This window comes from Marinomonas sp. SBI8L (assembly GCF_001624705.1).
In the GTDB taxonomy this organism is placed as follows: Bacteria; Pseudomonadota; Gammaproteobacteria; order Pseudomonadales; family Marinomonadaceae; genus Marinomonas.
Genome location: NZ_JSEO01000006.1, coordinates 57,672 through 112,943, shown reverse-complemented (window position 1 = coordinate 112,943; position 55,272 = coordinate 57,672). Strand labels below are relative to the sequence as shown.

Below are 55,272 nucleotides of genomic sequence, written 5' to 3'. Positions count from 1 at the left end.
TTAGCGCTTGATTATGATGCTGCGCTTTCTAGTGAAGAAAGTGATAAGTCCCAAGGGCAAATTAAGCTGATTTTAACCGCTAAGAACAAGTCAGTAAGCTATCAAAAAGTCGTCTTCTGGTTAGAAGAAAATGCCCCTTATAAGCCAATTCGAAGTGAGTATTATGCACGCTCAGGCAAGCTACTGAAAACCGCTGATTACAAGGCGTTTAAAGATTTTAATGGCGAGCTTAAGATACATAAAATGTTGCTAACGGACCCTCTCATTGAAGGCAGCTACACTTGGATGCTATTTGATAACTATCGTGCCACTGACTTGCCCGATGCGCGCTTTAGTAAAGAAGCGATTGTTAATTTATGAGCCGCTTTTTTCTCATTAAAGATCTTTGCTTAAGCAAGCATCGAGTTGCTCAAATACTAGGTTTGAGTGTTTGTTTTGCGGGTTCGTCTCATATGGCTAATGTAAGTGCAGCTAATATAAGTGCTGCAACTGTAGGCGCTGCTGGGCCTGTAGACCCTTTTGCAACCTCTGATGTACCTACTGATCCTTTTGCTAGCGGGAGTGACACCTTGATTCAACCTCTAGCCAAAGAGGAGGAAGCTAAGCTTTCTGAAAACTCTGTGCTCACCCAAAGTGTCTCAGCCATGACCTACCTTCAGTTGAATGATATCAACCAAGATCATGCGTTCAACCCTAACTTGGCTCGATTCAATGAAGATAAACAGCTAAACGCCTTGGATTATGGGGCTAAGTTAAACCTAGAAGATAGCCTTGCGGGATTGAGTGCCCGCACACGTATCTTAGCGCAATATGAGGTGCAAGATCTGTTTGCTTCAAGCGACGAAAGAAGAGATAGCGATGAGCTAAAAGTGCTTGAGGCGTATCTCAATTGGTATTCAAAAGACTATCAATGGCAGGCACAAGCAGGGCGTATCAAAACAGAATGGAGTAATGGCTTTAATTGGAATCTCACTAACTTGTTAAGGCCTTATCGTGATCAGCCTTATTCGGATCAAGATGACCTTTTACAGCAAGAAGGTTGGATGATGGCAAGCTTGAGCCGTAATCAGGGAGATTGGTTTTATCAGGCCTTAGTGGCCGAGCTTGAAGATGATGACCTTACTAAGGTTAGCTACAGAGCCAATCAGCAATATGTGTTGAGACTGGGTTATCAAGGTGGGGCCGATGCTGAGCTCATCTTACATAAATTACCGGGCCAATCCCTTAATTATGCCTTGAGTGTGAGCCGATTATTAACCGATGCCATGACCCTGCGTGCCCAGTGGAGTTTACAGCACCAAAGAAACCAAACGACTAGCAGTTTGCTGGCAGACTATAACGGCACTAGTTTTGATGAAAGCACACAAAGTGCTTGGCAGCAGGTGTTGTTGGGCGCGGCTTATACCACAGAGTCTGGCGCTAACTTTCGGCTTGAATATCTTCATAGCGAGCACGGGTTTAGTGAAGGGGAGTGGGATTACATCTCATCCAATAGTGATACGGCCTTTACTAATATCAGCTCTGGTTTAGGTTCGAGCGCGGATTATGCCTACATGGGCTCTGCGTTAGATAGCTTGAACTACGGCCAACTTCGCCAAAACTACCTCTATTTTATGTATTCCAGCCCCTTATCTGATGGGCTTTGGCAATACCGACAAAGCGTGCAACTCAACTTGGATGATGACAGCCAATTGCATCGATTGGAATTGCTTAAATCTTGGAATGCCAATCTCACCAGCCGTTTTCAGTTTGAAGCCTACCAAGGTTGCAGTGACTGCGAATATGGCTTGAACCCCAATGAAAATACCTTACGAGCGGTTTTTAAATGGGACTTTTAATCACGTGTTAATTAATGGTCTGTTAATCGCTAAATGGACAAAAAATATCTTAAAAGAATAAGAAAAAGGACGTAACAATGGACACAAAATCGAATAATTCAGCAAAAGAAACGAATGCCTTTCGAGTAGATTTAAGAGACCAGATGTTTTTACTGTGGGAGCAGTTTCGCGCCCAAGACACAGTGCTAGATAGCCAGATTTATCCTGAATTTGACCAAGCCTTCTGCCAATACTTAATCACGCACGCCAAAGACTTTTCCTATCAAGAAATGGGGCCTTTATATCAGGTCAGTGACCGCCAAGGGGCGAGGCTTTCTTATGAAGCAGGTGAGCAGGAAGAGGCCTGTGATAAAGAACAAGCAGGCAAGGTCATCCTACCGCCTGGCTTTGAGCAACTTTGGGAAAGCTATAAAGAGACTGGTTGGGGTCGATTAGGCTCCCCATTAGAATACGATGGCCTAGGTGCGCCTTATCTTATCTCCCAAAGTATTAATGAGATCTTTATGGGGGCCAATCCTGCCTTTATGATTTATTCAGGTTTTGCCAGCCCCGCCTTGTATTTAATCGACAAGTTTGGCGACGATCAGCTCAAATCGCGATTCTGTGAGCCTTTAGCCAAGAATGATTTTGCGGCTTGTCTTTGTATGACAGAACCTGATGCAGGCTCAGATGTGGGTAATATTCGGACCAAGGCCGTCAAACAAGATAATGGCATGTATCGCATTGAAGGAGAGAAGATCTTTATCTCTGCGGGCATGCATGATTTAAACGACAACATTGCTTATATCGTACTTGCTAGAGTCGAAGGGGCGAAAAAAGGCACAGTGGGTTTGTCTTGTTTTGTGGTACCAAGGTATCAGCTTGGCGACATGAATGGTTCTGTCGCTCACCAAAAAGAAGAGCAAAAAGGCTCTCAATTAGGTTCTGATTTAGACTCTTGTTTAGGCTCTCATATCGATAATGGCGTGCGCTGTGTCAGGTTAGAGCAAAAGATGGGGTTACATGGCTGTGCCACAGCGCAAATTAGCTTTGGGCAAGCAGCACCTTGTTACGGTTATCTCTTGGGCGAAAGGGAAAAGGTCGGTCTAAAACAACTCATGACCATGATGAATCTCGCCCGTATTGCAACCGGTATTTACGCTTTGGGCATGGCATCTAGCGCTTACTTAAATGCTGCAGAATACGCGGGCAATCGTATTCAAGGTACTAGTTTTAAAGAAGCTTTTAACCCCAGAGCGCAGCGGGTTGCCATTATCGATCACATAGATGTGAAGCGCATGTTGTTGGAGATGAAGAGCAAGGTAGAAGGCTGTCGTGCTCTGATACTCAAGCTTTGCATGCATCAATCCCAATTGATGAACCTCAATATCAGGCAGGCAAACCCAGAGCAGTTTGAACAGAGCCACACAGCAGAAGATAAGGAGAAAATTGAGGCTCAAGCCTACCGCCATCAATCTCTGGTAAATCTACTCACACCTATTGTCAAAGCCTACACCTCAGACCAAGCCTTTCACGTAGCCGAAACAGCGATTCAAGTTTATGGCGGCCATGGTTACATTTCAGATAATCCTGTGGAGCAATATGCTAGAGATATCAAGGTGATGTCACTTTGGGAAGGGACTAACTTTGTTCAATCTGCCGACTTGTTTAGAGACAAGCTCGCCATGGGCAGACATTCAAAGCTTTTAGCCTTGTACCAAGAGGAAATCATGAGCTTCTTAACCACAGCTAAAAGTGATGAAGCCACTTTCTCTGCTTTTGCACCACAAGCCAAGCGACTGGAAGACGCATTAAACTGCCTAGTGGAAACACACAAACTCATGGGCAGCTGGATACGTCAGCAAAAAATGGAACGTATTTTTGCCGTATCCACACGCTTCTTAGAAATGATGGCAGAAGTCACCTTAGGTTGGTTGCTGCTGGATAGCATGATGGTGGCGAAGAGGGCGCTAGTTGCTAATGGCAGCCATGAGCCAAAAAAGGCAGAAAGCAGCCTTGAGCCAGAAGAGCAAGCGTTTTATCAGGGGAAGATACAGTCAGGGTTATTTTTTATGAACAACACCTTGCCCAATGTATTTGCCAAAGCGCAGGTGATAGCGCTTGAGGATGATAGTGCGGAAGAGGCGAGTGCGGAGATGTTTTTGAGTAGAAGGGAGGTGTGAGGTTGGTTCGAACCAAAAACTAATTAATTGATATTAATGCTTTATCTTGGGTTTTAAACTGAATTAGTATGGTTTCACTAGTGTGGCCTGACCGCATTAGAACACCCTAAACTATAAAAGGAATAGATAGTGAAAAGCCTTAAAATACTTGCTTTAGCTTTAGTTGTATCGCCAGCTCTACATGCAGAAGCTGTCTTTACTAGTGCAGATATTGATTATGTGTTTGCTGGATATCCAGATCACAGTATTGGGTTCATACCAATTGGTGGGGTGGAAAACCCTGCTAATTGTGATCAAACAGATACGTATGCAATGTTACCTTCATACGACACTCAAGGTGCATTGAGCGTGCTTTTGGCTGCGAAAGCAGCTAATAAGAAAGTATATTTCTCTATCCGTGATGATATTTGCCACACTTTTCCTCAAACAGATAGTCTAGGTTCATTTCCTGTCATCCAGCGTATTGCTATTCGTTAAACTTTATTTAGTGTCATCAAGACTGGCTTAATAGTCAGTCTTGATGAGTTAATTAGTAGTTGTTGTGTCTACTTTAAATGGCGTTTTATTGAGAACCCCATCTCAATTCTTGAGTCTAGTGATAGTTGGCACGCTTTATCATTGTGCCCATTTTTAAAATATGTAGAATCAATAAGTTATGAGAAGGGCACGAAAATAACCGCGTCCTACATGCAAAAATAGAAATCGAAATAACGCGCATGCGCGTTTAGCCAGGAAGGTCTTCAGTTGATAAGTAACCTTTCTTTAAATTAATTAAGTAGATGTGACGTTTGGGTGCGGTGGATAAATCGGACAAATCGAGCGTGCGCATTATTAAGCTGTTATGTGGTCGAGCAGTATAAGAGTTAGTCTTTCGAAAGGGATATATATTGAAAATTAAAAGTGGCTTTAGTTCTAGAGTTGGCTATGCGCTGGAAGATTTGTGTAAAGACATTTTAAGTGCAAATCAGTGGAATGTAGATAATCAAGATCCCATGATTGATATGGGCGTTGATATCATTGCAAAAGAGCCCGATGATCAGGACAAAGTTGTATTTGAAGTAAAATACACTCGTAATACCACATACCCCACATCTGCATTAAAAGCTTCAGCTGAAAGGCTCGTTAATTCTGCTCGCTCTATGAGTGTTGGAAAAGCAGTACTGATTGTTGCAGCAGATATCAAGCCAGAAATACAGAAAAGAGTCGAAGACGATTATGATATTCAGATAGTCAATTTAGATAGCTTGCTATCACTTGCTAGTATTGATTTGGAGTTATTGGGACGGCTCGTAAAATTATGTGAAGTGGACTTGTCAGAGAGAAAGTTGCACGATGACTTATCCAGTATTTTGCATCCTGATAAAATCAACTTTTCATCGAAAGGGAATGAACCCTCAAAAAACGAAATATTGGGTTCTCAGTTTAAAGATAAACTGAAATTAATACCTCATGGGCGAGATGGTTGTTATGACTATGAAGATACCATGAGTGAGATTCTACAATATCTTTTTGATGGAGATCTAAAAGGCTGGCATCAGCAGGAAAGAACAACAGATGATCTTCATCGTTATGATTTGATTTGTCGAGTTGTAGATAAATCCACTGTATGGAAGTTTATTTCATCAAATTTGGATTCTAGGTATGTGTTGTTTGAATTTAAGAATTACCAAGACAAGATTGGTCAGTCTCAAGTCTATTCAACCGAAAAATACCTATTCGAAAAAGCTAAGCGTAAGGTTTGCTTTTTAATTTCTAGGGAAGGGCCGTCAGATAATGCTTTAGTTGCATGCCAAGGGGCTATGAGAGAGCACGGTAAATTAATTATAAACTTGGATGATGAAATTATCAAAGCTTTAATAGATAGCAAAATATCTGGTGATGATCCAAATGAAATTCTCTTTGAAAAAGTGGATGATTTCTTAATGAAGTTACCCAGATGAAACCACATAACAAGGCGCTGCTACGGAATATTTTCTCGCTGGCGCTCAAAAATATCCGCAGAGCGTGGCGTTATGTGTCAGTGGGCTGAACCATGGTTGAAATAATAGAAGTAAAGGTTCTCAGTGGGACTTGGCTTTATGATGATTTAATAAAGCGCGAAGTTCATATTGTTAAATCAAACTTTAAGGCTGGCTCAGGTGATTATGAAGATGAGCCAGATCTTAGCGAAGATCAATATGGTGAATTCTACGGTGTTCGAATAGGTGAATACCGATTAGCAGATTCTTTTCAGGGTGGAGCTTATAACTCCTTAGAAGAGGCAAAAATTCATGCCTCTAATGTGTGCCCATCACTGAATTGGAATACTCATGAATCAAACACATAACAAGAATATTAAATTCGCACCCTGCGGCCGCCCGATGCTTCGTACGGTTTATATAAGGCGTTATACGCTATTCATATATGAAGTTTAGTACTGACGATTACAATATACTTAGCTATTTTCTCAAGAAGAATTACATGTCATATGATCAAGTAATTGCGTGGGCATACGCACAATATTCTGATCAAGGAATTGACCCCTTTATTGAGAAAGTATCTTTGGCTTCAGATGTTGCAGAGATAATCGAATTAATTAGCAACTCTTATCAAGTCTATGGGGAGCCAAGTAAGGAATTTCTAGCTGGGGAAGCAGCGAAAGAATATTCAGAAGGTAAATTGTCTTTATATAACGTAATAAATCGCATCTTACATAACCTTGATTTGGAATTGCCTGAAAATGAGAGGCAAGAACTTTATATAGCCGAAGATTATTTTGGCTGGCATGACTTAGCGGAATCTAAGGCTATTGAGCACGCAATGCCTTTGTTTGATAAATATAGACCTGTATATGAAGACGCTGTTGCTAAATTCTGCGTATAACAAACGCATGTTGCATCAGCCACTACGTGGCTTGGACGGTTTTTCCGTTCGTGCCTCACTACAAAACCGCCGCAAATACGGGCGTTAAGCACAATCGGAATATGATGAATGAATGATGTTGATCCAAAGATCATTGCTGCTCTAATTTCAGCAGTAGTAACTGTTTTTATGTTTATTGCCTCATCAATAGTCAAATCTATTTGGGAAACACTAATAGGACATATATGGACGCTCCCGTGCCGTCAAGGCAATAGTTACCCAAACCACTTTTTAATTCTGAATATTAAGTGGTTTTGTCTTTTTCTTATTAACCACTTTTGATCTTTACCAATTCCACTAACTCGATGAAGGGTCGTACTAGACATATATCCGGCCTGTTATGAAAACGCTTTTTGTTGGTTTTCTGGCCTTGATGAGATCCGTACTTAACTGTCTTTATCACCCACTCGGTTTCAAGAACCTTGTCCTATCCAGACTGTCGTTAAGTGAGGAAAACCCGCTTTTACATCAAATGTTCGTCGACTTTGGTTAGATCTGTTTTGGTTGTTTAACTCTTTAGTTATTTTCTATCATGAAGTGGATACGGTTTTATAATCCTCATTTCGGTGAAGCAAAATCCAAGTAAGCCTTGCTAATCTATTTGCGATTGCTACAACACCTATATGTACGCCTCGTCGTTCAACCAATTGTTTCACCCAGACAGAGAACTTATCATTTTTCTCTTTTGTACGGTGGATTAAGGTTCTGGCGCCATGTATCAGCTGCTTACGTAAATACTGATTACCTCGTTTGCTCATTCTTCCCACAAAAGATTTGCCACCACTGGCATGTTGCTTGGGTGTAAGGCCCAGCCAAACAGAGAGTTTCCTCGGGTTTTCAAACTGGCTGGCATTGCCAATTGCAGCAAACAATGCAGTGGCATTGATAATCCCGATACCCGGAATGGTCATGAGTCGCTGACAAAGTTTATTTTCAAGAACATACTCATCTAACTCCCTTTGTATGGATAATCGACGTCTTGATAAAGTGTCATACTCTTCTTTTACCTCAGCTAGTTGAAGCTTGAGACGAGATGTTAGTCTCGTATCAGCAGGGTCGAGTACTAGGGCGATATGTTTGGTAAAACTGGATAAGCCTTTTGGCATAATAATGCCGTACTCACTTAATAATCCACGAGCTTGATTAACGATACTAGTTCGACGAGAGATTAACTTATCTCTAATGCGATGCAGTGCTTGAATATCTTGCTGTTCAATTGTTTTCAAAGGTACAAAATTGATATTGGGCCTTGATGACGCTTCGGCGATAGCAAGGGCATCATTATGATCATTCTTGTTCCCTCGAACAAAAGGTTTCACATGTTGTGCAGGAATGATACGTACATCATGGCCCATATCCGCAAATAAACGCGCCCAATAGTGACTTGAATAACAGGCTTCCATGGCAACAATAGACTTCTCTTGTTTAGCCAGAATTAAAGGCAACTGAGCTCGAGAAACTTGTTTGTTTTTAAGAACCTTTTGATCAGGTGAAAGAATACAAATTTGAAAAACATTCTTTGCTAAATCAATGGCAATCGTATTAATCTTATTCATGTGGACGCTCCTTAGTATTAACTGATGCTTACACATACAGTTTGGCGCATTATGACGCCGGTACTACTTTGGAGCGTCCATCCCATCACCCACTCTAATTTGACTGTTATTCAACCATGATCTAGTTTTATTGAATTCACTCAAGGATGAGGAATCTAATATGCCTAAACCACGTAAGACTCTAATAAGTTTGCAAGACACCACTTATTATAACTGTGTTTCCCGTTGCGTGAGACGTGCTTTTCTGTGTGGCCAAGATGAGCTAACAGGGCAAAGCTATGAGCACAGGAGAGGCTGGATAGAAGATAAGATATTGTCTCTTGCTGCTATCTTTGCGATAGATGTCTGTGCCTATGCCGTTATGAGCAATCACACCCACTTAGTCCTTCATGTTAATACTGAGAAAGCCAATAACTGGTCTATCAGAGAAGTGTTAGAACGTTGGCGTTTACTGCATAAAGGTACCCAGTTCACTGAAAAGTATTTAGAAAACATGGATCTGGCTGAGTTAGAATTAGCCTCTGTTTATGAAAGTTGTGAGAAGTATCGTGAGCGTCTTTGTGACATAAGTTGGTTTATGCGAGAGCTGAATGAGCCAATTGCTCGTATGGCCAACAATGAAGACAAATGTACAGGCCGATTTTGGGAAGGGCGGTTTAAATCTCAAGCATTGCTTGATGAGTCGGCTCTTGTAGCTTGTATGGCATACGTTGACTTAAACCCCGTTCGTGCCAAGATGGAAGCAACATCAGAAACCTCAAAGCATACGAGTATCAAAACGCGTATCGAAGTTGCCAAAGCGAATCAAACTCAACCCAACACTTTATTTCCCTTTATTGGCTATGAAAGAGAAGACCAGCCAGAAGGTTTGCCTTTCAAACTCACGGATTATCTAGAGTTGATTGATCTAACGGGTAGGGTGATTTGGTCAGATAAAAAAGGGTCTTTAGATATTTCACTGGCTCCTATACTTCAGCGAATTAACCTCACATCAGAGCAGTGGCTTGAAGTTAGCACAGGCTTTGAGAAACACTTTAAAGCAGCAGTTGGTTCCGAAGCTTACTTAGCTGAGTATTGTGAGCATACGGAGTTGCAACGACGACCGGGATTAGGTGCTTGTAAGCGGCTTCTTTCTTAGGTTTAGCTCACTAAATTCAGTTCTATTTTAATTAAACCTTAATATCGTTAACGCGAGGGTTGCTCGTGGCTTCAGTTTGAAACTCATTGCTAATTCTTTGTAATTGAGCTTCGATTTACAGGTTTTTCTTCCTTCTGATAAATAAAATACAAAAAAATGGAAAAGTGAGTTTCATTCAGCTGAAGTTGTTTCTGATCTCTTTTAAAATGGATGTCTTATTAAAACTGAATGAAAGTATCGGTTTTAGTAAGCATTCTGGTCTCAGAAAAGCGCTAGACGGACTGGTTCTAAAAAAACCATCAGTAAGTTTCATGATGGAATTGCTTTCAATAGCATTTATTGTCCTATGGGTCTCGTTAATTTCAATGGAGTTACTATCGTGCAAGTAACTCATAACAAACACATGAAAAACCGCTCCACTACGTTGCGCTGGACGTCGCTGACGCTCCGCCTTTTATGTGGGCGTTAAATGCCAATATATATGAAACATGAACTCTGGATTGAAAATGAGGACGAGCAAACGTTTTGTTTGTCTGGCCCCCGAGGCGATGGAGCTAGAAACCTTTTAGTGGCTGGTGCTAAACTTATTTGGACTTGCGAAGCCTCATCAAATTTCGAAGCAATGACCAAGTATTATGAATATATGGGCTGGGGAGAGTACACCACGGATTTTCCAGAACATGATAAGAAAACTTATGCTGAGCTCGGGTGGACGTGACTGCATTTAACAAGGCGCTCAAGCTTTGGACGTAGTAAACTGCGCCGCTTAGCTTGGCGTTATATTTCAAGGAGGATTCAGGTTGTCATTTCCTATTTTAGAGACAAATCGCTTAAAGCTAGATAAATTAACTAGCGGAGATTCGAATAATCTCTTTGAGTTATTTTCAAACAACTCAGTTGTCGAATATTATGATCTAGAAGCTTTTACTGAAATATCTGAAGCTAGTAATTTAATAGATTTTTTTAACTCTCGCTTTGAAGAAGGCTCGGGTATTCGTTGGGCCATCCGCCTAAAAGAAACAAATCAACTTATAGGGACTTGTGGTTTTAACTCTTGGAGCCCCAAAATGAAAAATGCAGTTCTTGGATATGATTTATTGCCTAAATATTGGGGGGCGGGCTTTACTACTGAGGCAGTTCATCGAATGGTTAAAGCTGCATTTTTAGGTGAGCTATCTTGCGGTGAACTTAATCGTATTCAAGGTGATACTGTTCCGGGAAACCTAGCATCTGAATCACTTCTTCTAAAAGTTGGATTTAAAGAGGAAGGTATAAGACGCCAAAGTGGCTACTGGAAAAATCAGTTTCACGACCTTAAGTGCTTTGGGTTAATTAAATCTGAGTACTTTGAAATATAACAAGAAAATAAACAAGGACACGTAACAGTTGGCTGCGTTCCACTTCGTTTCACATTTTAGCCAACAATTACTTAGCCTGTTATTTAGGCGTTAAATGCTCATGAATAATAAACTTGTTACAATTAACTGGATACTAGCAGTGCTTGTTACTGCAATTGTCATTTATGGGTACTTTGTCATTGCAGACTATGCAATTGAATTTGGTAAAACTGGCTATTACGAAGGCTTAGAGGGCTACTTTTATATATTGGTTTTTACATCACCAATATTGGTCGCTCAATTGATATTGGCTACAACTTTAATAGCTAAAAAGATTAAAACTAAGCAGGCTCAATTGAGTCTACTGCCTTTAATTTTTGCTACCGTAATTACATTTGGAGTAGCCGTTGTTATCGGCTAAATCATTTAACAAGTTTAGCCAGCGTTGCCCACAAAGGGACGTGGGCTGGACTCACTACGTTCGCCGCTGCTAAAGGCGTTAAAAGTCATTCGAGGTAAGCATGGAAGTTGAAGTCACTGAAGAATATGAAGAGATAGCAACTGAGTGGCAATATCAGGTTATATTGCTTCTAAACATACTAACGGGAAACATACTAACGGGACACCCAACCTAACTCTAAAAACGACCCATGCCCAGGTTCAATATAGAAGTGCACCACACCTTTCATTATAGCTTTCAATAGGTGTCTTAAAACTAAGGCACTTTCTTGGTCTTGTGTTTATGGAAATTTCAATTGCTAAAATAGCTTTATCTGATACTTCACTGAAGTCTGTACCCTTTGGCAGATATCGTCTGATTAGGCTGTTAACTTGTTCAACAGCTCCTTTTTCCCAGCTATGATAGGGCTGACAAAAATAAGATTCACAGCCTAGGTGCTCGTTTACTTTTATATGACTAGCATTCTCAGTGCCATTATCATAAGTGATGGAACGTACAGACTCTTTTGGATGTTTTGATAGCTTTTTGATCAGTGCATTTTTGGTGATTACAGCTTTTTTCGAGCTTAATTTAGTAATATGCGTAAGCCGTGTGACTCTTTCTACAACAACATTTAATGCTAATTTACGTCCTTTCGACTCTATAGAGTCACTTTCCCAGTGACCAAAACTTAAGCGCTCATTCACCTCTATAGGTCTATCTAAAATGCTTGTTTTAAGGCTTGTTTTGCTAATATACCTTCTGGCTGGGCGCTTCTTACGACGACGTTTATGCTTTCTAGGCAGGTACTTAATGAGTTCTGGAGCATATTTGTAAATGTATTGATATATGGACTCATGACAAATATATCCCACCTCACCTGTTAATTTGATCCGGCCTGAGATGATTTGAGGTGTCCAGCCTCGTTTTAGTTTTTGTACAACATAGTTGAGAAGCTCTGGGTTATTTAATTTAAGTCTTTGAACACGCTTTCTCATTCTGCTGCGATAGTCTGTATGGGCAGGATTAGGGTAATAAGTAGGGACATAATAATATGATTTGTTTCTTCTGACTTCTCTACTTATGGTTGAATGTGAGCGACCTAAAAGCCTTCCAATCTCTCTAATTGAGCGTTTTTCATAATGATACCAAATGAATAATCGTCTTCTTTCAAATAAAGTTAAATGCGTGTATTTCTTCTTCATAATCCACCTCAACTTAATTAAAAATAATTATAGGTGGTGCACTTCTATTTAGAGTACGGGATGCTAGGCTCGTTTTAGGTCTTATCAAATATAGGTCTTATCAAATAAGTACTGGTTTCCTTTCACCTTTGAAGCCATCCTAAGCAAAGAGGCAATCACACCTTATCGACCAAGTTTAAAAAGCAGGAAAAGTTTCAATTTGCTAAATCCGCAAAGTAACAAACCTTATTCAGCTGCCATGTTAACAATGCTAGTGTAATCAGGGTGCCAGCCTAGCTCGTTTATGATTTTCTCAGCGCTCATACATTGATTGAGCATAGGGCCAAGCGCCCAATCTCCTTCTTCTGAAAGTACGTCTTTTCTGGATAAAGCACGGAGAGGTTTAATGAGATTGAATTTCTTGGAACGAGCCATGGCAATGTCTCCTACCGTTACGCCTTGTTCGCTGCAAACATTGTAAGCACTGTCTGATTTTCCTTGTTCTAAAACCAGTCGGTAGGCCTTGGCAAGGTCTTTGGTGTGCACCACTGGCCAACGAGTATCGAGCGACCCCCATACTTAGATACGCTCTTCAACAGGGATGAAGCCAGAAAGCACTCCGCCATCTTGCTCATAAGCGATGCCTGGATTGATGAGTGAACTAAACAAGGAAAAAATGCGTACTGGTTTGTATGCATTAATCTATAGACAAATAACAAATCTGATCCATATGAAGCACCGTAAAGCGCATTTACCTCAAAAAACTTGTCAGTCTTGTAAACGTCCATTTAGCTGGCGAAAAAAGTGGCAAAAGGATTGGGAGCAGGTCAAGTATTGCTCTAAGCGCTGTCGCAATGAAAGACACTTGTTAATCGAAAGTAATGATGTCTGATAGAAAGGTGCTCTAAGTCAGCAGGTGTTCTAAGTCAGCAAGTGTTCTAAGCCAGCAGGTGTTCTAAGCCAACAGAAGGTTAAGATAAAAATGAATCATAATAAGCGTCTACGTCTGATTTTAGGTGATCAACTCAATGCCAGTCATTCTTGGTTTAGTGATAAAGATGACGATACCTTGTATGTGGTTGCGGAGTTGTACCAAGAAGCCACATACACGACACATCATGTACAAAAGATATGTGCTTTTTTTGCCGCCATGGAAGCTTTTGCTAAAGCGCTGAGTCAAGCAGGGCATCAAGTCGAATATTTAACCCTTGATGATACGGCTCATTATCCTGATTTACCTAGTTTATTATATGAACTGATATCCAAACATGAAATTGCACGATTTGAATATCAATTACCTGATGAGTACCGTTTACGTCAGCAGCTAGCTGATTTCTCAAAAACGCTTTCGCATCAGCAGAAGCTGTCACTTCACCAGCAGTCACTTAAGCAGGAAGTAACAGTAACTCACCATGAAAGTGAGCATTTCTTCATAGAAGATAAAGCATTATCGAATTACTTTTCGTCGGAAAAACGCCATAGGTTAGAAAGCTTTTATCGAAAACTTAGAACCAAATTTGATGTGTTAATGGAAGCAGGGGAACCCCTTGGTCAACAATGGAACTTTGATCAAGATAACCGCAATAAACTTAAAAAAGTGGATTTAGCCGATATTCCAGAACCTCTGGTCTTTGCCAATGACGTGAGTGATATTTTAAAGCGTATTAATCGCCATAAAATACCGACGATAGGGAAAGTTGAAGAGTCTTTATTATGGCCTGTCACACGGTTACAAGCCGTCGAACTTCTTCACTTTTTTTGTCAGTACTGTTTACCAAATTTCGGTAAATTTCAGGACGCCATGACAGGTAAATTGAGCTTTTTAGGCGAAGATAAGGGTTGGAGCTTATATCATTCGAGGCTCTCTTTTGCGCTAAATAGCAAGTTAATAAGCCCTAAACATGTGATTGATACGGCCATCGTTTACTTTCAACAAAATCATAACTTAATTAGCCTTGCTCAAATTGAAGGCTTTGTCAGACAAATTTTAGGGTGGCGAGAGTTTGTGCGAGGTATTTATTGGGCCAATATGCCTGAATACTCAAAGCACAATCATCTTAATGCGAATCGTTCTTTGCCTAAATGGTTTTGGACAGGTGATACACGCATGTCCTGTATGCAACATGCGATCAATCAATCGCTAACCTTCGCTTATGCTCATCATATTCAGCGCTTGATGGTCACTGGTAATTTTTGTTTGATTGCTGGTATTACGACAGATCAGGTCGATAACTGGTATTTAGGGATATATATTGATGCTATCGAATGGGTGGAAATGCCTAACACCCGAGGCATGAGCCAATTTGCTGATGGTGGCATTGTTGGCTCTAAAGCCTATGCTGCCAGTGGAAATTACATTAATAAAATGAGTGATTATTGCGGCGACTGCCATTACAAGGTGAGTAAAACAGTTGGCGAGGACGCCTGTCCATTAAATGCAATGTATTGGCATTTTATGGACCGTCATCAAGAAGCATTTGCTCGAAACCCGCGTACCAACATGGTTTACGCAAATTGGCGAAAGAAATCAGACCAAGATAAGGCGGAAGTTTTAGAACAAGCCGAGCTCCATTTATATAATTTGGATATTCTTTAGAGGGCTATATGGAAGCAAGTTGTAGGCATCTCTTGTTTAAAACCTTGTTTAAAGCATAGGTGTAACATTCTAAATTAGGCTCTGAACTTAATAGGCACTTCAGTTCTTCAAATATAAAATATTAATCAAATCGAAGTGAGTCTTATTCAGTTGGTGTGATATATTCTTTTATTATGATTGTCTAATTAAAATTATAAGAATAGATAGTAGGTACCGATGACTATTAAATTGGTAAAAAAAGTAGCTCGTTCCTCCTTCATGAAGCCTTTAGTTGAGTCAGTTAAAAAAGCTGTTGTGGCTTATAAATCGGATCAACTGTCACAGCATTTTAATCAATACTTAGCCCCTGTTGCTGTCCAAGATAGTGACGAGTTAGCGGTGAGCCAGCAGCTTCGCCATTTGGTGTATTGTGAAGAAATGAACTTCCTTCCTTTGGAATCTGATAAGACAGAAAGAGATGAGATGGATCATCACGCTTATCATTGTCTTATTCAGCATACCTCCAGCCATGACTGTGCTGGTACTGTGCGTATTGTACATTCAAAAGATGAATCGGATTTACTGCCAATTGAGGTTCATTGCAAAGAACTATTAGAACAGTGCGACATTAAGCCTAGCGACTTTCCGCGTGATCAATTAGGTGAAGTCTCTAGATTGGCGGTTAACCCTAGGTTTCGTCGCAGAAAACACGATAAATACCAAGGCTTAGCCACTGACACAGGTATCGATGTTAATAAATTTACAGAAAAAGAAATGCGTACTTTTCCGTTAATTGCCGTTGGTTTGTATTTATCGGCAGGTAATATTTGTCGAATGAATAATATCGATCATATTTTTGTCATGATGGAGCCTAAGTTAGCTAAAAAGCTGAGTCTGCTTGGGTTTTCTCTTCAGCAAGTTGGTCCGAAAATACAGTATCATGGGATGAGAGCGCCTTTTTATTGCAGGGTCTCTGATATGGCTGAACGTATGCCTGTGGGTTTTAGAAAGCTATATCGTCATCTGGGAATGGAGTTGACTGAGCAATTGGACCATACCCACTCCAAAAAATAATCTGTTCACTTTAGGTATGTAAAGTAATGAGTGAAAAATCTGTTAGTTCAAAAGCGTTTACTGTTTTGCAAGGTTTACTCTATGTGGGGTTGTATTCCAATCATAAGTATCTAGTGAGTGAAGAAACACGCATAAACGCCCAAAAGATCCTAGCTATGTCGCAAGAAGGCGCTAAGCGGCTGACTCAGTGCAATAGTGCTTTGTATCATAGAATCGCAGATGTGCAAGAGTGGGCTTTATTGCCGGGGATTAGACTTCATTATGCTTTAAGAAAGTCCAAAATTGAGCAAATTACTGAACAGGCCATTGCTGATGGCTACACTCAGATTGTGAATCTAGGTGCTGGTTTTGATTGTTTATTGTGGCAATTACACAGCAAATATAAACAGATTAACTTTATCGAGATAGATCACCCAAGCACCAGTCAATATAAGCAAACGGCATTAGTAAATACTGTGGACTCAGAGAATTTTCACTTTCTTGAAGTGGATTTTAGTCATCAGAATTTGCAAACGGAGCTGAGCCAATACTCTGATTTTGATCCTGAATTAAATACACTCTTCATTGCTGAAGGTGTACTCATGTATCTGAGTGAAAGCGATATACGTTTGCTGTTTGAGTCTATGGCAAAGTTAACGCAAAAAGCGTGCATGTTTTGTTTTACCAGCCTAGAGCCGCCTCATTCAAGCAAAAATAATATGCGACGCCTGCTTCCGTTTTATTTAAAAGCAGTAGGGGAGCCCCTTAAGTTTACCCTTGCTAGCCAGGATATGAGCTCTTTTCTTTCGACGGTTAATGCCGAGTTAATCTCTAAGTCAGATACGAATAAGATGGTGGAAGAATTTATTAAACAGCCGCTTAATCAACTTTTACATCATGGCGAGTACGTGGTTTTATCTACAATTAGACGCTGACTTTATTCGCTAAATAGAGTGCTTTTTTTCCACAATATTAAACTCTTCAATTTAGAACGTGGATCTTATTTAGTTAATATTAGGTTTGATCTCTTTTAAAGAGGCTGCTTTGATAAAGTGCCTGTACTCGTAATGTTACAAGGAAAACTATGCGTAAGTTTCTAATAACAATGTTTTTAATCAGCAACTTTTCTCATGCTATGTCTTTATCTGATGATTCTTTTAGCGGGGTAAATATTGGAATGCCGGTTGCTGAGGCTATTCATACGCTTAAGGACTATGAGTCTGATAAAATCGCTTCTCAATTAGAATTTGAAACTGAAGACATTGACTGTTATCACCTATACCCGACGCAAAATGCTGATCTTCCTATTTTTATGATTTTATCAGAGGTTGTTGTAAGAATTGAGGTTCGATCAAATTTAGTGCTTACACAAAGAGGTGTTACCGTCGGGTCATCTAAAAACGACATATTGTCCGCTTATAAAAATCCAAAGATTAGTGCTCATCCTTATGACTTTGAAAGAGGTGAATATATTGAGGTGAGTTTATCTAATGGAAATGGAGTCATCTTTGAAACCTTTGATGATATCGTCACATCTTTTAGATTAGGGACTAATTCAGCAATAAAATACATTGAAGGTTGTGTGTGATGGTTAATAAATCCTTCATCGATAATATTACAGAATAGCGGGTTGTTGTTTCTTTCATGCCTAGTTTGAACCATTTAATAATGAGTGTAGAGTAGCGCTATTATTAGAATCTCAATTTGAATGAAGGAAGTAGGTTGTGGAAGGTTATAGAATCAGCAGTGAATATACAGATATGGACTTATCCGTTATTCATAAATATATTTCAAACTCCTATTGGGCTAAAAACATTCCTTTAGAAACGATGAAAAAGGCAGTGCGAAATTCACTGTGTTTTGGTGTATTTACTGAGTCTGGGAATCAAATCGGCTTTGCTAGAATGGTGACGGATTCAGCTACTTTTGCCTATTTGGCGGACGTATTTATTTTAGATGAGCATCGAGGTAAGGGTTTGAGTAAGCGCTTAATGCAACAGATTTTAGCGCATCCTCAACTACAAGGCTTACGCCGTATGGCCTTAGCCACACGTGATGCTCACGGTTTATATGAACAGTTTGGCTTTAAAGCATTAGCATCGCCAGATACCTTTATGGAGTTACATCAGCCTAAGGTGTATGAGTCGGCCTGACTCTTTGTTCAAGCGCTGCGTCCCGTGTAATGACTATGAATGATACTGACGCCTTTGGGGAGCAATAAGTATCCATTTTTCTAAAAGCATTTTCTGTATTAGTGTGAGAATAAATGAAGATAGATTTGATCGTATCGCCTTCTGATAAGGAGATCTCTGATATTTATAACGGCTTATCAGCTTTCAACGAACCCTACTTTCCTGATCTTGATGAAACCTCGTTAGGTTACTTTTATCGAAATGAGGATGGAGGTGTATTAGGAGGCGCGGTTGGTAAGCTAATCTTTACTGCTTTTCACCTGAAATACTTTTGGTTATCAGAACCTTTACGGGGTTTAGGTTATGGCACACAGGTGCTTAAGTTGATGGAGCAAGAAGCGATAAAGCGAGGTGCGATTAATATGTTTTTAGATACCTATTCGTTTCAAGCGCCCGAGTTTTATGAATCGGCTGGATTTCAAGAAGTTGGTCGATTTACTGATTACCCAAAAGCGGGCGTCGATAAGATATTCTATCAAAAACATTTATAAGAAATACTTCTGAACGCTTTTTCGCTGCTTATTCCATCTTAATAGGGAATGACTGATAGAAAGAAAATAAACGCACAAAACTAAAAATTGATATCAATAACAAGGTAAGATACTCGTTATAAAAATTTATTATCTTGAAATGCTAGTATACGAGCCTTGGTATCAACACTATGACAAACCGACAGCCTCAGACCAACTCTTCAGCTAATACAGCGGCTGATTCGACACTTGATTCCTCTATATCTATTTCAACACTTGGGGACCTTGCCAAGTTAGCAGATTATTCACTGATGGATTCACTTAATTGTGACCCAGAAGCAACTGAAACAGGGGATGACCATTATCCGCGCCAAGTCTTTTCAGGGCATTATGTCCCGGTTAAACCGACACCCATTCAAGATCCAGAATATATAGGGCACAGTAAGCAGTTTTTCTCAGAACTTGGTTTTGCTGACACTCTAGCTCAAGACCCTGCTTTTATGGGGATGTTCTCTGGTGATATGTCTCAAGTGCCTGAACCGATGAAAAAGTTTGGTTGGGCGACGGGTTACGCACTTTCTATTTATGGCACTGAATACACTCAGCAGTGTCCGTTTCGTACGGGTAACGGATATGGTGATGGTAGGGCGGTATCTGTGCTTGAAGCTGTGATTAATGGCAAACGTTGGGAAATGCAGTTAAAGGGTGGTGGCCCGACACCCTATTGTCGTGGGGCAGATGGACGTGCGGTTTTACGTTCTAGCGTTCGTGAGTTTTTAGCGCAAGAAAATATGCATGCTTTGGGTGTCCCCACATCTCGTTCTTTAAGCTTTTATGTCTCTAAATCAGAAAAGGTTGATAGGCCTTGGTATTCAGAAGGTTCACGTTCAGAAGATCCAGATAGACTTGTCTCTGAAGCGGTTGCGATTTCGACACGAGTCGCGCCTTCATTTTTACGAGTAGGGCAGCTTGAGCTTTTTGCTCGTCGTGCTCGTGCAGACGAGCATCCACAGGCATTGCAAGAGCTTGAAAAAATCGTATTACATTTGATTGATCGTGAGTACGCGGATGTTATTGATAAGCAACTCTCAACCCCTGAAAAAGTTGTCACACTTGCTCGTGAGTTTCGTACACGTCTAATGTCTTTAATTGCAAACTGGATTCGTGTTGGCTTTTGTCAGGGTAATTTTAACAGTGATAATTGTGCTGCTGGTGGCTTTACCCTTGATTATGGCCCCTTTGGTTTTTGCGATGTGTTCCACCCGTATTACCAGCCTTGGACTGGAGGAGGGCAACATTTCTCCTTTATGAATCAAACTAATGCAGCTCAGAAAAATTTTGGCTCTTTTTGCTCGGCGTTAAGGCCTTTGCTTGAAACACATCCTGAGTTTTTGCAAACGCTTAATGACATCGAAACGAGCTTTCCAGCAGAAATACAAACGCAGATGGAAAGAATGTGGGCGAGTAAGCTGGGTCTTGGGTCTCTATCGATAGAGATGGAAGAAGACGTTAAAGATGAGTCTAAAGCAAAGCTTAAAAAAGAGTTTAGAGAAGTGCTTAACGAAGTGCAGATTCTTATGGTGCAAACGCCAGTTGATTACACTATTTTCTTCCGTGAGCTTTCATCTATTCCTGAGGATATTAGCCCACTTAAGAAGAGTTTTTACACTGGTGCAACGCAAGATAAAGAAAGCTTAGAGATGGAAGAGCGTTGGACTAAGTGGCTAGCTAAATGGCAAGCACTACTCAATCATTCTCTTGATGCTAACTCTGCGTCTTCAAACTCTCTTGAAGCGATTTCTACTCAAATGAAGTTAGTTAACCCCAAATACATTTTGAGAGAGTGGTTAGTTGTGCCTGCTTATCAGCAAGCTGCAATAGGTGATTACAGCCTCATTCATGAGTTGCAGGAAGTGATGACGCAACCTTATGCAGAACAATCACAGGAAGTAGAGGATAAATATTACCGATTGAAGCCGCCGCAATTCTTTGCGTTAGGCGGTGTGTCTCACCTTAGTTGTTCTTCTTAAGTATGATTTCTGTTAAATAAGGTGCCGTTGTTAATTTAAAAAAAGCATTAGAACAAACATATATAAATAGTCATAACTAATAATAACGACAATCTTGATAAATTGTATTGTGTCTTAGAGTCGAATATTATCTGGGATTATTTTTACTTTAAGACACGTTTTAAAAGAGGTTTTAGATGGTGCTTTTTTGGCCAATCCAGCAAGAATTAGATTGCATTAATACGAATGGCGACATACTTGGAAAAATAAAATTTGATGCTTCAACAGATAAACACTTTTTTGATCCATCTGACGAGTCTATTTCTATATCGGATGAAGATAAAGCAAACATCGCTGAGAGGTTAGCAGGACTTGATTCAGGTAAGCACACCATACCTATGCAAGATGATGACTGATGACCAATAAACCTGTTACAAAGCAAAGACCCTTTAAGAGGCAATATGTTTGACCATGTTGTAATCAGTGCGAGTAATTATGAAGTAAGCAAAAGCTTTTATCTTAAGGTATTAGAGCCTATTGGTTTAGAGTATGTTTCTGAAGGATCGCTGGGCATTGAAATCAGTACAGACGGAAAGTCTTCATTATGTATTCGCCTAGTAGAAGAGGTACCTTCGCACTTACACTTGGCGTTTGTCGCTGTGAACCGAAATCAAGTTGACGACTTTCATCGCTTAGCATTAGAAGCGGGCGCTAAAGATAATGGCGCACCAGGTATACGACCTAATTATAGCGGCCAATATTACGCTGCGTTTGTGATTGGCCCTGATGGACACAATATTGAAATGGTGTGTCATGAAGGTGAGTAAATAATTTGGCCTTCAAAGCAGGTTTTTGTTTAAACATTAAACCTTAGAATAAATACATTAGGGAGAATGAATTTATTCAATTTAGCAAGGTCTTATTTAAACCAAAAAATGTGATTAGGATTAATATTAGATGGAAAAACATTTCAATACTAAGGACTTTATTGTCATTACTATCTTAGTGAGTTTATGGGTAAATGCATCAGAAGTATTTAGATACTTTGTGCTCGTTAGACCAGAGATGCATGATTACTTATCGGTCGTGCCAAATGTTGCAGATATGAATTGGGGTATTTTTGCAATCTGGGGCGTATGGGATACCTTACTAACTGCCTTATATGTCTTTCTCTTTTGGCTTTGCGCTAAAGCCTTTGGAAACAATATTAAGTCAATTTTAATCAGTGGTTTCATGTCTTGGTGCTTTTTCTTTTTACTATTTTGGGTAGGTTTAGCAAATATGGGCCTTTCAAGCTGGAGCTATCTGCTTATTGTTTTGCCACTTGCTTTAGTTGAAACCTTGGTCGCGGCATTTATCACCTCTAAATTATATTTAAGAAGTGCTCAATAGAAAGCGCTTAAGTCAATTCGACAAATAAAGATTTGAAACTGTTACCGTTAATTATCAATCTCTATATAATTTTGAATAGTAAGGAAGCGGAATGATAACAATTGAGAAATTAAATGAATCTCACCTTGAGGATGTTAAAAAGGTGAGTTTGGCGGATGAGCAAGTGAAATTTGCAGGTACGGCAGAAGAATTTCTTGAAGATGGCAGTGACTCGATACATTTACATGTCATTAAACATGATGGTGTGCTGGTTGGTTTTTTTAAAATAGATACTGCTTATTCTGATAATTACCCCTTCTGCCAACAAAATGCATTGGGGTTAAGAGCTTTTGTTGTCGATGTGAATCAGCAAGGGAAGGGGATAGGTACTGGCGCTGTAAAAGCATTATTTCCTTATTTAAAACAAAGCTACTCAGGTTTTGATCTCATATATCTCACTGTAAATTGTAAGAACCCTGGTGCAAAGATGTGCTATCTAAAAGGGGGATTTGAAGAAACGGGTGAGCAATACCTAGGCGGTGAAGCTGGCCCTCAGTACATTATGGTGGGGAATCTCACCAAATAATATTGTTAGAGATATTGCTGTTAATTAAGTTTATTTCTGTCTCTAAATTGCAGGATAAGCGCCTTAATATTGAGGCACTTATCCTTTTGATTTTAACCACAACGTGATTAACGCTTCTTCTTACTTGTTCCTTGTACTGCTTTAAATCTAGGATTTGATTTACATATTACAAATGTGCGGCCGCGACGTTTTACGACCTGGCAATCTGGATGGCGTTTCTTTGCGCTCTTTAGAGAGCTTAATACTTTCACGATCTACCTCTTATATTACCAAAACGATTCTTGAACCTAGAAATTCGGCCATCTTTCTGTGTAGCACGTTGCTCACCTGTGTAAAAAGGGTGTGAGACGCTAGAAACATCAATAGTGACGTAAGGGTAAGTGCTGCCTTGATATTCAATAGTTCGCTCGGTTTTAATCGTTGAGCCAATGACAAAATAGGTATCTGCCACCGTGTCGTGGAAAACTACTTTCTGATACTTAGGGTGGATATTCGGTTTCATCTTTACCTCATAATGTTATGTTATAACATTATGTTCTCATTTTTATTTCAAAGGCGCAAATGATAATCGTTTTTATTTGTGTTTTTTTGAAGTACATATTAATAGGTAATAAGAGATGAATTGCTCACAGCTTGATCGGATAGGTGATTAAGATAATTCGTCATCAAATGAATCAGGTGTACAGGCAGTGCTATGCTAGCAGGCTTAAAAAACAAAAGGATAGTATTTTGGAAGCAATCATCAGCCACATTACATTGGGTACGAATGATTATGAAAGAGCTATTATATTTTATGATGCAGCTCTAAGACCCTTAGGTTTTAGCCGTATCCCAAAGCCTAAAGGTAAGCCGCCTCTGTATGCGGTTAAAGGCGCCATGCCGCATGTGTATTTGTATAAACCTTATGATGGACAACCTGCTACTTGGGGAAATGGTACTCATGTGGCCTTTCAGGCCGTTTCCAAAGAAGTGGTTAATATTTTTTATAAGGAAGCGATTGCTAATGGTGGCTCTGATGAAGGTGCTCCTGGAATTAGAGAGGACTATGGTCCAAATTATTATGCGGCTTATGTGCGTGATCCAGACGGAAACAAGTTACAAGCGGTATGTTATTTAGACTCTCAACAAGAGAACACTATTAAAGAGTAAGCATCATTTGTCTGCTCTTAAATTTATTACCTTACTTCCTATTTTAAAATATTCCGACTCTCGTTATGAGGAAATGATAGGTTTAGTAACGAAGAGAGCTAGGTTCAGTAGATGTCTTAATTAAATCCAAGGAATGATAGACAATGAGAAATATCGTTATAAAGAATATTGAATCACGTTTTAAGTCAATTTTAGATATCGTTGAAAGTATAGAGACTAAATTGCTAACACAGCAGTTAGACATTGCTAAAAGCAAGTCGGTTGGTGAGCATATGTGGTGTATTGTTGGTGCTAGAGAAAGCTATTCTTGCTCACTTTGCAAAGGTGTCTGGGATGGTTTTTCTTGTTCATTAGAGAGTGATGAAAATCTAGAAGAGATTATTAATGCATTAAATTCCTCTAAGATGCTATTCGAACAATCTATAAAAGCCGTTGATAACTGGACACAAGCCAGAGATGAGCTTTTAGTTAGCTTGTTGGAGCATGAAACCATGCATGAAGGTCAATTAATACGCCATATTTATGGGCTTGGATACAAGTTGCCAGATTCAACTAAATGGGCTTAAGTCGCCTAATAATTTGCTTTTACTTAAGTTAGTAAATTAGTAGCTAAATTGATTAATGGATGACAGGGGGAAGAGTGGTAGTAAAAGACGCGTTCGTAGCAATGAATAGTGCTGAAAAGATAAGTAGCTCTTTATACAAATGGATTGCGGGTAATCGCGGACTCAAAAGAACCCTTGCAATGGAACTACAGGAAAATATAGAGCTAATTCGCTTATATGTTGAAACTGAATCTGGTTATCTTCAGCTTATTCCCCAGTTAAAGGATTCTGCATTTAGGCATGCTTTGGCTGAAGGTTTTAATTTTAATGCGCTAAAGCGTTCAAAAATTGGCTCTGAAAGTACAAGAGGTGTTAAACAGTTAGAGCGATATCATGGCTGGGATACGCAAAGAATGTTCGAAAATATTTACGCCAAAATCTCCGTAATTAAAGCCGCAATAAATATTAAAGAGAATAAAAAGCCATTACGTTTGGGTGTGAGATTACACAACATATTTAAACTATTAGTGATGTTATCTAACCATATCGGGCAAAAGTAGCATAAATAGATAAATGTTTGCCAGATTAGGTCTGAAGGTAAATAACTGCCAATCTAATAATTCATAGCAAGATTAATAACATATCATTTACATATCGATAATAATTTGTAAAATTTATTACAGGTTCATATCTTGACCCATATCATGAAGGCTCACATAATGTCGTGCGCCTCAATGTTATCAAAATCGGACTGGAGCCAAGCTTGGCTTATCTTTGATAACACTGGATTCTTACTTTTCTGATCAGTGTTTAGCCATTCTGACATGACAAGCCAATTATTATTCATGCGCCCAATTTCTTATTAATCGCTCTTAATTTACAAGGTAGTCATTAACTGCATGAGTAATCTTAACGCCTCCCTCGATAACGATATTAAAACCCTTTATAAACACAGCCGCTTTCTGCGTAAGATCGCTTGGATAGTTGAGCTAATTGTTGTTTTTATAGGCCTTTGTATTTCGGTATCTCTTCTTGTCGATGGCGATAATCTGGTAAGTAAACTTACCTTATCTGCACCCTTTGTGATGATATCGCTGGTTGAGCTGACCAAAATTCCATTTGTGATTGGTTTGTGGAACGCTAAGAAATCTTTTTTGATGTACCTTATTATCATTAGTTTTCTTTGTATTATTACCTTTGAAACCCTATTAAATGGATTTGAAAGGGCGTTTTCATCAATTAACAATCAAATCAATTTAAACGAAATCTCAATTGGTGAAATTGAAAATAAGATTCAGGTTAATGAAGAAAACATTCTTTTGGCCTTAGAAGATTATCAATCGAAAACACAGAGCATTAATGTGAGCAGGGATGTGATTGCTAAAAATTTCGACGAGAAGTTTGCGTCTGCTGCTCAAACGAATAAAAATCTCTCAAAAGAAGCTTCAGGCCTTAAGATTCAACTTGATACCGCGCGAGAAGAGTTGATTCAGCTTAAAGTCGAAAAATCTGATTTATTAAAAGAGTTATCAGAGAAAAAGGAAGAGCGTTTTCAAACGGTTCTGACACGATCTCAAGACTCCGTTAATCTCGCGCAGCAAGAAAGAACGCGACTGTTAGATAAAATTGAGTTGTTAAGAGCTGAGAAAGACGTTGCTGTGGAAGAGAGTAGTTTTTTTACTTCTAACCAGGTGAAGCGAGAATACGATGAGAAAATACGTTACGCCGAGGATCAACTCGCCAATATCAATGATAAAACTATCACAGGGGAAGAGAAAACACTGGATGTAAAATCTGTTGAATTCTTGGATAGCTATTATGCTGACTTGCTGAACCTCAAGCAGGATATGATTAGTCAAAAACAAGAAAATATCGATTACATTAATGATAGATATGTTAAAGCGATTTCTGCCAGTGACTCTAGCTTATCGGCACATAAGGAAAAGTTAGAGAAAGAGAAGAATACTGCTATGGGTCGTTTAAACCAGCAGCTTAACTCGATAAATAAAGCGTTTGCTGAACAAAAGCGTTACATCAATGACCTTAAAAAAGAGAATAATCAATTACGTTTTGATATTCGTGTTGTAGAGAGCGAAACCAATACACTTGCTCTATCGAACCAGATTTATCGTATGGCCTCTTATGTTGATAACGTGACCCATTATAAAGAGATTAAGAAAGATACCTTAACCTTAGTCGGCTTAATTTGGTTTGGATCTTTAGCCTTTATTGGTTCTATTACAGGTATTGCGTTGACGCTTTCTGGATTGCACCTAAATAGGCTCGCGGGTAGGAAAGAAGAAGCAAAAGCGAAGGCTTTGTTAGCTAACGAACCAACTTCAGCGACTTAGCTACTCTCCCAAACCATCATTTAAAACCACTTTTTCTAAAGTGGTTTTAAATGTTCAGTTTTAGTTTTAACCTCATAGTTTAAAAATTAGCCGCTACACATTTGCCTATCTAGACGGTTGTTCATTTCTTATATGTCCTCGCAGAAATCACTTAGATTTATTAATATTAACTGTGTTAATATTAATAAACTTTAATGCTTAACCTGCGAACGACGGCTTAGATTAAGGACGAAATATGCTCTACATAAGTGCTTTTTTATTGGTTTTCATTGGATGTGTTCATTCATTTTTAGGTGAAAAATACATACTGCAACGTTTGTTCAAAAGAGATAATCTCCCCAAGTTATTTGGTGGTACCGGTTTCACTAAAAGTACTCTGAGATTTGCTTGGCATCTAACGACACTGGCCTGGTTTGGGTTTGCTGCGATACTTGTTTATCTTGCTAACCCAGATAACCACCTTCTAACTATTAATGAGATAATTAGTGTGACATTTTTAGCGCACAGCTTAGTGGCTCTTTTCGCTTCTAAAGGCAAACACTTATCTTGGATAGTTTTCTTATTGGTTAGTGTGTTTGTCTTTATTGCGTAATAAGCATCTTAAAAGACTGCTATAGCAAGAGTGAAACAACTCGTCCTATTCAACGACTTAAGTAGAAAGTATATGACTCAAAGAGAGAAGTTTGAAATTAGAGAGATAGAGAAAAATTCTCTTTATTTAGATGAAGTAGAGAGTCTATTTCAGTCTGAATGGGCCGATTTTCAACTTAACAATGACTATAATCAGAGTTCAAATTTGCCAGCCGTCATTGTTGCAACATTGGATAATGAATTAGTTGGTGGCTTGGCTTTTTCTCGATTCAAAGAACCAAATCGTGAAGCTGAGGTTATCTGGATTAACGCGGTATTTGTTAAACCAGAACAGCGAGGTAAAGGTTTGGCTAAAGCCCTTATTCGAGCGGGAGTGAATAAGGCCTGTTTGTTTAAGCAAGCATACTTATATGCTTATACGAATGTGCCTCAGCTATATCAGGATATAGGTTGGTGTGAAGTGGATACTGAGAGTGAGCCAAATCATAAGGTAATGAGTATTAAAACGTATGCAGATTAATAATTGGAAAGATATCGCTTATCTTGAAAGCGGAACGAAAAGCCAGCGTCAGGCTTTTATGTTGCTAAAGGAGTATAAAGTTCTTGAATCCCTGTCTGCTTTTAACCCTATTTTAGTCAGTACGGTTTGTGTAGACCTTGATATCGTAGGTTCTGATTTAGACATTATTTGTCAGCATAATGACCTAAATATCTTCAAAAATATCCTAAATGATAGGTATGGAAGCTGCTCTGGTTATAAACAATGGGAGAGGTTGTCGAATTATGAGGAGGTCGTAACGTCTTTTTTTATTGATGATATTGAGGTCGAAATTTTTGGCTTAAGGCTTAATACTGAAAAGCAATCTGCGTATCGACATTTAGTTATGATGGATCGTTGTTTAAAAGTCGGTGGAGAAGGTTTAAGGCAACAAGTTAAAAACCTTAAGGTTTCAGGCTTAAAAACTGAGCCTGCTTTTGCTCATATACTAGGTTTAAAAGGAGACCCATTTTTAGCTTTTCTTGAGTTAGAAAGGCTCGATGATAATCAATTGAAAACTATGATAAAAAACTCAGGCAATATTTGACTAAATATTACCTGAGCATGTAATTATCAATTATAAGCGGACAATCAACTTGCCTTTGTTTTCACCTGTTGTGAAAAGGTTTAGTCCTGTCATTGCTGACTCTAGCCCTTCTAATACATGTGACCTGTGCTTGATTTTGCCTTCCATAACATAAGGGGCGAACTTTTCTAACAGAGCAGGTGCATTTTGGAAGTGGTCTGTCATGACAAAACCTTCGACTCTTAATCGCTTCTTGATGATATTTGACCAGCTTGGAGCGGCTTGTGGTTCACCCGCTTCATAATCTGCAATCAAACCACAGACAATAATACGACCATGTTCATTCATTCTATTGTAAATATGGTGTTGGATTGGACCGCCTGTATTCTCAAAGAATAGATCAATGCCTTTAGGTGCTAATTTTGCTAGTTGTGCATCAAGGTCATCAGATTTGTAGTTAATCGCGCCATCAAAGCCAAGTTCATTAACTATCCAGTCTGCCTTATCATCGCTTCCCACAATGCCAATAACATTTAATCCATCTGCCTTAGCAAGTTGACCAACAATAGAGCCAACAGAGCCTGCTGCACCCGTTACCACAAGTGTTTCACCCGCTTTAGGTTGACCCACATTAAATAGCCCTTGTGTCGCTGTTAAGCCTGGAAGGGCGAAGAGAGAGAGCACATCTGCATCAGGAAGAGGGGCATCAACCTTATCTAGTCCTTCTCCATTGCTTAAGTAGAGCTCTTGCCATCCCATCATGCCTGTTACTCGATCACCTATATTAAAATCTGGGTGGTTAGATTCAATCACTTCACCAATGCCAAAGCTGCGCATGACTGTGCCAAGTTCAACTGGAGGAATATAGCTTCCCGTATCAGCGTTCATCCAACCAAACATGGCTGGGTCCAGTGACATGTGGTTTTGCTTAACCAGTAATTCACCTTCTTTTACAGCTGGCTTTTCTAGTTGCACTGCTTGGAAAAAGTCTGGGGTAATCGGGCCTGTAACATGGTGTTTGTTAAGATTTATCGCTTTATAGCTAGTCATAATAGTTATCCTAAAGAGTCATTTTTGTATTCATCACTTTTCTAAAACAAAGCAATGTTGAAGCAATAGAGGTATGCTAAGTTATAATTTTTGATAGATATATGGTCTAAAATAGCTTTCTTTATTGTCTAAAAGACATTAATTGATGAGAAAATAACTTAGGTGTAAAACAAATGGATCAACTCAGGGCATTAAAATACTTTGTTAAAATTGTTGAGTTAGGCAATTTTAGTAAAGCCGCAGCGTTTTTTTCTGTGCCGTCTTCTTCCTTGTCTCGTCGTATTTCAGATCTAGAAGAAAGCCTAGGGGCAACATTGTTAAAGCGCACAACGCGCGTGGTTCAGCCAACTGAGGTGGGCCGTGAGTATTATCTGCAAGTCAGCGAAGTGCTTAATCAATTAGAGAAAAGTAATGAGGTAGTGAGAAGTTATCAGACTGTGCCAAGCGGTAAGCTTACGATTAGCGCTATGCCGGGTGTGGGTGAGCGTATTCTGCTGCCTCTATTAGATGAATTAAGTGAGATGTATCCTGATTTAATTTTAGACGTAAGTTTAAGTGATGAGCTCGCAAGCTTAAGTTACGATGAAGTTGATATAGCAATACGTGGCGGTCATGCACCTAATGAGCGAGTCGTGGCTTTACCTTTGATTGATAACACCTTTTACCCTGTTGCATCACCTGACTACTTAGCGCAAATGGGAACGCCAAAATCTGCTTTAGAGCTTCCTCAACATAAGGGGATCTACTACCGCATGCCATCTGGCCCTCATCCTTGGTTATGTGAAATTGATGGGCAATGGCGTGATGTGTCTGCTCCTGCTGTGGTAATCAGCAATGCGGATGAATGGTTACTTGATAAAGCGGTACAAGGGAAAGGTATCGTTATGATGCCTCGTTGGATCTTAAAACCTTACGTAGAAAGAGGGGAACTGGTTGAGCTAGATATTCAACCTCAAGTGAGCATTACCCAAAAACCAGGGCTGGCGATTTATCTCCTATATCAAAAACAGCGCTATAAGGTGCCTAAAATTAAAGTAGCGGTAGATTTTTTAGTCGAGCGAATTAAAGGGCATTATTAATTTTTTAAATTGTTACTCAAGTAAGTATCAGGGATCTAATTTTTATGGAACAGATTATCAAGCAATCTATTGCCTTAAGAGGTGAGGGTAAGTATGAAGAATCACGTATATTGCTCAAAAAAATGCTTCAAGATAAGGCTTATGCAGCAAAAGCAAACCTTCATATTGCATGGACGTTTGATAATGAAGGGAAGGAAACAGAGGCAATAAAACATTATAAGTTGGCATTAAAGGGACCTATTTCTTCTGAAGAGCGCTTTGAAACAATGTTTGGTCTAGCCAGTACCTATCGTAGTTTAGGGGATTATGAACTAGCGCTTGGTTACTTTGACAAAACGCTTATTTCCTTTCCAGAAGCAATTGAAGTCAAGCCTTTTTATGCCATGTGTCTTTATAATCTTGGGCGACATAAAGAAGCTGTTTCATTATTACTTGAACTGTTAATCAATACCATAAATGCAAATACAATTAAGGATTATCAAAAAGCCATACGTCTTTATGCCGCTGATTTAGATAAAACTTGGTGATTTTTGATTCTTCGAACTTCAAAGAGAATGTGTTACCAATGGCTATTGACAAGGAATTTCTAATATATAAATATGAACTGATGAAAATGAATCTTGATATGCAGCAGGTACGAATTATTGCCATTCCTTAGGAATGGTGGATACTTGATGCATATAACTTATCAAACCCACCTCATGAGGTGGGTTTTTTGTTTCTACCTCATGGGATTAATCTCTTTTGTAGGAATTAACATGAAAAAAATAGCCGTATTTGGAAAGCCCGGAAGTGGTAAATCACGTTTAAGCAAGTCTCTAGCCTTAGCGACGAGCATCCCTTTGTATCAACTAGATTCAATCCTTTATCAAAAAAACGGTGACATGATTGAGCGTGAAACCTTTGATAAAACCCATGATGAGATACTCTCATCTGAAACTTGGATAATAGATGGTTTTGGCCCAATGGGCGCATTTAAACAGCGTTTAGATGCAGCAGATACCTTGGTTTATATCGACCTTCCATATTTATCTAGTTACTGGTTTGTGACAAAGCGGATGATTAAAGGTGTCGTAGTGAAACCTGAAGGCTGGCCTGAGGGTAGTTCAGTCATAAAGGGCTCAATACAAAGCTATAAAACATTACGCTTGTGTCCAAAGTTTTGGAATAACGATTTCTTAGAGACTCTTAAGGCAAGGTCTAGTCATCAAACCGTGCATATAATCAAAACCGTATCTGAGCTAAACCGTTTTGTTAGCCAGTATGTAAATTAGAGTCTGGTTCGATACAGCCACTCATAAAAAGCAAACCAATAAAGGGAGTTATGCATAAATGCTTACTGTCATGCTTCATGCAAAAGTAAAAGAACAAAAATTGGAAGAATTTCTTGAAATGATTCGTTTATTAACCGAGAAAACGACCAAAAAGGGATGTGCTTCTTACATATTTAATCAAAATCGAGATATTCCAACAGACTTTGTTTTATACGAACAGTGGGAAAACCAAGAGGCTTTGGATGCCCATATTAGTGAGCTGTTTGAGATTTTAGGGCCAGCAAGGCCTGGAGAACCTATCCCTGCTAAGTTGATGGATATGTATGAAACTGTTGAGCCAGTTTTTTATAATATTGTAGGTCAAAGCTAAAGCGTTATTTGTGACTTAACGTTAGGTTTCCTTCATAAATAAAGTGTCTTGGCTGCTGAGATATTGGGTCGATAAACTCAAGCTCTTTCGCGAGAAGCTGTAATGGGGCTTGATAGTTATCGGCAGATTGAGGTTCTAATTCTGGGTAGTATTTATCATTTAAAATCGGCCAGCCTAATGACTGCATATGAAGACGTAATTGATGGGTTTTACCTGTGACGGGCTTTAATTCGAATAAAGCCAATTCATCAGCTTGTTGAGTACAACGAATAATAGAATGGCTATTAGCTTGTTTGCTGTTTTCGCTACCTTCTAAAATTTGCATGCGAAAGCTAGGTTTGCTTTTCACAATGCGGTTTTTTACCTGCCATTCTTGATCGATAAGACTTTCATTTGCGTCTATCTTGGCAATGGCTTGATAGGTTTTGTCTATCTGCCTTGTTTCGAATAACTCATGATAACCTTGGCTCGTTTCAGGATTAACCGAAAAAATGACTAACCCAGCAGTGACCCTGTCTAATCTATGTAATGCCTGGAGTGACTCAATGCCTGTGCGACGTCTCAAGCGGTTTTGCAAACACTCATTCACATAAACCCCTCCAGGTGTCACAGGTAAAAAATGAGGCTTATAAGCCACTAAAATATCTTGGTCTTGAAATAGAATCGTTTCTTCAAAGGGGATCTGAGGTTCGTTTTCAACTTCTCTGTAATAGTAAACCCGTTGTTGGGGCAGAAAAGCCGAGTCGACTGTGATTAATGAGCCATCGTGCCAATGTACCTTGCCATCAAGCATACGTTGTCGCCAAATAGTGGCATCTATAAAGGAGAATTTAATAATCAGATATTCTAAAACAGTCGTCACACCAGGGTTAACCTGCGGCAAGCTGAGTTTTGAAGGCTGTTTAGATATTGACATTGAGTAATCCATCTTTAAATCTGTTTAAGCTGATTAGTCTATTTTAAACAAATAATAGGTTTGTTGTTATTGTTACTTTTCTTATAAGAGTCAAATAGTTATCTTATGAACTATTGACTTAATTTGCTCCTGTCTTGCTGAATAATATAGCGATTTTAAGAGGGCAGAAAACTCAAACCGAAAAATTATATAAGGAAACTTTATGTCTAGCACTGTCGTTAATTTTGAATTTGAAAAAGAAACCAAAAATAGTGTCCGTTATAAAGAAGTACCAGAGGAAGGGAAAGCGCCCATTGTAGGCTCTATTTATGTACAAAAGTGGTTTGCAGGTTCGAGTAAAAATATTGCTATCAGCATTGAGAAGAAAGATTAATCGCAATCTTTATAGTTAGAGTGCTCAAGATGTTTTATATGATGTAAATGGAACTTTAAAACTTCACAAAGGAATGGTAAACAAAGCACTATGATGAAAGCTCTACTCTTATCTCTTTTATTTAGCGTCTCGTTGAACCTTAAAGCGGGCTCTATTGAGCTTACTGAGCCCGAATTAAATAACTCCTTCAAATTAACGAATAGCCATATTTTAGCAATTGAATCTCAGCTGTTAGGGCGTGATTATGAACTCTATATAAAGCTACCACGAGGCTATTTTGACGAGAATAGCCAGTCCAAACGCTATCCTGTTTTATATTTAAATGATGGACCACATACCTTTAAGGTTGCTTCTGGCGTGACGCACTTTCCTAGTATGGATAAGGCGATTTTGGTAGGGATCTCTTTTGCTAAAGGAGAAAATGGTCAATTTAGCCGAGTGCGTGATCTCACGCCCGAAGTAGATAAAAGTTGGGTGAACTATAAGACAGGTGGCGCGCCTGCTTATTTAGATTTTATTCAGAAAGAAATTTTTCCTCTTATTGAAGGTCAATATCGTACGGATACAAATAAACGAATGCTAGCGGGACACTCTTTAGGTGGCTCTTTTGCTGCTTGGGTGCTAGTGACAAAGCCTGAGCTGTTCTCTGCCTATGTGCTCACTAGTCCATCATTGTGGTTTAAAAAGGATTTGATTTTTGTGCTTGAGAATACCTACGCGAGCCAGCATACAAGCTTGAACGCTAAAGTGTTTATGGCCACTGGTGCGTTAGAAACAATGGCAAATGGCATGCGTAACGATATGGTAGATGGCCATAAACGCTTTATAAAACGTTTAGAATCTCGTGGATATCATAGTTTGCAATTAAAAGGTGAGGTGGTTCAAGGTACGGACCATTACTCAACCTTTCCAATTGGCCTAACAAAAGGGCTAATGTGGATTTATCAGGATATCTAATGGGTATCTGCCAAAACTAGCTAGAGTTTATTAAGGGCTCTTTTCTAGCCTAGAAGATAGGTGCGTCAAAAAGGCTTTAACTTTCTGAAGCGGGTATTTTCGTCCCGAGTAAAAAGCGTGTAATACTAAGTCTTCTGGTGTTTCATCAAGTTTAATTTCAATTAAATCCCCTTTGTCTATTTCTGTTCGGCAAGCGTGCAGTGGTAATATGGCAAAACCCAAACCTTTTAGCGCTGCTGCCTTGGCAAGGTTGCCGCTATTCACTTTATAGCTGGACTCCACTTGTAGCTTTTCTTGGTTTTTAAAGCGCCAAGGCGTGCCCTGTAACACAGATAAACTCGTAATACAGGGGGATTTGCTAAGTTCATTCAATGTACTTGGTACGGCATGCTCTTTGAGCAGAGAGGGTGATGCTACGACGCAGCTTGTCCAACGTAGTATTTCTTTTGCTACCCAGCCAGAATCTTCGAGTGGCCCACGGCCAAAACTGAGTATCAGATCAAACCCATCCATCAAGCTTTCAGAGGGGTTTAATTGAGTATCACAACTTAATTGGATCTGCGGATGCTCTAGACAAAAGTCGGCAATGATATCTCCCATAAAAGGCAGATCTGGTGTGATCATTTTAAGGTGACCAGACACTGATTCTCCATGTAACGAGACTTCCTCTAATGCATCATCCATCGCTTGCATTAAAGGTATTAGTGAGTGATAGAGTTTTGTGCCTGCAGCTGTTGCCTGCATTTTTCGTGTCGTTCTCTCCAATAAACGTGAATTCAGCGACTTTTCTAATAGAGATACGTGACGACTCACATTCGAACTAGGTAGCTGAAGTTGCTCCGCAGCTAATTTAAAACTTAATTGTTCGTAGACACTTTTAAAGCTAAGTAGCCATTGGGTTTCAATTTTCTCAATCATAAATTAACTCATTAAATGGGATTAACTATTTAATAATTGCTAATTTATCCTAATGAATGAGTTTGTCACACTCTATTTCGAATTTAATTTTGAGATAAAGGCGTGGTAATCAATATGAAAGCAAAAGCAGTAAAGCACATTGCCATTGTTGGTGTTGGTATAGCGGGTTTAGCCCTAGCTATTTTGGCGATTAAAAAAGGGTATCGAGTGAGTGTTTATGAAGCCAATGCGGGCCTTAAAACCATGGGTGCCGGTATTACCTTATGGCCAAATGCCATGTTTGTAATGCAAAAGCTTAGTCTTGATAAAGCGGTATTGGAAAAGGGTGGTTTGCCTATGTTTATGCAGCAATACGATAACGAAGGGCAACTAAAAGCAGAACTTGATATAAAAGAAGTAAATCGGCTTTGTGGGTACCGTTCGGTCAGTATTTTGCGTCGTGACTTGATGACTATTTTAGAGAATAAGTTGGTGGCATTAGGTGGAAGCATAAGATTTTCATCTGCAATCAAAGCGCAAGATATTGAAGCAATAGCGCAAGGTGTCGATTTAGTCGTCGGTGCGGATGGGCGTATGAGGTCTGTAGTGAGACAACATCTATTTAATGACTCTGTAGCGCCTAGTTACCAAGGTTTTGTGAATATTATTGGTACAGCTCAGTTAGAGACTCATGCATTAGAAGAGGCGATACAAGATTATCGAGGTGATGCTGAGCGCTTTGGCATCGTTTCTGTAAAAGGAGGGCGCTGTTATTGGGCTGCAGCTTGGTCTACTCAGCTTGATAGAGAAAGACCCTTGTCTGAATGGTATGAAGAGATGCATGAACGCTTTCAAGCTTGGCCTGATGCGGTTAAAACAATATTGAGGCATTATGAGCCTGCGTCACTTAACCGTATTCTTGTTCATGATATAGCGCCTTTACCTTATTGGCATAAAGGTAATGTGCTCATTATCGGAGATGCGGCGCATGCACCTTTACCCACTTCGGGCCAAGGTGCCTGTCAGGCATTAGAAGATGCTTGGCATTTAGTGAATCTTCTCAATGAGTATAACGCACAAGAATATAGTCAATCTGGCAATACTAATAATTTGGAAGAGGTCTTAAATCAGTATTATCAAAGTCGCATAGATAAGACTACTGCCACTCAAAATATTGGACGTCAGCTTGCTAGTCGTATTTTCTCTTCATCAGTTGAAGCAAGCGTAAAGTCTGATCCATCTCAGTTAGGTACAAGCGTCTCTGCTAATCAGTTAAGAGAGTTTTGGATGCAAGGCCTAACAAGCTAGTCAGTCCATAAACCCTCTCGTCGCTGTTTCTTAAGTTATTCTGTGCTTTCTAGCAAGGTGCTTTCCTTCTCTGAGGTGTGGAATAGCTTGAGGCTAAAGGTCAGAATGCTGGCAAATGTTGTAGCAAAAATGAGTATTTCTAATACGGAGAACCAATGCCCAAGGCTAAAAACAATCAAACCGGATAAGGGTTTACTGACATTGTTCACTATCATTAATAACCCCATTACCTTGCTGTAATCTTTTCGAGCTATGATTTCCATTCTTCGAGTACGAATGTAAACGTTGAACATGCCATCAAACCCGAGAATGAGCATGGCACCAATAACAAAAAGTTCAAAGCTGTTGGCAAAGCCTGAGATAAAACCTCCTAGGCTCACACACACAAAGGCAATGATGCCAAGTTGTGTTGGTGTCGTACGATCCGATAGACTGACTATCATGATGAGTACAATGATGGAGGCAAGGGCACCTGCCGTTTGTAAGCTCGCAAAGCTACCTGCATCTTTTTCAAAGTACCCAATTACTGCAGGCGCACCAATGGCTAATAAAGTGCCATAAATAAGATTTAATAAGAAAGTTGACAAGACAATTCGCTGTAGTGGCTTGGAATTAAACAGATAACTCTGCCCGACGCTAAAGTTTGCAGCAAGTCGTTGTTTTAATGAGAGCAAGCGATCTGAAGGTTCATCAAATACATCTTGTTTAGCGCCTTTTAATAACGCCATGTTTGCAATGATAAAAATGAATATGAAACTTGCTAAAACCCAATGAAATTCAACAATGCTTAACGCAGCGGCAAAGATGATGGGGGCTGTTACCAAGGCTGTTTGCTCTAAACTTTGCACCTTAGCTTGTACCTTAGAAAAGTATTTCGACTCTATTAATTGGGTTAGTAAGGTCTCTTGTGCCATAAAATTGATGGCAAAACCAAAGCCATTAAACACAGATAGGGTTACTACGAGAGCAAAAATTATTTGGTTATTTTGCCCATCAATAAAGAATAACCCTGTCGCGACAAAAATGCTCACAAAAGCTCTAGTGATATTAACTAGGCTCATCAGCTTGATTAACGGATATCTATCGATTAATAGGCCCGCCACAGGACTAAAAAATACCTTAACCAAATACTCAATCGTAAATGCGAGACCAGCCAATTGGGCGCTTTGTGTAGTTTGAAAGACAAATAAGGGGATTAAGAACATCAGACCATAGTCTGCTAGAGCTGTCATAAAACGATTAAGGTACAAATAGATATTCACCGGCTAACCCTTGCTATAAATAAGGTTGGCAAGTCTATTTGATAACTTAAAATAGTGTAATACACTTAATATCTAATTCATTCTTAGTTTAAAGGAACTAATAAGACGATATGTCACGACATGGAGATAAGTTTCAGCGAATGCGAATTTTCGTTACCTTGGTTAAAGCGGGTTCTTTTGCGAAGGCGGCAGAACGTTTACAGATAAAAAGTCCTACGGTCAGTAAAGCCATACAACTACTGGAGAAAGAGCTACAGACTCAGCTAGTGGTCAGAAGTACTCGTACCATGTCTTTAACGGATACTGGCCAGCGTTACTATGATAAAGCTGAATTTATTTTGAATGAGTTGGATGAGTTAGAAAACGAAACAAAACAAGCACAAGGAACACCTAAAGGTAAGCTCATGGTAACGACTCCTGTCTCTTTAGGGCTACATTTACTTGCACCGCTTATGCCCAAGTTTATGAAGCTTTACCCTGAACTTGAGGTTGAACTCGATTTATCAAACCACTGGCGAGATTTAAAACGGGATGGTTACGATGTGGCTATTCGATCTAAAAAGCCAGGTGCAGATCTAGGTCTATATTGCTTGCCAATTAAGCCCTTATTACCCATTTTAGTAGCAAGCCCTGAGTATCTTGAGGCTAATGGTACGCCAACTTATCCTCAAGAGTTAAAGGCACACAGTGTTATTCTCCATAAAGGAGGCGATCGTTTATTTAATCAATGGAAATTCTCTAACCCGGAAAAGGGAGAGTTTGCCTTTGAGGTTCAAAGCCGTTACATCAGTAATCATATTCCGGTTTCTATTGAAGGTGCATTACAGGGATTGGGAATTCTAAATACCTATTCTGTCTACGTTGAGGAAGCGTTGAAGGATGGTGCATTAATTCAATTATTAGCTGATTTTGAACAACCAGATATTGATCGTTTTGCGTTTTATCATCAGAAGCGTGCACTTTCGCCTAAATTAGATGCTTTTTTAAGCTTTTTAGAAGAAGAAATAGGCATGGAGAAGTAAACATTATTTCGTTGGTTTTAAGCTTATTTCAATTTGATTAGTGTAGGGAAATAGGGAGAGACAATATGACATTAAGAGCTGAACTGGTAACCCGAGAGTTAACACGTATTGATGGAGTTAAGATCACAAAAGAGGAAGCCAAGTACCAGAAAATGGCGCTATCACCTTTTGTATTTTATCGTGGATCTGCTCAACTTTTTTATGCTGATATTGCTTCTGGCACCTTAGTTGTCCCTGAGGCTTTGAAGAGCCTGCCTTTAACCTGTGTGATGGGAGATTGCCATACTTCAAACTTCGGTTTTTTAACGGAAGAAGGTTCCCATGGGGAGAGTGTTATCTTCTCGCCAAATGATTTCGATGATGCCTGTATTGGCCGTCCTGAATGGGATTTATTAAGGTTCTGCTGCAGCTTGGCTTTATCTACTGAGCACTGTCGACTAGAGGCTGAGGCAACGGACGAAGTAGTGACTCAATCACAAGTTGAACAAGGGATTGAGTCTTTCTTAAAAGGCTATTTATCTATTTGCGAACTAGGTCTTAATGGCCAAGAGCATCGACACATGGCCATGGATAGAAGTGCCCTGGAAAACTTTTCTATCTTGAGTAAGCCCTCTAAAAAAGCACAAAGGCGAGCAATTGGGGGAGAACAATTTCATCTAAAAAGCACATTAGCCAAAGCGATTAAGTTTGAAGGCACGTCTTTATCTTTTAAGGATTTAGAGGACAAGTTCCAACCTTTGGATGACGCGCTTTATCATGAACTGGCGGATACCTTTGCGCCTTACATGGATGATTATATCTGGGATATTGTTGCTCGTAAAAATGCAGGCACAGGCTCGGTGAATATGTCACGTTATTACTTTTTAATTGGCCCAAAAGACTATAAAGGGTTTGAAGATTTAGCCTTATGTCATCTTGTTGAAGTTAAAAAGCAGAGAGAGGCTGCTCCTATCTATTTTTTCCCGGGATTGAGTCCTAACAACCGTTTAAATCCTGCCCATTTAACGATTATGTGTCAGCGTAAAATGCAACGTTTTCCGGATTTAGTATTAGATGAAGTTGAATGGAAAAATGAGCATTGGTTAATTCGTTCTCGGCATCATGCAAAAGTAGGTATCGACCCTGAAGATATTGCCTTAGGTAAAAAAGCTGCGCTAAAAGGAGGTTTTGTTGATTACGCCGTTGCTTGTGGTAAAGCTTTGGCTTTAGCTCATTGCCGTGGCGACAGGCGCTCTTTGGCTTTTGAGCAGAGTGTAGTCTTGTCTTTACCTACTTGTATTGACGAGATAAAGCTATCTAGCCTCGCTTACGCAAAACAGGTAACAGAAGACTGGTTATGGCTAAAAGACCAAATTCGAACCTAGGTTTCTAAGGTTAACGCTTCTGTATATTTGTCAATTCTAATGTGCTTTTTTATTAGCTCTCTATGCTTTTTAGGTCTGATATTTTTGTATTAATGACTTTTTTATTCATAAATTCGCCCTGTTTTATTAGTCTGAGCTAAGCATCTCATCACCTTTTCGATTAAATGATTTATTGTTATATTTATTATTAATTAAAAGCATGAGGTGTAATATTAATATAAGTGTTTGTAATTTATAGAAAAATAAATATTATGTGCTTGTCGTGAATGCTTCTTTAACTATGAAAAATCATGGATTAAAAAAGTTTTTGATCAGATGGGTATTTAAAGTCATTACTTTTGATCAGGTAGATCAGAATTAAGTTAAATCATTGAGGGAACAATGCAGATTAAAAGGGCAAGAGACGCTTATAGCCGTTATTTTCGATTTAATAATAAACGTAGCTTATCGACTATGCTTCCAAGTGAGCTAGCTGTTCTCGAATCATCTGGATTATTAGCTTATATAGACAAAACACGTGAATTTGATAATCAAATTTTAATTTATTAGTCTTGTGATCTGGACTATTTAACCAGTCTTTATCGTTTATACGGCCATGGCTTCCAGCCTGAAATTAGTATTGAAGCAGGTTTGATGAACGACGATTTGAAACATTGGTTAGATGAAAGAGGTTATTAGCCAGAATACCAGCATGCTTTTTTGAGTTTAAATCGCTCTCAAGCAAAACTTAACCATATGAAACTGAATAATGTGACAGTTGAGCGCTGGCAAGAAAATAAAGCGGATGACTTTTTAGCGCTTTTGAAAACATCAGGTGTTACTTGTACTGACCAAATTTGGAAAGAGAAAAAGTTGTTTTACTGTACTGAATCATTCCGTACTTTTATTGCTTACTTTCATGGTGAGCCTTGTGCCTGGGCGACATCTTATGTGAAAAATGATGTTGCGATTTTAGCTAATGCCTTTACGCAAGAAAGCTTGCGAGGTAGAGGTTGTCAATTGGCTCTTTTAAATGCTCGAATTGAAGATGCGCTTACGCAAGGTTCCGAATTGATTTTAACGGATGTCATCCTAGAAAGTGTTAGTCAGAAAAACTGTTATAGTGTGGGTTTTAATTCCGATGGCACCCGACAAGTTTGGGTGAAAAGCTAGTCGGCTTAACTAGTTTATCTACTCTTTTTCCTGCCACTTTGTATACGAGGAGTATCAGTGGAAATACGAGCTATCAATTGGCAAGACGCTCTGCCCTTAAGACAAGAGGTCTTATGGCCAGATAAACCAATAAGCTTTTGTCAGGTTGATGGTGATGAGGACGCGCAACATTATGGCGTATACAAGGCAGGGAGTTTAGTGTGCGTCGCTTCTGTCTATAAAAATAAAGATGTTGCAAGGCTTAGAAAATTTGCCACTTTAAACGCATTTCAAGGGTTAGGGATTGGTTCTCACTTGATAAAGTACATTATGAGAGAACTTCAACACGAGGGGATAAGGCTTTTCTGGTGTGATGCCCGTATAACGGCTGCTGGGTTTTATGAAAAGCTAGGTATGGAAAAACAAGGTGAAGAGTTTAATAAATCAGGTGTTTTATATTTTAAGATGCAGATACACCTCAATTCACAGGTTCCCAAGGGAACCTGCGATTAAGTCACCTCTTCTCAGTCTGTTTTTCTAAGGTATATGGGGAAAAATATCACACAAGACGTTACTTTGCGTTTATTAATAGAAAGTCTGTGTAAGTACCTTTCGAGAAGTGACAACACAGGGTGTTACTTTTTCTGAAATGCCGTTTAGGTATTCTTCAAAGACCCGAAGGGCGTGGTCTAAAGCCCTATCTTTACGTTGAGAACCTTATCAATAGAATAACTATTAAGTTGCGCTCCTCGCCATAAATCTAGCGGCTTTTATCCACACGCTGAGGCGGGAGGACGTATTCGTAGGCTCCCTAGGCTTTGTCACATTTTATGCCCGCCTTATGTCAACGCTTCTGTAAATAAATCAAAAAATTAACACGTTTGTCGCATTTGCAGTTATAGTAGCCCGCGCTAAAGTAGGTTCCCTTTTTTAACTGTTTGGTTTTTTGAGGGAAAAGCTTAGTAATTTGAACAAAATAATAACACTCAAGTCGTTTTAGGAGAGCAAACAGGGGAGTTTGACTACCTTTAGTTGCCAGAGACTTGTTCACCATAGACATCATTAATTTTTAGCAAGGAACGCTGTAACCATGATTAATCGTTAGATTGGACTCAAATGAAAAATATCTCTAAAGCTTCAAAACATACCGGCATTTTTAAGTATAAAGAAGACCGCTGGCCCGTTACTATCATCCTTTCGCTTACTCTCTTAGATTTTATTCTCTATTTCACTCTTGAAAGCACAGTTTTACTCATAGGTTATTACCTATTAATGATTATTCCAAAAGGGGTTATTTGCGCTTGGAATCACCACCATCAGCATCTATTTACTTTCCGCTCTGATGCTTTAAATCGTGGTTTGGAGTTCTTTTACGCACTGCATACTGGTGTGACAACAAACCTATGGCGATTGCACCATGTATTAGGTCACCATATTAACTTTCTTGACCAAGAAAAGGACGAGAGCCGCTGGCAACGTAAAGATGGCACTAAGATGGGGGTAATTGGCTATACACTTGAAGTGGCTATCACAGCTTACCCAAGAGGGTATTCAGTGGGTAAACGCTTTCCCAAGCAACTTAAGCCTTTCTTAACTTATCTAGCACCTACTTTTTTGATTGTGGGCCTACTTGTTTGGTTTAATCCTATCGCGGGCTTTTTCTTATTTGCTTTGCCTATGATTACCAGCTTACTTTTCACGGCTTATGTTACCTATGATCATCATTCTGGCTTGAGCACAGAGAATGAGTTTGAAGCTTCTTATAACAATTTAAATCGTGTCTTCAATCTATTGACAGGTAACCTTGGTTATCACACAGCTCATCACCACAGACAGGGTGTACATTGGTCTAGATTGCCTGAGTTACATGCCACGATTGCGGATAAAATCCCTGAGCATCTCTACTTGCGTTCTTTATACTCTCATAGATAACTAGTTTCTCGAGTAGTGTATTAAAGCTTGTTCGGTGTACTAAATAACATGGTGCACCGAACTACGTAGTTAGATCTTATTGGTCCCTTTGTACTAATTCGAAAATTTAAACTAGCCTAATATAAGTTTATCTATTTGGGTGTTTTTAGGTAGTTTCTCGCCAATTAACTCACCTGTTTCTGCATGATAGGCTAAGCCTGTCATTACTTTCTTAAATACACCTTTCATCATAGGGCGCATTAAAAGGCTTCCCATTAGTAAGCCAAGCGGCCCGCCTTTTACAACGAAATCTGCCGACATAAAAATTTCACAAGATTTAGCATCGATTGCCTTAACGCTCATTTTAGCTTGCATGCTTTTAAGAGGAAGTGAGTGATCAGAAAGTAGTATGGTATAACCTTGGCCTTCCTGATATTAGATGATCTCTTCAACTAGACTAGATCCATCTTTAAAGGTGCAGCGACGTTTGGCACCTAATCCTCGATGAATATCATTGATGATAGGGGAGGAGGTAATTGTGGTCGCAAACTTCTCAACACTGGCATAGTCGTCAAGTATGTTCCAAACTTGCTTAGCAGGTAGGTTAACTTTAATTGTGTTTTCTGCATGATGTGACATAGCTATTTACCTTTCTAAAAGTGAGTTAGATCTTTAATAAGTTCATTTTTTCGTTACAACAGGGTTTTTTAATTAGGTTTTCTCTGCTTTTATGCCATTAATAATAATGACAATAGAGCGTATGAGGTTGCGCTCGAAATCAGGCTTTAGCATTTGAAATTCTTCTAAGGCATAGACCTGATTAAGCGCATCGTTTTGCCTGCTACCTGCCCAATAATTAGCTGTTGCGGCATAACTTAATGTGAGAAATTGAAATGCATTCTCACCTTCAAGAGCGGGATAAATTCTGCTAATTTCAAGCGCTAGCTGATATAAAAGCCCTTTAGATTTACGTTTAAACTCAATTAACTCTTCGTAGGATGAATTTGCTTCCAGTGCAATAAACGTAAGGGGAGTCAGATCTAAAAACTCTGGGTGTTTTAATAAGATTTCAACCCAGGATTGTGCAAACTTGAGACTATCTTCTTCATGGTCAAAAGCCTTTAACTGGTTAATAAAATCGTTAAACTAGTTTTCAAATAAATCCCCAAACACGTTTAAAAAGACTTCTTCTTTAGAGGTGAAATAACGGTACATATTGGACTTGGTAAAGCCTGCTTGAGCTGCAATGCCGTTAAAACTTACACCCTCGTAACCCTTTTCTTTAAAAAGTGTGAAAGCAGCCTGATAGATGGCCTCTTTCCTTTCACTTTTTTGTCGTCTGTTCTCGCTCTTTGCCAATTCATAAGGTGTTTATCTTGACTTGAAATATTTAAGTGTCTGGCGGTCTCTTATTTAAAGATTAAGAGACCGATGATCTTTTGTTAAATATTTAATCCAAAATTAATGATTTTTATTATGGGGGGTGTCGGTTTCTTCGCCTTAAAGGCTTCGTTTCAGGCTGTTTTAGGTAAGATTAGCCTTGTAATCTTGGTATCATGTTTCTAAGAGCGTCTATGGAAAGGCAAGGAATGAAATGAAAGCAGAAATGGTAAATCAATTAGTTAGGGTTTTCTCAACAAGAGTAAGCTTGACGCAAGATGACTGGGATAAGTTGTTAGCGGAAATGACTATTAAGGTTTATCAGCCAAAAGATTTGATTTTTTCTTTCAATGATAAACCAAACAATATTTATTTTGTGATTGAGGGGATTGGGCGATATTTTTATATTGATCAAGAAGGAAGAGAGAGAAATAAATCTTTAGTAAGGGCTGGTGGGGCTTTTGCCAGTATTAGTACCTTAGTTGAAAACAGCCCTAGTCCTTTTTATACGCAAGCCATAACCCCATGTCGGGTTGCGGCAATAGATTATGCTTCTCTCGTAAAACTTGCACAAGTACACTCAAATATAATGACTTTTTTACTACAGCTTTTTGAACGCCTTGTGTTAAAGAAAGAGAAGAGAGAAGCCAGTTTTTTACTTCTGTCGGCAAGAGAGCGTTATCAAATATTTTTAAAGGAATTTGAAGGTGAAAGTCATTTGATTCCCTTAAGGCATGTGGCTATGTACCTTGGTATTACAGATGTGAGCTTATCTAGAATTAGAAAAGAGATGGACTTAACATAGGTAAAGGTGAAGCCAAATATTTCCCAGTAAAGTAACTAAACACTTTATTGGAGAACGAAAATGAAAAAACTACTGCCACCTATATTATTTTTACTTTTTATTGTTTTGATATTAGCTAGTTGCTGGTTATTAGGTTCGCGTCATAATTTAGCTTTCCCCTACAATTTGCTAGGCATACCTTGGATCTTGATTGGCTACTTGATGGCGATAAAAGGAAAAAACCTATTTAAAAAACGAGATACCAACATCATGACATTTGAGCGGCCAGATAAGTTGGTGACAGAAGGGCTTTATCGTTTTAGTCGAAATCCTATGTACCTTGGTTTTGTAATCGCCTTATTTGGTGTTGCACTAGTAAGTGGTGCTGCCATTAGCTCGTTCTTATGGGTAGTCTTATTCGTTATTATTACCAATATGTGGTACATCGCGTTTGAAGAGAAGGTGATGGTAGAGACCTTCGGTCAGGAATATGAAAATTACTGTAAAAGGGTAAGGCGCTGGATATAAGGGGTTGTTATCTAGCCTTTTAAATTTATATGAATAGATTTTTTTAGAGGAAATATGGATATTTCATTGTTAGTAGATCATCAACAAGATGCACACCTTATTGCTAAATGGTATTTGGTAGAATGGGGACACAGTATGCCAGAAACAGTTAAAACGACGTTAACTGAGAAGGTTTTATTAGGGGCTAATAAAGATACTTTCCCTATGACTATTCTGGCACATATGGATCAAGCGTTAGTGGGTGTTGCTGAGCTTAAATATCGCGAATTAGAACAATACCCCAACTGGCATCATTGGTTAGATGGCGTGTATGTACCGAGTGAACACAGAGGTAAAGGCGTTTCTAGCAAATTGATTCTTGAGGCCATTGCAAAAGCAAAACACTTAAAGGTTCAATCGTTATATTTGCGGTGTGAAGACCATAATATCGCACTGTATGAAAAGTATGGATTCGTCTCTGTTAAGACAGAAATGGATAGGGTTGGGAATAACGATGTTAGAAAAACTGTGATGGTGTTAACGATCAGCGAGAATGCTTCAACAGCAAATATCGTAGCAGCTAACTTATGAGTATTTCACTGGGCCAAACTGCTTTAAGTCATGTTGCGATTAGTTGCACCGATTTAGAAAGATCGGTTAGGTTTTATACTCAGGTGTTAGGCCTTGAGGTGAATGAATCTCTTGGTCGTAATAAAGGAAATATAAAAGTAGCGATAGGTGCTGGCACCTATATTGAGTTATTCCCTTTTGAAATGTATCAGGCGCGCAACCTAGGTGCTTTAGTGCACTTTGCCCTGAATGTCAGATGTTTGAAGACTGCTATGGCATTTCTTGAATCTAAAGGCGCTCCCATTCTTAGGGGGCCTTTTGATATTAAGGGGCAAGATGAGCAAACAATTGCAAGACGTGTTGTTTTTATTCAAGGGCCTGATGGAGAAGAAATCGAATTAGTGCAAAGCATTTAAAACGATGAGTTTTATTTTAAAGGACATCATTTAAATAATTTATGGAATAGAAGGATCTATGACAAATAATCAATTTCGACTTTACCCTGTTATCCTTGTTGTATTTTTAGGCTGTGCGGGTGTTTCATTTCCTTATCCCATTTTGGCTCCCTTATTTTTAGCCGATACACCCAATGTATTGAATAGCTTTTTAGGTATTCAAGCTGAGTTATTGCTTGGGGCGGTCATTGCTGCATACCCCTTAGGCATGATTATCGGTAGCAGTGTTCTGGGAGCTTGGTCTGATCGTATAGGGCGAAAGCGTTTATTAAGTCTGTCACTCATTTTTACGGTTATTGGTTATGCTGTCAGTGCCTTAGCGCTTTATTATGGCAATTATCTTTTATTTTTAGCCACGCGCTTTTGTGTCGGTTTGTGCGAAGGTAATGTGTCGGTGGCTAGGGCTATTGCGACAGATTTAGCCGGCGACGCGGATAAATCTATCATGCTTTCTAAAATAAATGCTGCCGTATATTCTGGCTTGCTTGCAGGGCCAATCATAGGAGGTAGTTTAGGTGAGCTTGCTGTAGAGTTTGCCTTTGTATTAGCTATGCTGATTTATATTTTTTGTTGGCTTATTGTGTTGTTTTGGGTACAAGAGACGAAACAAAATACTCTCAATTCAGCTCAGAAAAAATCTAAATTAGCATTATCAAAAATTCTCTCCAATAAAGGTTATTTAAGCCTTTTAGTTGTACAGCTGGTCATGGCAGTAGGTACCACAGGAGCATATCATTTTATTCCCGTTTGGCTAACGAGTGTGCATGAATTAGGGCCTAAAGACATAGGTTTTAATGCTGCTGTTATGAGTGCATTTATGATACTAACAAGCCTATATTTAGTGAAAACACTTACCCAAATGATGAGTAAAGAAGCAATTTACATTGTGTTTGCGAGCCTGCTTGCCTCTTTGTATGGGTTAATGGTGTTCTTACTTGTCAATTTGTCGCTGTATGCATTTATGCTAACTGGCATTTCTATTGCTCTGTTAAGCGGTACTTTTCCCGCTTATGTTGTTGAATGTTTAGGGCAGGAACGTTCAGGGTTGTTGCTTGGAAGTTTGAGCTCAATGACGAGTATAGCGTCTGTTATTGTCGCTATTATCGGTTCTTTATCACTCACTTTAAGTCATAGTGCACCGATTTTAATATCTGCAGTTTTTTGCGGGTTAAGCGCTTGTTTATTTTTGTGTGTGATTCTGTTCAAAGATGATACCTATCTCAGCGAGCTAAATAAGTAAGCGAGTTAAAGTGGTTTAGCTGCTTTAATTATAATGAATAGGTTGAATGAAAAGAAGATTATTAATATTAAGGTTTTCTTATATAATGCGCGCATCACAACTTATGCTTTATATTTCGAAAGCCTCATTTTTGGGCTTTTATATGGATGTATTATGCCCCGTATTCTCTTAATTCTAGTGTTAATGCCATGTTTGAATAGTCACGCAGATGAGAGCTTCTCTGCAGAAAAATCTCAGTCTGCCACAAGGTTTGATGTGCTTTTAGGTCCTTCATTCGGTGATAGAAGCATTACTATCACTGATAAAAATAGCTCTCAGGAAGCGGCTAAATTCACAACGGATGGTATTGAATTTGTACCCAGTATTTCTATTCGTACAAAGCCTGAATATATCTGGGACGATAAGAATTGGTCCTATACTTTTTCCGCGAACTTTGTCTCATCAAAGCTCGATAAACAAGTACAAACAGAGGGTTCAGTGTCCTCTAATTTGAATAATTTAGGCACCGAAATAGAAGGACTATCCATCTACTTAACGCCAATTCTCTATTACCAGTTTGCTCGTGAAACACCCGATACTTGGCAATATAGAGCGGGGGTAGGCATGGGGATAGGTTACCAGGACCATGAAGGCAGTTTTGTTGTCTCTAATTCTGATCATGCTAATTTTAGACAGACGGAAAAGGTGAACTATTCTGGCGTCAGTTTATCCACAGGTATCTATTTAGAAGCCAGTTATAAACGTCATCATATTATGTTTAATGGTGATCTTATCGCAACATCGCCTTCAAACTCTGAGTATCAATACTTAGAAAACAATATTTCGTTAAAATATCAGTATCGAGTGCATTCCTTTATGCTTGGCTTCTAATTAGAGATTAGCTTCTCATTAAGGCCTTACTTTCTAATTAAAGGTTACTCTGCTTATAGCCTGTATGATGGCTAAATGGGGCCTTAATCTCAGCTCCAATTAAAATTTTTAGATGAACCTTCAGGAAAACAGCCAATATGTCTCTACTTTTTAAAGAAATTGATAGCCAAGCTTCACCTATCGGTGAAATTTCATTGCGTAGGCGACGTATTCCTGCACTTGGCGATCGGGATATTTATGAGGTAAAGCTTGGTGAAGAGTTTTTAATGTCGAGTATGTTTGTTGATGCTGAAGAGGCGTTATCAGAGCTTGGACTTGCAGCAGTACAAGGGGATGATTTAAGTGTCGTTGTGGGTGGTTTAGGGCTGGGTTATACCGCCGTCACAGCACTTAAAGATTCACGTATTAAGGAGCAACTCGTTGTTGATTTTCTTGATACTGTGATTGGTTGGCACAAAGAGGAATTAGTCCCTCTTGGTAAAATATTAAATGCAGATCCTCGCAATCGCTATATTCATGGCAGCTTCTTTGATTTAGCTATTGACCCTGATAATGGCTTTGACCCTGAAGCACCAGGTAAAAAGTTTGATGCTATCTTGTTAGATATCGACCACTCGCCAACTGAGTTCCTTGCCGCCACTAATGCCTCATTTTATTGTACTGAGAAACTAGCATTGATGGCAGAGCAGCTTAAACCACAAGGTGTGTTTGCCATGTGGTCACAAAACCTGCCTGAAGAAAGCTTTGAAACCTTGTTAAAAACGGTGTTTGATAAGGTTGAATCACATGTTGTGAAATTTGATAATCCGTTCCAAGGTGGCGTAGCGACAAACTCTGTTTATGTTTGCGTGAAGGGCTTATGAATAAGCATGCTAGTGTAAACCTTCATTTTTATAATATTTGAGAGAAAAATTTAAACGATGAAAATACGTTTTGAAAATGCAGCTGATTATAAAGCGATTGAAGCCATTACTTATCAAGCGTTTGAAAATCACCCACATCACGAACCTGGTGCCAAACCGAGCGAACACCTTATTGTTAATGGTTTAAGGAATAGCGGTGCATTGACGCTTTCATTGGTGGCTGAAAATGAAACCGGCATAGTAGGGCATATTGCATTCTCACCTGTAAAAATTGCAGGTGAAGCTAGTTCATGGTTTGGATTAGGCCCCGTATCTGTTAAACCTGAGTATCAAGGTAAAGGGGTTGGTAGTCAGTTAATCTTAAAAGGTTTAAATGAGTTAGCCTCTCAGGGTGCACAAGGCGTTGTTTTATTAGGAGAGCCAGAATATTACGCTCGTTTTGGCTTCAAGGCAGACAGTGAGCTGACTTTAGCTGGTGTACCGGCGCAATACTTTCTCGTTAAGGTGTTAACCTCATTACCTTTACCAATGGGTGAAGTAAGTTATCACCAAGCATTCAATGTTTAATCTAATTTGATTATCTTGACTACTGTTTATATAAACAGTATTTTTTACTCATCTGTATTTTATGAGTAACTAAGATGATTGAAATTAAATCTTCCAAAGATATGACGCGCCTTCGTCGTTTAGCTTTAACTGCTCAAGGTTTATTACAAGCCCAACCATTTGGAAGTGGCAAGTTAGGCGCTTGTAATGCCATCAATCATCTTGGTTATGTGCAAATTGATACGATTTATGTGGTGGAAAGAGCACATCACCACGTTTTGCACTCTCGGGTGCCCAAATTCAAAGCAGAAATGACAAATGAACTAATGCTTAATGGTGACATTTTTGAGTATTGGTCCCATGCTGCTGCTTTCTTACCTATGTCTGATTTTCGTTATTCATTACTTTATAAAGAAGCAATTAAATCAGGCCAGACCCACTGGTATAAAGACCCTGATACCGCTTATATGGCAGAACTCTTAGCACGTGTTCGCTCTGATGGGCCGCTACGTTCTCGTGATATTGAGACACAAACTAAGAAACAAGCAGGCTGGTGGGATTGGAAGCCTGCAAAAAAGGCTTTAGAGCAGCTTTATATGCAAGGCGATTTGATGGTGAGTAGCCGTGAAGGATTCCAAAAAACCTACGACTTAACTGAACGTGTTTTACCTGACGATGTAAATACGAGCTTTCCTAGTCTTGAAGAGTTTGCTGAGCATTTATTGTCACAGCAATTAAGGTGTCATGGTTTTGTGTCTCTTAAAGGGCTTACTTATTTAAGACGTAATACTGGTTTGCGTAAAGCAATGAAAGCTTTGTTATCCGCCCGACTAGGTCAAGGGCTTTTAGAACAAATTCAATTAGTTGATGGTGAGATTTATGTGATGGAAAAGGGGGCTTTAGAAAGTAAGCTTCCAAGATCACTAAAACGATTTCAAATATTATCGCCTTTCGATAATAGCCTTATACAAAGAGAGAGACTGAAAAGTATTTTTGGTTTTCAATATCAAATCGAATGCTATGTGCCAGAAGCAAAGCGTCAATATGGTTATTTTAGTTTACCTCTTTTGTACCAAGATGAATTTGTCGGTCGAATGGACTGTAAAGCCCATCGTAAAGATAAACATTTTGAGATTAAGTTTTTACACTTTGAAGACTCTTTTATAGATAAAGTGTCAAAACATAAAAAAGGTTATGAAGCTGAATTCGTGGTCTCTAGTTTTGCAGAAGCGCTTCAAGCATTTAGCCGTATTCAAAAGTGTGATAGTACTTCACTTACTAAAATGCAGCCAGTGCACCTGCATAATGATTTTGTTAAGGCGCTTGAAATGCTTAACGGGAATCATGAACTCTGTAAATAACAGTTTCCATTAAAATAAGTCAAAAGGAATAGCTGAAATGCGAGAGACATTTAGGGATAAAATTATCCAAGTATGTAATCAGAAAATAGAGAGTAAAGGCGACAATGTTGGCTTATCGTTTTATGCCTTTTTCAAGAATAAAAATGATGATCCTGATTTGCTAATGGAAGCGGCTACTTGGTGGATTCAAACACACGAACTAGATCATTTCGAGAAGGCGACTAAAATCAAAAGCATGGTCGAAAAAGGTGATTAGCTTCTATTAAATAGGCCTTGAACGAAATTGGCTTTGAATGAAATAGGTCTTGAACGAAATAAGCTGAGAACGAAATGAATAAAGTGAATACTAAAAAGCTACGTCATACTAAATGGACTGCGATTCAGCCACAAAATAAAGAAAAACACTTTCTTGTATCAGATGTTGAGTTTGACTTAGAGGGCAATGTGATTAGATGCCAGCTTGAAGCGATTATGACAAAGCGTTTGTTTGACATTAATTGGCAAGACTTAAGAGATAGTCAGGTTTGGCAGCAGGGCTGGTGTTAGAAGTCCTTTACCTTATATTCAACTAAATATAGCTAGATTAAAACCAGATACAGGCAGCTTAAGTCGCCTGTATCTAGCTAATTTAAAGAGAAGTCTTAAGAGCCTTCTTTGTGTAAATGAACATCCATTTGTGGGTAAGGAATGCCAATGCTATTTTTATCAAAAGCGTATTTAACGGTTTCAAGCAGATCTGCTCTGACATTCCAATAATCTTCTGAGTTAACCCAAGGTCTTAGGTTAAAGTTTACTGAGTTATCAGCAAGCTCAGCGACAGCAATAACGCACTCAGGATCTTTTAAAATACGCTCATCAGCAGCAACAATTTCTTCCATAATCTGTTTTGCTTGACGAATATCTGCGTCATAGCTGATTCCTACAACAAGATCTAGACGGCGTGTCTTTTCACGAGAGTAGTTGATAATAGAACCATTCATCATGGAAGCATTAGGTATGATCACAACGCGATTATCGGGTGTTTTAAGATAGGTATGGAATAGCTCGATTTTATCCACTGAGCCTGACTCACCACCACCTTCAATATAATCACCGCTTTTAAATGGTCGTAACAAGATAATAAGTACACCAGAGGCAAAGTTAGATAAGGAGCCTTGTAAAGCCAAACCAATGGCTAAACCTGCCGCACCTAAAATAGCGATAAAGGAGGTCGTTTCTACACCAACTTGATCTAACGCCATTAAAATAACGGCCGCAAATAGAAGTGCATAGATAATACTGGTAGAAAAGCCTACTACTGCTTTATCAACGGAAGATTTTAGCATGAGGTGCTCGCACCATTTTGCTAATTTTGCTGCAACAAATTTACCTATAAAGAAGATGACAAGTCCAATGACTAAATTAGTTGCCCCTTCTGTGATGAGTGGCATCCACTGAGCGCCTTGATCAAATAAGTCCTCTATGTCCTTCATACTTTTAAACCTCAATTCCTAGAATTAATAATGATTAGTGAATTGGTTTGAATAGTAAGGCTTATATGTGAAATAGTCTTCACTAAGTTTGTTAGCAAACAATCAATTATTGTTATCTTTAAGTTAACTAAAGCCGATAAAACTTTAAATTAAGCTGTTTGAAAAATAAGGTGGGTGAAAAACACTCATTTTAATGATTTGTTAGTCAGGATATTGAAAAGACATTTAAAATTAGCTTTTTTGAATTAGATAAGTGGTTTAATACTCGTTAGATTCGATTCGTTTTCTCAATGAAGGCCTAAATTCGTGGAAAATATAAAGGTAACAGGTAACAGGTAACAGGTAACATGGAATGTTAATCTAAGTTATTAATTTACAAGCAGGGATGCAAATGATTAGAAAGGCCAATAAAGATGATATAAAAGCCATTTGTTTTTTATCAAATGAAATAAATGCCGAGCACCATGATGCCATGCCTAATACCTTTTCTGCGCAAGGTGAAATAGATCGTGATGCCGATTTTTGGCTCGCTCATATGGCAAGAGAAGAAAGCGATATTCTACTCATCGAAAGGCGCGATGAAATAGTTGGAATGGCCGCTGTATCGATTCCAACTGGACCAAAGCCATCATTTTTTATAGATAAGAGAATTTGTCACTTAACGACCATTTTTGTCGCTTCTTCTGCAAGGCGACAGGGTTTTGGTAAAAAGCTGATTCGTGCGGTGGAGGAGCATGCTCATGAGAACGGCGCGTCTGAAGTGCTGTTAGAAGTGATGCAATTTAATCAATCTGTCATAAATTTTTATTTGTCTTTGGGTTATGGTGACTTCTCAACGAAATTGGTGAAACTTTTGAATTAGTCTGGCAGGCTATTAATCTATTAATCTATTAATCTATTAATCTATTAATCTATTAATCTATTAATCTATTAATCTATTAATCTATTAATCTATTAATCTATTAATCTATTAATCTATTAATCTATTAACCAAACTGGATTGGATATGAATATATTGGTATATGGAGATTCACTTTCATGGGGGATTATTCCGAATTCCAGAGACCGTTTAGTCTTTGCTAAGAGGTGGACTGGTGTTTTACAGCAAAAATTAGGGGATGAGTGTCGAGTAATAGAAGAATGTCTAAATGGCAGAACAACTATTTTTAATGATGTTACTCGGCCACAAAGAAATGGGCTTGAGACAGTGAAAATGGTTCTAGAGTCTCACTCACCGATTGATCTAATGATCATTATGCTAGGAATTAATGACTTTCAGGATGTCATAGGTGCCAACGCTAAAGAGAGTGCTACTGGTCTCGCTAATCTTATTCGTACAGTACAGAGTGTAATGCCAGAACCAATGGCGAAACCGATTCCGCTTTTGGTCATCATTCCCCCAGAAATAAAACAACCTTTGGGGCAAATGTCGGTTAAGTTCTCAGGTTTTAAAAAAGGGAAGGGGTCGGAAGCTGAATACTTGAAACAAATTAAAGCGCTCAAAGTAGATACATTATTAGCTTCTGACCATGTTTCATTAAGTCAATTTGATGGTATTCATCTAGATGTGGAAGAGCATTTTGTTTTGGGACAGGTGATCGCTGAACGAGTGTTATCAATACCTAAAACACTTTTGTGAAATTCTAGAGCTAAGGAACAAGTATTTAATGAATAGAAAAACTGAAGAAGAAACAAAAGTGAATTGGATCATTAGACCTGCAACCTCTGATGATGCTCAAGGGGTGATTAATATACTTAACCCTATTATTAAAGAGGCTAAATATACTATCTTAGACATC

Annotated in this window: 71 protein-coding genes (2 of these 71 running past the window's edge); 57 read left to right on the top strand and 14 right to left on the bottom strand. The window is 39.0% G+C overall.

What is annotated here, in order from left to right; translation table 11 throughout:
• From OA91_RS10785 to OA91_RS10755, 7 genes are all read left to right on the top strand, one after another.
• Positions 1–360, top strand: partial view of an outer membrane lipoprotein-sorting protein gene (locus OA91_RS10785; RefSeq protein ID WP_063338230.1) — the end only. Its footprint begins 423 nt before the window's first position; the window shows 360 of its 783 coding nt (coding positions 424–783); the start codon falls outside the window, past its left edge; it ends in the stop codon at positions 358–360.
• Positions 357–1,838: a hypothetical protein gene (locus tag OA91_RS10780; RefSeq protein WP_063338229.1), complete on the top strand. Its 1,482-nt coding sequence runs from the start codon at positions 357–359 to the stop codon at positions 1,836–1,838. The genes OA91_RS10785 and OA91_RS10780 overlap by 4 nt, the downstream gene beginning before the upstream one ends.
• Positions 1,839–1,915: 77 nt before the next feature.
• A complete protein-coding gene (locus tag OA91_RS10775; protein ID WP_063338228.1) occupies positions 1,916–4,000 on the top strand; it encodes an acyl-CoA dehydrogenase in 2,085 nt (694 codons plus the stop codon).
• 129 nt (positions 4,001–4,129) lie between these two features.
• Positions 4,130–4,477 carry a hypothetical protein gene (locus OA91_RS10770; protein ID WP_046016497.1) on the top strand — a complete coding sequence of 116 codons (348 nt, stop codon included), beginning with the start codon at positions 4,130–4,132 and terminating at the stop codon, positions 4,475–4,477.
• A 410-nt stretch (positions 4,478–4,887) separates the two neighbouring features.
• Positions 4,888–5,940, top strand: coding sequence for a restriction endonuclease (locus tag OA91_RS10765; RefSeq protein WP_063338227.1), 1,053 nt, complete (start codon positions 4,888–4,890; stop codon positions 5,938–5,940).
• 92 nt (positions 5,941–6,032) lie between these two features.
• Positions 6,033–6,326 carry a hypothetical protein gene (locus OA91_RS10760; protein ID WP_063338226.1) on the top strand — a complete coding sequence of 98 codons (294 nt, stop codon included), beginning with the start codon at positions 6,033–6,035 and terminating at the stop codon, positions 6,324–6,326.
• Positions 6,327–6,460: 134 nt separating this feature from the next.
• Entirely contained in the window at positions 6,461–6,862 is a 402-nt protein-coding gene (locus OA91_RS10755; protein ID WP_231870351.1) for a hypothetical protein, read from the top strand.
• 569 nt (positions 6,863–7,431) lie between these two features.
• On the opposite strand, the gene OA91_RS10750 is transcribed toward OA91_RS10755, so the two are convergent.
• Positions 7,432–8,457, bottom strand: coding sequence for an IS110 family transposase (locus OA91_RS10750; protein WP_063338224.1), 1,026 nt, complete (start codon positions 8,455–8,457; stop codon positions 7,432–7,434).
• A 160-nt stretch (positions 8,458–8,617) separates the two neighbouring features.
• Between OA91_RS10750 and OA91_RS10745 the strand changes: the two genes are divergently transcribed.
• The 4 genes from OA91_RS10745 to OA91_RS10730 all read left to right on the top strand — a co-directional run bounded on the left by OA91_RS10745 (position 8,618) and on the right by OA91_RS10730 (position 11,353).
• A complete protein-coding gene (locus tag OA91_RS10745; RefSeq protein ID WP_063338223.1) occupies positions 8,618–9,595 on the top strand; it encodes a transposase in 978 nt (325 codons plus the stop codon).
• Positions 9,596–10,124: 529 nt separating this feature from the next.
• Complete coding sequence (locus OA91_RS10740) at positions 10,125–10,313, top strand: hypothetical protein (protein WP_197480487.1); 189 nt, start codon at positions 10,125–10,127, stop codon at positions 10,311–10,313.
• A gap of 82 nt (positions 10,314–10,395) precedes the next feature.
• The gene (locus OA91_RS10735; RefSeq protein WP_063338222.1) at positions 10,396–10,953 is read left to right on the top strand and encodes a GNAT family N-acetyltransferase; all 558 of its coding nucleotides are present in this window, start codon (positions 10,396–10,398) and stop codon (positions 10,951–10,953) included.
• A gap of 100 nt (positions 10,954–11,053) precedes the next feature.
• Complete coding sequence (locus OA91_RS10730; RefSeq protein ID WP_157203825.1) at positions 11,054–11,353, top strand: hypothetical protein; 300 nt, start codon at positions 11,054–11,056, stop codon at positions 11,351–11,353.
• A 239-nt stretch (positions 11,354–11,592) separates the two neighbouring features.
• Here OA91_RS10730 and OA91_RS10725 read toward each other — a convergent pair whose 3' ends face one another.
• Positions 11,593–12,576, bottom strand: coding sequence for an IS30 family transposase (locus tag OA91_RS10725; RefSeq protein ID WP_063338220.1), 984 nt, complete (start codon positions 12,574–12,576; stop codon positions 11,593–11,595).
• A 225-nt stretch (positions 12,577–12,801) separates the two neighbouring features.
• On the bottom strand, positions 12,802–13,101 hold the full coding sequence (locus OA91_RS10720; protein ID WP_157203824.1) for a hypothetical protein: 300 nt from the start codon (positions 13,099–13,101) through the stop codon (positions 12,802–12,804).
• A gap of 94 nt (positions 13,102–13,195) precedes the next feature.
• Between OA91_RS10720 and OA91_RS24800 the strand changes: the two genes are divergently transcribed.
• From OA91_RS24800 to OA91_RS10660, 12 genes are all read left to right on the top strand, one after another.
• Complete coding sequence (locus OA91_RS24800) at positions 13,196–13,447, top strand: DUF2256 domain-containing protein (RefSeq protein ID WP_331709779.1); 252 nt, start codon at positions 13,196–13,198, stop codon at positions 13,445–13,447.
• Between the two features lie 90 nt (positions 13,448–13,537).
• On the top strand, positions 13,538–15,151 hold the full coding sequence (locus tag OA91_RS10710; RefSeq protein ID WP_063338217.1) for a cryptochrome/photolyase family protein: 1,614 nt from the start codon (positions 13,538–13,540) through the stop codon (positions 15,149–15,151).
• A gap of 216 nt (positions 15,152–15,367) precedes the next feature.
• Positions 15,368–16,204 (top strand): PEP-CTERM/exosortase system-associated acyltransferase, encoded by an 837-nt coding sequence (locus tag OA91_RS10705; RefSeq protein ID WP_082827885.1) that lies wholly within the window; start codon positions 15,368–15,370, stop codon positions 16,202–16,204.
• Between the two features lie 26 nt (positions 16,205–16,230).
• The gene (locus OA91_RS10700; RefSeq protein WP_063338216.1) at positions 16,231–17,118 is read left to right on the top strand and encodes a class I SAM-dependent methyltransferase; all 888 of its coding nucleotides are present in this window, start codon (positions 16,231–16,233) and stop codon (positions 17,116–17,118) included.
• A gap of 149 nt (positions 17,119–17,267) precedes the next feature.
• Complete coding sequence (locus OA91_RS10695; protein WP_063338215.1) at positions 17,268–17,771, top strand: hypothetical protein; 504 nt, start codon at positions 17,268–17,270, stop codon at positions 17,769–17,771.
• A gap of 136 nt (positions 17,772–17,907) precedes the next feature.
• Positions 17,908–18,336, top strand: coding sequence for a GNAT family N-acetyltransferase (locus OA91_RS10690; protein ID WP_269447906.1), 429 nt, complete (start codon positions 17,908–17,910; stop codon positions 18,334–18,336).
• A gap of 113 nt (positions 18,337–18,449) precedes the next feature.
• Entirely contained in the window at positions 18,450–18,866 is a 417-nt protein-coding gene (locus OA91_RS10685) for a GNAT family N-acetyltransferase (protein WP_063338214.1), read from the top strand.
• A 170-nt stretch (positions 18,867–19,036) separates the two neighbouring features.
• Positions 19,037–20,875: a protein adenylyltransferase SelO gene (locus tag OA91_RS10680; protein WP_063338213.1), complete on the top strand. Its 1,839-nt coding sequence runs from the start codon at positions 19,037–19,039 to the stop codon at positions 20,873–20,875.
• Positions 20,876–21,051: 176 nt separating this feature from the next.
• A complete protein-coding gene (locus tag OA91_RS10675) occupies positions 21,052–21,270 on the top strand; it encodes a hypothetical protein (RefSeq protein ID WP_063338212.1) in 219 nt (72 codons plus the stop codon).
• 45 nt (positions 21,271–21,315) lie between these two features.
• Positions 21,316–21,681, top strand: a complete 366-nt coding sequence (locus tag OA91_RS10670) for a VOC family protein (protein WP_063338211.1) — start codon at positions 21,316–21,318, stop codon at positions 21,679–21,681.
• Between the two features lie 130 nt (positions 21,682–21,811).
• On the top strand, positions 21,812–22,246 hold the full coding sequence (locus tag OA91_RS10665; protein WP_063338210.1) for a hypothetical protein: 435 nt from the start codon (positions 21,812–21,814) through the stop codon (positions 22,244–22,246).
• 91 nt (positions 22,247–22,337) lie between these two features.
• Positions 22,338–22,811, top strand: a complete 474-nt coding sequence (locus OA91_RS10660; RefSeq protein WP_063338209.1) for a GNAT family N-acetyltransferase — start codon at positions 22,338–22,340, stop codon at positions 22,809–22,811.
• A 107-nt stretch (positions 22,812–22,918) separates the two neighbouring features.
• Here OA91_RS10660 and ykgO read toward each other — a convergent pair whose 3' ends face one another.
• Complete coding sequence (gene ykgO, locus OA91_RS24035; protein WP_009835815.1) at positions 22,919–23,062, bottom strand: type B 50S ribosomal protein L36; 144 nt, start codon at positions 23,060–23,062, stop codon at positions 22,919–22,921.
• On the bottom strand, positions 23,059–23,313 hold the full coding sequence (locus OA91_RS10655; RefSeq protein WP_046018436.1) for a type B 50S ribosomal protein L31: 255 nt from the start codon (positions 23,311–23,313) through the stop codon (positions 23,059–23,061). The genes ykgO and OA91_RS10655 overlap by 4 nt, the downstream gene beginning before the upstream one ends.
• A gap of 227 nt (positions 23,314–23,540) precedes the next feature.
• Between OA91_RS10655 and OA91_RS10650 the strand changes: the two genes are divergently transcribed.
• The 7 genes from OA91_RS10650 (at position 23,541) to OA91_RS10620 (ending at position 28,532) form a co-directional block, all read left to right on the top strand.
• Positions 23,541–23,960: a VOC family protein gene (locus tag OA91_RS10650; RefSeq protein ID WP_231870350.1), complete on the top strand. Its 420-nt coding sequence runs from the start codon at positions 23,541–23,543 to the stop codon at positions 23,958–23,960.
• 143 nt (positions 23,961–24,103) lie between these two features.
• A complete protein-coding gene (locus tag OA91_RS10645; RefSeq protein ID WP_063338208.1) occupies positions 24,104–24,526 on the top strand; it encodes a hypothetical protein in 423 nt (140 codons plus the stop codon).
• Between the two features lie 74 nt (positions 24,527–24,600).
• The gene (locus OA91_RS10640; protein ID WP_157203823.1) at positions 24,601–25,065 is read left to right on the top strand and encodes a hypothetical protein; all 465 of its coding nucleotides are present in this window, start codon (positions 24,601–24,603) and stop codon (positions 25,063–25,065) included.
• A 339-nt stretch (positions 25,066–25,404) separates the two neighbouring features.
• Positions 25,405–26,856, top strand: a complete 1,452-nt coding sequence (locus tag OA91_RS10635) for a hypothetical protein (protein ID WP_063338206.1) — start codon at positions 25,405–25,407, stop codon at positions 26,854–26,856.
• Positions 26,857–27,091: 235 nt separating this feature from the next.
• Positions 27,092–27,448, top strand: a complete 357-nt coding sequence (locus tag OA91_RS10630) for a hypothetical protein (protein ID WP_063338205.1) — start codon at positions 27,092–27,094, stop codon at positions 27,446–27,448.
• Positions 27,449–27,520: 72 nt separating this feature from the next.
• Entirely contained in the window at positions 27,521–27,967 is a 447-nt protein-coding gene (locus OA91_RS10625; RefSeq protein ID WP_063338204.1) for a GNAT family N-acetyltransferase, read from the top strand.
• Entirely contained in the window at positions 27,957–28,532 is a 576-nt protein-coding gene (locus OA91_RS10620) for a DUF4269 domain-containing protein (RefSeq protein ID WP_063338203.1), read from the top strand. The genes OA91_RS10625 and OA91_RS10620 overlap by 11 nt, the downstream gene beginning before the upstream one ends.
• A gap of 30 nt (positions 28,533–28,562) precedes the next feature.
• Here the strand turns inward: OA91_RS10620 and OA91_RS10615 are convergent, their stop codons facing one another.
• Complete coding sequence (locus tag OA91_RS10615; RefSeq protein WP_063338202.1) at positions 28,563–29,561, bottom strand: NADP-dependent oxidoreductase; 999 nt, start codon at positions 29,559–29,561, stop codon at positions 28,563–28,565.
• Between the two features lie 173 nt (positions 29,562–29,734).
• On the opposite strand from OA91_RS10615, the gene OA91_RS10610 reads away from it, so the two are divergent.
• The 4 genes from OA91_RS10610 to OA91_RS10595 all read left to right on the top strand — a co-directional run bounded on the left by OA91_RS10610 (position 29,735) and on the right by OA91_RS10595 (position 32,284).
• A complete protein-coding gene (locus OA91_RS10610; RefSeq protein ID WP_063338201.1) occupies positions 29,735–30,640 on the top strand; it encodes a LysR family transcriptional regulator in 906 nt (301 codons plus the stop codon).
• 44 nt (positions 30,641–30,684) lie between these two features.
• Entirely contained in the window at positions 30,685–31,167 is a 483-nt protein-coding gene (locus OA91_RS10605) for a tetratricopeptide repeat protein (protein WP_063338200.1), read from the top strand.
• 231 nt (positions 31,168–31,398) lie between these two features.
• Positions 31,399–31,914 carry a hypothetical protein gene (locus OA91_RS10600; RefSeq protein ID WP_063338199.1) on the top strand — a complete coding sequence of 172 codons (516 nt, stop codon included), beginning with the start codon at positions 31,399–31,401 and terminating at the stop codon, positions 31,912–31,914.
• Between the two features lie 58 nt (positions 31,915–31,972).
• Complete coding sequence (locus tag OA91_RS10595) at positions 31,973–32,284, top strand: putative quinol monooxygenase (protein WP_063338198.1); 312 nt, start codon at positions 31,973–31,975, stop codon at positions 32,282–32,284.
• A 4-nt stretch (positions 32,285–32,288) separates the two neighbouring features.
• On the opposite strand, the gene OA91_RS10590 is transcribed toward OA91_RS10595, so the two are convergent.
• The gene (locus OA91_RS10590; RefSeq protein WP_063338197.1) at positions 32,289–33,200 is read right to left on the bottom strand and encodes a pseudouridine synthase; all 912 of its coding nucleotides are present in this window, start codon (positions 33,198–33,200) and stop codon (positions 32,289–32,291) included.
• 202 nt (positions 33,201–33,402) lie between these two features.
• Here OA91_RS10590 and OA91_RS24425 point away from each other — a divergent pair, with 202 nt between their 5' ends.
• Positions 33,403–33,573 carry a hypothetical protein gene (locus tag OA91_RS24425; protein ID WP_197477790.1) on the top strand — a complete coding sequence of 57 codons (171 nt, stop codon included), beginning with the start codon at positions 33,403–33,405 and terminating at the stop codon, positions 33,571–33,573.
• 90 nt (positions 33,574–33,663) lie between these two features.
• Positions 33,664–34,530 (top strand): alpha/beta hydrolase, encoded by an 867-nt coding sequence (locus OA91_RS10585; protein ID WP_197477789.1) that lies wholly within the window; start codon positions 33,664–33,666, stop codon positions 34,528–34,530.
• A gap of 30 nt (positions 34,531–34,560) precedes the next feature.
• On the opposite strand, the gene OA91_RS10580 is transcribed toward OA91_RS10585, so the two are convergent.
• Entirely contained in the window at positions 34,561–35,448 is an 888-nt protein-coding gene (locus tag OA91_RS10580; protein ID WP_063338196.1) for a LysR family transcriptional regulator, read from the bottom strand.
• A 114-nt stretch (positions 35,449–35,562) separates the two neighbouring features.
• Here OA91_RS10580 and OA91_RS10575 point away from each other — a divergent pair, with 114 nt between their 5' ends.
• Positions 35,563–36,735, top strand: a complete 1,173-nt coding sequence (locus OA91_RS10575) for an FAD-dependent monooxygenase (RefSeq protein ID WP_063338195.1) — start codon at positions 35,563–35,565, stop codon at positions 36,733–36,735.
• A gap of 35 nt (positions 36,736–36,770) precedes the next feature.
• Here OA91_RS10575 and OA91_RS10570 read toward each other — a convergent pair whose 3' ends face one another.
• The gene (locus OA91_RS10570) at positions 36,771–37,997 is read right to left on the bottom strand and encodes an MFS transporter (RefSeq protein ID WP_063338194.1); all 1,227 of its coding nucleotides are present in this window, start codon (positions 37,995–37,997) and stop codon (positions 36,771–36,773) included.
• A gap of 140 nt (positions 37,998–38,137) precedes the next feature.
• Between OA91_RS10570 and OA91_RS10565 the strand changes: the two genes are divergently transcribed.
• The 6 genes from OA91_RS10565 (at position 38,138) to OA91_RS10545 (ending at position 43,446) form a co-directional block, all read left to right on the top strand.
• Positions 38,138–39,019 carry a LysR family transcriptional regulator gene (locus OA91_RS10565; RefSeq protein WP_063338193.1) on the top strand — a complete coding sequence of 294 codons (882 nt, stop codon included), beginning with the start codon at positions 38,138–38,140 and terminating at the stop codon, positions 39,017–39,019.
• A 65-nt stretch (positions 39,020–39,084) separates the two neighbouring features.
• The gene (locus OA91_RS10560; RefSeq protein ID WP_063338192.1) at positions 39,085–40,383 is read left to right on the top strand and encodes a DUF2252 family protein; all 1,299 of its coding nucleotides are present in this window, start codon (positions 39,085–39,087) and stop codon (positions 40,381–40,383) included.
• Positions 40,384–40,764: 381 nt separating this feature from the next.
• A complete protein-coding gene (locus tag OA91_RS24420) occupies positions 40,765–40,932 on the top strand; it encodes a hypothetical protein (protein WP_197477788.1) in 168 nt (55 codons plus the stop codon).
• A 150-nt stretch (positions 40,933–41,082) separates the two neighbouring features.
• Positions 41,083–41,535, top strand: a complete 453-nt coding sequence (locus OA91_RS24415) for a hypothetical protein (protein WP_197477787.1) — start codon at positions 41,083–41,085, stop codon at positions 41,533–41,535.
• Positions 41,536–41,592: 57 nt separating this feature from the next.
• The gene (locus tag OA91_RS10550) at positions 41,593–42,027 is read left to right on the top strand and encodes a GNAT family N-acetyltransferase (RefSeq protein WP_063338191.1); all 435 of its coding nucleotides are present in this window, start codon (positions 41,593–41,595) and stop codon (positions 42,025–42,027) included.
• Positions 42,028–42,630: 603 nt separating this feature from the next.
• Positions 42,631–43,446 carry a fatty acid desaturase gene (locus OA91_RS10545; protein ID WP_063338190.1) on the top strand — a complete coding sequence of 272 codons (816 nt, stop codon included), beginning with the start codon at positions 42,631–42,633 and terminating at the stop codon, positions 43,444–43,446.
• Between the two features lie 111 nt (positions 43,447–43,557).
• Here the strand turns inward: OA91_RS10545 and OA91_RS10540 are convergent, their stop codons facing one another.
• The 4 genes from OA91_RS10540 to OA91_RS24575 all read right to left on the bottom strand — a co-directional run bounded on the left by OA91_RS10540 (position 43,558) and on the right by OA91_RS24575 (position 44,784).
• Positions 43,558–43,788, bottom strand: coding sequence for a hypothetical protein (locus OA91_RS10540; RefSeq protein ID WP_063338189.1), 231 nt, complete (start codon positions 43,786–43,788; stop codon positions 43,558–43,560).
• A 72-nt stretch (positions 43,789–43,860) separates the two neighbouring features.
• Entirely contained in the window at positions 43,861–44,064 is a 204-nt protein-coding gene (locus OA91_RS10535; protein WP_063338188.1) for a hypothetical protein, read from the bottom strand.
• A gap of 72 nt (positions 44,065–44,136) precedes the next feature.
• Positions 44,137–44,463: a hypothetical protein gene (locus OA91_RS24580; protein ID WP_231870363.1), complete on the bottom strand. Its 327-nt coding sequence runs from the start codon at positions 44,461–44,463 to the stop codon at positions 44,137–44,139.
• A 108-nt stretch (positions 44,464–44,571) separates the two neighbouring features.
• Entirely contained in the window at positions 44,572–44,784 is a 213-nt protein-coding gene (locus tag OA91_RS24575; RefSeq protein WP_231870349.1) for a TetR/AcrR family transcriptional regulator, read from the bottom strand.
• A gap of 235 nt (positions 44,785–45,019) precedes the next feature.
• Between OA91_RS24575 and OA91_RS10525 the strand changes: the two genes are divergently transcribed.
• The 11 genes from OA91_RS10525 to OA91_RS10475 all read left to right on the top strand — a co-directional run bounded on the left by OA91_RS10525 (position 45,020) and on the right by OA91_RS10475 (position 52,547).
• Positions 45,020–45,610, top strand: a complete 591-nt coding sequence (locus OA91_RS10525; protein WP_063338187.1) for a Crp/Fnr family transcriptional regulator — start codon at positions 45,020–45,022, stop codon at positions 45,608–45,610.
• Positions 45,611–45,670: 60 nt separating this feature from the next.
• Positions 45,671–46,117: a methyltransferase family protein gene (locus OA91_RS10520; RefSeq protein ID WP_063338186.1), complete on the top strand. Its 447-nt coding sequence runs from the start codon at positions 45,671–45,673 to the stop codon at positions 46,115–46,117.
• 54 nt (positions 46,118–46,171) lie between these two features.
• Positions 46,172–46,687: a GNAT family N-acetyltransferase gene (locus tag OA91_RS10515; RefSeq protein WP_063338185.1), complete on the top strand. Its 516-nt coding sequence runs from the start codon at positions 46,172–46,174 to the stop codon at positions 46,685–46,687.
• A complete protein-coding gene (locus tag OA91_RS10510; protein WP_063338184.1) occupies positions 46,684–47,082 on the top strand; it encodes a VOC family protein in 399 nt (132 codons plus the stop codon). The genes OA91_RS10515 and OA91_RS10510 overlap by 4 nt, the downstream gene beginning before the upstream one ends.
• 58 nt (positions 47,083–47,140) lie before the next feature.
• Positions 47,141–48,361, top strand: a complete 1,221-nt coding sequence (locus OA91_RS10505; protein ID WP_063338183.1) for an MFS transporter — start codon at positions 47,141–47,143, stop codon at positions 48,359–48,361.
• Positions 48,362–48,514: 153 nt separating this feature from the next.
• Positions 48,515–49,231, top strand: a complete 717-nt coding sequence (locus tag OA91_RS10500; protein WP_063338367.1) for a hypothetical protein — start codon at positions 48,515–48,517, stop codon at positions 49,229–49,231.
• Between the two features lie 137 nt (positions 49,232–49,368).
• Positions 49,369–50,094: a hypothetical protein gene (locus tag OA91_RS10495; RefSeq protein ID WP_063338182.1), complete on the top strand. Its 726-nt coding sequence runs from the start codon at positions 49,369–49,371 to the stop codon at positions 50,092–50,094.
• Between the two features lie 57 nt (positions 50,095–50,151).
• On the top strand, positions 50,152–50,661 hold the full coding sequence (locus OA91_RS10490) for a GNAT family N-acetyltransferase (protein ID WP_063338181.1): 510 nt from the start codon (positions 50,152–50,154) through the stop codon (positions 50,659–50,661).
• Between the two features lie 74 nt (positions 50,662–50,735).
• Positions 50,736–52,001, top strand: coding sequence for a winged helix-turn-helix domain-containing protein (locus OA91_RS10485; protein WP_063338180.1), 1,266 nt, complete (start codon positions 50,736–50,738; stop codon positions 51,999–52,001).
• Between the two features lie 37 nt (positions 52,002–52,038).
• Positions 52,039–52,257, top strand: coding sequence for a DUF6500 family protein (locus OA91_RS10480; RefSeq protein WP_063338179.1), 219 nt, complete (start codon positions 52,039–52,041; stop codon positions 52,255–52,257).
• Positions 52,258–52,331: 74 nt separating this feature from the next.
• Positions 52,332–52,547: a TIGR02450 family Trp-rich protein gene (locus OA91_RS10475; protein WP_063338178.1), complete on the top strand. Its 216-nt coding sequence runs from the start codon at positions 52,332–52,334 to the stop codon at positions 52,545–52,547.
• Between the two features lie 95 nt (positions 52,548–52,642).
• On the opposite strand, the gene OA91_RS10470 is transcribed toward OA91_RS10475, so the two are convergent.
• Positions 52,643–53,473, bottom strand: a complete 831-nt coding sequence (locus OA91_RS10470) for a mechanosensitive ion channel family protein (protein ID WP_063338177.1) — start codon at positions 53,471–53,473, stop codon at positions 52,643–52,645.
• Positions 53,474–53,864: 391 nt separating this feature from the next.
• Here OA91_RS10470 and OA91_RS10465 point away from each other — a divergent pair, with 391 nt between their 5' ends.
• The 3 genes from OA91_RS10465 to OA91_RS10455 all read left to right on the top strand — a co-directional run.
• Positions 53,865–54,335 (top strand): GNAT family N-acetyltransferase, encoded by a 471-nt coding sequence (locus OA91_RS10465; protein ID WP_063338176.1) that lies wholly within the window; start codon positions 53,865–53,867, stop codon positions 54,333–54,335.
• 144 nt (positions 54,336–54,479) lie between these two features.
• Positions 54,480–55,112, top strand: a complete 633-nt coding sequence (locus OA91_RS10460; RefSeq protein WP_063338175.1) for a GDSL-type esterase/lipase family protein — start codon at positions 54,480–54,482, stop codon at positions 55,110–55,112.
• A gap of 28 nt (positions 55,113–55,140) precedes the next feature.
• Positions 55,141–55,272: the 5' end (the start) of a GNAT family N-acetyltransferase gene (locus OA91_RS10455; RefSeq protein ID WP_231870348.1), read on the top strand. The gene runs 399 nt beyond the window's last position; 132 of the gene's 531 nt are visible here — the first part of the coding sequence; it begins with the start codon at positions 55,141–55,143; its stop codon lies off the right edge, out of view.

Excerpts from the sequence above, each read along its gene's own strand:
- OA91_RS10780 (WP_063338229.1), top strand. The coding sequence starts at position 357 with ATGAGCCGCTTTTTTCTCATTAAAGATCTTTGCTTAAGCAAGCATCGA.
- OA91_RS10775 (WP_063338228.1), top strand. The coding sequence starts at position 1,916 with ATGGACACAAAATCGAATAATTCAGCAAAAGAAACGAATGCCTTTCGA.
- OA91_RS10760 (WP_063338226.1), top strand. The coding sequence starts at position 6,033 with ATGGTTGAAATAATAGAAGTAAAGGTTCTCAGTGGGACTTGGCTTTAT.
- OA91_RS10755 (WP_231870351.1), top strand. The coding sequence starts at position 6,461 with ATGTCATATGATCAAGTAATTGCGTGGGCATACGCACAATATTCTGAT.
- OA91_RS10750 (WP_063338224.1), bottom strand. The coding sequence starts at position 8,457 with ATGAATAAGATTAATACGATTGCCATTGATTTAGCAAAGAATGTTTTT.
- OA91_RS10745 (WP_063338223.1), top strand. The coding sequence starts at position 8,618 with ATGCCTAAACCACGTAAGACTCTAATAAGTTTGCAAGACACCACTTAT.
- OA91_RS10730 (WP_157203825.1), top strand. The coding sequence starts at position 11,054 with ATGAATAATAAACTTGTTACAATTAACTGGATACTAGCAGTGCTTGTT.
- OA91_RS10725 (WP_063338220.1), bottom strand. The coding sequence starts at position 12,576 with ATGAAGAAGAAATACACGCATTTAACTTTATTTGAAAGAAGACGATTA.
- OA91_RS24800 (WP_331709779.1), top strand. The coding sequence starts at position 13,196 with ATGCCTGGATTGATGAGTGAACTAAACAAGGAAAAAATGCGTACTGGT.
- OA91_RS10710 (WP_063338217.1), top strand. The coding sequence starts at position 13,538 with ATGAATCATAATAAGCGTCTACGTCTGATTTTAGGTGATCAACTCAAT.
- OA91_RS10705 (WP_082827885.1), top strand. The coding sequence starts at position 15,368 with ATGACTATTAAATTGGTAAAAAAAGTAGCTCGTTCCTCCTTCATGAAG.
- OA91_RS10700 (WP_063338216.1), top strand. The coding sequence starts at position 16,231 with ATGAGTGAAAAATCTGTTAGTTCAAAAGCGTTTACTGTTTTGCAAGGT.
- OA91_RS10695 (WP_063338215.1), top strand. The coding sequence starts at position 17,268 with ATGCGTAAGTTTCTAATAACAATGTTTTTAATCAGCAACTTTTCTCAT.
- OA91_RS10685 (WP_063338214.1), top strand. The coding sequence starts at position 18,450 with ATGAAGATAGATTTGATCGTATCGCCTTCTGATAAGGAGATCTCTGAT.
- OA91_RS10680 (WP_063338213.1), top strand. The coding sequence starts at position 19,037 with ATGACAAACCGACAGCCTCAGACCAACTCTTCAGCTAATACAGCGGCT.
- OA91_RS10675 (WP_063338212.1), top strand. The coding sequence starts at position 21,052 with ATGGTGCTTTTTTGGCCAATCCAGCAAGAATTAGATTGCATTAATACG.
- OA91_RS10670 (WP_063338211.1), top strand. The coding sequence starts at position 21,316 with ATGTTTGACCATGTTGTAATCAGTGCGAGTAATTATGAAGTAAGCAAA.
- OA91_RS10665 (WP_063338210.1), top strand. The coding sequence starts at position 21,812 with ATGGAAAAACATTTCAATACTAAGGACTTTATTGTCATTACTATCTTA.
- OA91_RS10660 (WP_063338209.1), top strand. The coding sequence starts at position 22,338 with ATGATAACAATTGAGAAATTAAATGAATCTCACCTTGAGGATGTTAAA.
- OA91_RS10655 (WP_046018436.1), bottom strand. The coding sequence starts at position 23,313 with ATGAAACCGAATATCCACCCTAAGTATCAGAAAGTAGTTTTCCACGAC.
- OA91_RS10645 (WP_063338208.1), top strand. The coding sequence starts at position 24,104 with ATGAGAAATATCGTTATAAAGAATATTGAATCACGTTTTAAGTCAATT.
- OA91_RS10635 (WP_063338206.1), top strand. The coding sequence starts at position 25,405 with ATGAGTAATCTTAACGCCTCCCTCGATAACGATATTAAAACCCTTTAT.
- OA91_RS10630 (WP_063338205.1), top strand. The coding sequence starts at position 27,092 with ATGCTCTACATAAGTGCTTTTTTATTGGTTTTCATTGGATGTGTTCAT.
- OA91_RS10625 (WP_063338204.1), top strand. The coding sequence starts at position 27,521 with ATGACTCAAAGAGAGAAGTTTGAAATTAGAGAGATAGAGAAAAATTCT.
- OA91_RS10620 (WP_063338203.1), top strand. The coding sequence starts at position 27,957 with ATGCAGATTAATAATTGGAAAGATATCGCTTATCTTGAAAGCGGAACG.
- OA91_RS10615 (WP_063338202.1), bottom strand. The coding sequence starts at position 29,561 with ATGACTAGCTATAAAGCGATAAATCTTAACAAACACCATGTTACAGGC.
- OA91_RS10610 (WP_063338201.1), top strand. The coding sequence starts at position 29,735 with ATGGATCAACTCAGGGCATTAAAATACTTTGTTAAAATTGTTGAGTTA.
- OA91_RS10605 (WP_063338200.1), top strand. The coding sequence starts at position 30,685 with ATGGAACAGATTATCAAGCAATCTATTGCCTTAAGAGGTGAGGGTAAG.
- OA91_RS10600 (WP_063338199.1), top strand. The coding sequence starts at position 31,399 with ATGAAAAAAATAGCCGTATTTGGAAAGCCCGGAAGTGGTAAATCACGT.
- OA91_RS10595 (WP_063338198.1), top strand. The coding sequence starts at position 31,973 with ATGCTTACTGTCATGCTTCATGCAAAAGTAAAAGAACAAAAATTGGAA.
- OA91_RS10590 (WP_063338197.1), bottom strand. The coding sequence starts at position 33,200 with ATGTCAATATCTAAACAGCCTTCAAAACTCAGCTTGCCGCAGGTTAAC.
- OA91_RS24425 (WP_197477790.1), top strand. The coding sequence starts at position 33,403 with ATGTCTAGCACTGTCGTTAATTTTGAATTTGAAAAAGAAACCAAAAAT.
- OA91_RS10585 (WP_197477789.1), top strand. The coding sequence starts at position 33,664 with ATGATGAAAGCTCTACTCTTATCTCTTTTATTTAGCGTCTCGTTGAAC.
- OA91_RS10580 (WP_063338196.1), bottom strand. The coding sequence starts at position 35,448 with ATGATTGAGAAAATTGAAACCCAATGGCTACTTAGCTTTAAAAGTGTC.
- OA91_RS10575 (WP_063338195.1), top strand. The coding sequence starts at position 35,563 with ATGAAAGCAAAAGCAGTAAAGCACATTGCCATTGTTGGTGTTGGTATA.
- OA91_RS10565 (WP_063338193.1), top strand. The coding sequence starts at position 38,138 with ATGCGAATTTTCGTTACCTTGGTTAAAGCGGGTTCTTTTGCGAAGGCG.
- OA91_RS10560 (WP_063338192.1), top strand. The coding sequence starts at position 39,085 with ATGACATTAAGAGCTGAACTGGTAACCCGAGAGTTAACACGTATTGAT.
- OA91_RS24420 (WP_197477788.1), top strand. The coding sequence starts at position 40,765 with ATGCAGATTAAAAGGGCAAGAGACGCTTATAGCCGTTATTTTCGATTT.
- OA91_RS10545 (WP_063338190.1), top strand. The coding sequence starts at position 42,631 with ATGAAAAATATCTCTAAAGCTTCAAAACATACCGGCATTTTTAAGTAT.
- OA91_RS10540 (WP_063338189.1), bottom strand. The coding sequence starts at position 43,788 with ATGAGCGTTAAGGCAATCGATGCTAAATCTTGTGAAATTTTTATGTCG.
- OA91_RS10535 (WP_063338188.1), bottom strand. The coding sequence starts at position 44,064 with ATGTCACATCATGCAGAAAACACAATTAAAGTTAACCTACCTGCTAAG.
- OA91_RS10525 (WP_063338187.1), top strand. The coding sequence starts at position 45,020 with ATGAAAGCAGAAATGGTAAATCAATTAGTTAGGGTTTTCTCAACAAGA.
- OA91_RS10520 (WP_063338186.1), top strand. The coding sequence starts at position 45,671 with ATGAAAAAACTACTGCCACCTATATTATTTTTACTTTTTATTGTTTTG.
- OA91_RS10515 (WP_063338185.1), top strand. The coding sequence starts at position 46,172 with ATGGATATTTCATTGTTAGTAGATCATCAACAAGATGCACACCTTATT.
- OA91_RS10510 (WP_063338184.1), top strand. The coding sequence starts at position 46,684 with ATGAGTATTTCACTGGGCCAAACTGCTTTAAGTCATGTTGCGATTAGT.
- OA91_RS10505 (WP_063338183.1), top strand. The coding sequence starts at position 47,141 with ATGACAAATAATCAATTTCGACTTTACCCTGTTATCCTTGTTGTATTT.
- OA91_RS10500 (WP_063338367.1), top strand. The coding sequence starts at position 48,515 with ATGCCCCGTATTCTCTTAATTCTAGTGTTAATGCCATGTTTGAATAGT.
- OA91_RS10495 (WP_063338182.1), top strand. The coding sequence starts at position 49,369 with ATGTCTCTACTTTTTAAAGAAATTGATAGCCAAGCTTCACCTATCGGT.
- OA91_RS10490 (WP_063338181.1), top strand. The coding sequence starts at position 50,152 with ATGAAAATACGTTTTGAAAATGCAGCTGATTATAAAGCGATTGAAGCC.
- OA91_RS10485 (WP_063338180.1), top strand. The coding sequence starts at position 50,736 with ATGATTGAAATTAAATCTTCCAAAGATATGACGCGCCTTCGTCGTTTA.
- OA91_RS10480 (WP_063338179.1), top strand. The coding sequence starts at position 52,039 with ATGCGAGAGACATTTAGGGATAAAATTATCCAAGTATGTAATCAGAAA.
- OA91_RS10475 (WP_063338178.1), top strand. The coding sequence starts at position 52,332 with ATGAATAAAGTGAATACTAAAAAGCTACGTCATACTAAATGGACTGCG.
- OA91_RS10470 (WP_063338177.1), bottom strand. The coding sequence starts at position 53,473 with ATGAAGGACATAGAGGACTTATTTGATCAAGGCGCTCAGTGGATGCCA.
- OA91_RS10465 (WP_063338176.1), top strand. The coding sequence starts at position 53,865 with ATGATTAGAAAGGCCAATAAAGATGATATAAAAGCCATTTGTTTTTTA.
- OA91_RS10460 (WP_063338175.1), top strand. The coding sequence starts at position 54,480 with ATGAATATATTGGTATATGGAGATTCACTTTCATGGGGGATTATTCCG.